Origin of the sequence: Erythrobacter aurantius (assembly GCF_023823125.1) — a bacterium.
In the GTDB taxonomy this organism is placed as follows: Bacteria; Pseudomonadota; Alphaproteobacteria; order Sphingomonadales; family Sphingomonadaceae; genus Erythrobacter; species Erythrobacter aurantius.
In genome coordinates this window covers 3,345,951-3,402,592 of sequence record NZ_CP090949.1, presented here as the reverse complement: position 1 = coordinate 3,402,592, position 56,642 = coordinate 3,345,951, and the positions used below count along the sequence as shown (strand labels likewise).

The following is a 56,642-nucleotide window of genomic DNA, read 5'->3' as shown; positions in this document are numbered from 1 at the left end:
TAGGCCACGCCCTTGTTGCGGTATTCGGCTTCGCCCGGCACGCCGAGATTGCGCCAGCGCGCACCGGTCGAAAGGATGATCGCGCGCGATTTCAGCACCGCGCCGTTCGCCATCACCACTTCGTGCATCCCGCCGGCCTTGGTTGCGGGCTTGATCTGCGTCGCACGGGCAAGGTCCATCATGTCGATGGCATTGTCGGCCACCTGCTTCTTCAGGTCATCCGACAGCTTGGGCCCTTCGGTGTAGCTGGTGCCCGGCAGGTTCTCGATCCCGAGCGTATCCTGCAACTGGCCGCCGAAACGCTCCGCCGCGATGCCCGTGCGGAAGCCCTTGCGCGCGGTGTAGACGCCCGCAGCCGCTCCGGCGGGACCGCCGCCGATGATCAGCACTTCGAACGGGTCCTTGGCGTTCAGCTTCTCAGCCGCCTTGTCGTCCGCGCCGCTGTCCAGCTTGGACAGGATTTCGGCCAGCTCCATCTTGCCGTTGTAGAAGCTTTCGCCGTTGAGGAAGGTCGCCGGAACCGCGAGCACGCCGCGTTCCTCGACTTCGCCTTGAAAGGTGCCGCCTTCGATCAGCGTGGCGGTGATGCGCGGGTTTTCGAGCGCCATCAGCGTCAGCGCCTGCACCACGTCGGGGCAGTTGTGGCACGAAAGCGAGAAGAACATCTCGAATTCGAAATCGCCTTCAAGCGCGCGCACCTGCTCGATCAGGTCGGCGTCAATCTTGGGCGGGTGGCCACCGGCCCACAGCAGGGCCAGCACCAGCGATGTGAATTCATGGCCCATCGGCAGGCCAGCAAACCGCACCCAGCGCTGCGCGTCGGAGGCGCGGCGGATGATGAAGCTGGGCTTGCGTGCGTGAGTGCCGTCAAACGATGCGCTGACCATGTCATGCAGCGCGGCGATTTCTGTCAGAAGTTCGCGCGTCTGAGCGGATTTTTCGGAATCGTCCAGCGATGCGACGAGCTCGATCGGCTCGCGAAGATTGGCGAGATACTGTTTGAGCTGGGTCTGCATGTTCGCATTGAGCATGGATTCCTCCGATAGAATTTCTGTGTTTTCCCCTTTGGAGGGGCAGTCAGGGCCGGAAACTCGCTCGCCAAGGGGGGGAGAGGAGGCGAGGGCTTCCGGCCCGTCTGCGACCCGAACCTTGTTCTGGCTCGGGGTCTTCAGGGCGGCGCTGCGAAAAGGGGGGAGAGAGCGGCGCCGCCCGGATCTGGTGTTAGATCTTGCCGACGAGGTCGAGCGAGGGAGCAAGCGTTTCGGCGCCTTCTTCCCATGCTGCCGGGCAGACCTGACCGGGGTTGGCGCGCACGTACTGGGCGGCCTTGATCTTGCGGGTCAGTTCGTTGGCATTGCGGCCGACGCCTTCGCAGGTGATTTCCATGATCTGGATCACGCCGTCCGGATCGACCACGAAGGTTGCACGGTCAGCAAGGCCGACGCCTTCGCGCAGCACGCCAAAGTTGTTCGACAGCACGTGGTTCTGATCGCCGAGGAAGGCGTACTTCAGCTTGCCGATCTTTTCCGAAGTGTCGTGCCATGCCTTGTGGCTGAAGTGGGTGTCGGTCGAGACGGCGAAGACTTCGACGCCCATCGACTGCAGCATGTCGTACTTCTCGCCGAGGTCTTCGAGCTCGGTCGGGCAGACGAAGGTGAAGTCAGCCGGGTAGAAGAAGAAGACCGCCCACTTGCCTTCGATGTCCTTTTCGGTGACGTCGAAGAAGTTTTCGCCGGCCTTGAAAGCGGTGGCGGTGAACGGTTTGATGGTCGAACCGATGATACCCATTGTTGTGTTCCTCGTTTTGATTGGGGTGATTGGAGAGGGTGAAACTTGTGACGCCCATCTAAGCATTGTTGCGCTGCACAAAAGCTAATTTGTGCGATTGCGAAGATCGGAAATCTCAATCACCGAAACGGGAACCGATCGGAAAAGTTCCAATCAGGCTGCGGGCGCGGTTCTGGTGTCTGCGTCCGGGCGCGACGGGGTCGAATGGCGATAGGCCGCGGAAAGCCGCAGGAACCGCTTTTCAAAGAAATGGTAGGACAGCGGAGCCACCACGCACAGCAGGATCAGGCCAAGGCCGGGATTGAGCGGCCAAAGCTGGCCGGGCGCACGCCCCGGGCCGGTGGCAAGGAAAAAGCCCTGCCACATGTAAAGACCGTAGGAAATCTTCCCCAGATAGGCGAGCGGCCCGTATTCGAGCGTTTCGACCAGTCGCGATTTCTGGTTGTGAACGATCCAGCAGACCAGCAGCACCGCGCCGCCGACGCGCAGGATTTCGTCCAGCGGCTTGGGCAGGAAACCGAGAACGAGGCTGTGAAGGAACAGCGCGACCGCGAGGGCCAGTGCCCAGTGCGATGCGAGAAAAGCGTTGGCGCCGCGATACTCGCCGCCGTTCACGACAATCGCAGCCGCGCAGCCCAGCGCGATCCATGCGCCTGCAAAGATGCTCCAGCGGGCAAGGAAATAGGCATCGTCGAGCGTCTCTATCCGCAGCGCCACAGCCAGGAGGGCAAGGCTGATTGCCGATCCGATCAACAGGTGGCGTAGCGCGCGACCGTAGGAAAACCGGTATGCAAGCAGCAGCGCGGCGGGCCAGACGATGTAAAAATGCTCCTCCACCGAAAGCGACCATGTGTGCCCCAGGATCGAGGAATACCATTCGCGCGGTATGAAGCTGGTGTTGAAAGTTGCCGCGAAAATCAGCGCCGGATCGCTTGCAACCGGCCAGACGAAGACATCGACGAACCATGTCAGCACAAGGCACAGGAAATACAGCGGCAGGATGCGCAGCGCCCGGCGGATATAGAATCCCTTTAGCGAGATCGTCCCGGTTGCCCGGTGCTCCCCGATCAGCAGGCTGGTTATCAGAAAGCCGGAAAGGACGAAGAATATCTGCACGCCGGTGGTACCGCTGATGATCGGTGCGGCGGTTTCCGGCAGCCATCCGGCGGATTGCGCGGTCGCATAGATGCCCAGATGCGTGAGGATCACGAACAGGACGGACAGGGCGCGCAGCCCGTCAAATCCCCTGATCTTGTCCAACACCGGTCTCCCGCACGAAAACGAGAGACCGGCCTAGACCGATCATGGTTACCAAGCGCCTAATCGACGCGCATTACGCCCGTGGGCAAAAACGGCCCGTTCCGCCCGGTCAGGCGGGCAGGGCCTCCCGCCGCATCCTCGGTGCCTCGCCATAGGTCAGCGTGCGCCAGCACCATTCCAGCGGGCCATAGGCAAACCGGCTGAGCCAGAAGTGCGAGAACACGGTCTGTGCGGCATAGATGGCAAAGGCGATCCCGATCAGCAGCGCCGGCCCGGCATTGCCCGCCAGTGCAGGCCCGCCCGCGGCCTTGTAGGCGAGAAAGCCGATGACGAAGCTTTGCGTGACATAATTCGTCAAGGCCATGCGCCCCACCGGCGCGAACACCAGCGCCAGCGGCTTTGCAGGCGAATGGAAGATCAGGATCAGCGTGGCGACATAACCGGCGGCGATCAGCGGCACGGTGGGGTAATGCACCCAGGCGTGCGCCCATTCCAACTGCGCCAACCATTCCCATGTTTCGAGATCGATCGCGGCGGCAACAAACTGTCCGGCCAGCCCCAGCGGCAGGCAGATCAGCGCCACCTTGCGCCAGCCGCCAAGCAATTCGCCGCTGCGCTGAATCCAGCCCTTGCGCGCGACATAGGCGCCCAGCAGGAACCGGCCAAAGGCGTAGAACAGCCATGCAAGGATATAGCCGCTCGCCATCCAGCCGAACACGCCGGCTTCGAAGAACTCTCCGGAAAGCCCGAACAGCGAAGTCTCGTTCGCCCGCTCCATGATTGCAGCGTCGTTGAAAGAGGCCTTGAACGCCGGGCCGCTGATCCCGGTTTCCTCAAGCACGAAGGCGATCACCGGCCTTGCCGCGAATGCGAGGATAAGGCCGACGCCCAGCAGCACCCGGTCGCTTACCCGGCGCACCGCCAGCAGCATGAACCCGGCAAGGGCGTAGAGGTGGAGAATGTCGAACGGCCAGAAGAACAGCAGGTGCACCAGCCCGAATGCGAGCAGCACGAACAGCCTGCGCCGGTAGATCCGCTGGAAATCGGCGCCTCGCCCTTCCAGCCGCTCCATCTGGACTGCAAATCCCACGCCGAACAGGAAGGCAAACAGCGTGTTCGCCTTGTCCGCGCCCAGCCACATCATCATGAATTGCGCGTTTTCGTCAGCCTGGGTCACAACCAGCGCATCTGTCTGCGCCTCGGTCGCGAACCAGGGATAGACCAGCCACGACATGATGTTGACCACCAGCACGCCCAGCAGCGCGAAACCGCGCAAAACGTCGAGTTCGCCGACCCGCGCCGCCGATGTCACCGGCGCGGCCGCGTCACTATTTCCGGAATTCATGCTCTTTCCCCCATGGCATGACCCTGAAGCAAGGGGGTAAAGCAATTCGGTGGCTTGGCAAGCGACCATGCGCTGCGCGTCGGCGGTTATCCTATCTCGATGCGGTATCCATGGGCGAACCGGTGCATCGCCAGCGGGCCTTCGTCGCGGCATCGGGCGCGTGGGTGCACCAGCCTCTGGTATAGCCGGGTGAACACCGCTCCGTACCATTCGAACAGGCTGTCAGTCGGCATCATCAGATCGTCCGCCTCGGTCCGGTCGATGGTAAAGCGCCATCCGCCATCGGGTTCGAACCGGCCCGAACCGATGAAGGTCCACGCGTGGCGCGCGATCGCTTTCATCAGCAGCGGTGCGGCGAGCCGCGCGGGGAGCCATCGCAGGATCTTGGCCGCGATGCGCGGAATGCGGTTCGCAATGATATAGTCGGCGGTGCCATGCCCGGCCTCGCGGGCAATGTCGATCGCCTCGAACGGGTCGCGCATGGACAGGGCGTGATGGAGCCGCATGGCTTCGGCTTCAGGAATCATGCTTTCGCCGTCTGGCAAAGTCGCGATCCGTGCTTCCTTGAGGATATGGGCACTCTCCCGTGCACCCAGCATCCGCTCCATGACGGGCAGCGCCTGCAGAATGGCATTAGGGCCGATCAACGCTGCCGGGGGTTCTGGCCCCGTCTCCTGCGCCGCAGCAACCGGGCCTTCAATCGACATCGATCCTGTCCGGCTGGCGTTCCGCCGCCCGTTCTTCGCGGCGATCCTCGGCGCGTTCCTTCATCTGCTTGCGCACGGCTTCGCGGCGGGCGGCGGCTTGAGCGGCCTTGTCGGCATTGGTCTGCCAGTCGGTCGCGGCCTCGGCGGCGACCTCGCGGCTCGTGTCGAAATGCCAGTCGAGCTGCTTCTTGGTTTGCGGCCCCCAATATCCGGCTTTACCCAGATCGTAGAAGGTGCGTTTGAAGCCTGCCCGCAGGAAGGCATAAAGGCATCCCAGCAAATACCGCCGCCGGAAGCCCGTACCCCGCCACGGATAATGGAACAGCGCCTTTTGCATGTAGAACCGGCGGTAGTTCTTCATCACTCCGTCGAGCAGTTCCCCGCGCTCCATCGCGGTGGGTTTCATGATCGGGGTGACGAAATTGTATTTGCTGAAATCGTGGATCTCGACCTGATCCTTGATCTCTTCAAACAGGGGCGTGAAGGGCCAGGGCGTGTACATCGCCCAGTTGGCAAGATCGGGCTGCCAGTCCCACGCCATGCGATAGGTTTCTTCGAGCGTCTCGGGCGTTTCATTGTCCAGTCCGACGATGAACTGCGCCTCGACGAAGATATCCGCATCGCGCAGCAGCTTGATCGCCTGCTTGTTCTCTTCGACCTTGGTTTCCTTGTTGAACCGGTCGAGCTTCATCTGCGCCGCGGCCTCTGTGCCCAAGCTGACGTGAACCAGCCCTGCCTTGCGGTAGAAGGGCAGCAATTCCTTGTCGCGATAGATGTCGGTGACGCGGGTGTTGATCCCCCATTTCACCTTTGCCGGAAGGCCGCGATCAATCAGTTCCTGACAGAATTCGATGAACTTCTTGCGGTTGATCGTCGGTTCCTCGTCGGCGAGGATGAAGAAGCCGACGCCGTGCTTTTCATGCAGCTCTTCAATTTCGTCGACGACATCCTTGGGGTCGCGGATGCGATAATCGCGCCAGAATTTCCATTGCGAGCAGAACGAGCAGGTGAATGGGCACCCGCGTGCAAGATTGGGGATCGCGACGCGGGTGCCCAAGGGCAGATAGGTGTAAAGGTTCCAGTCGAGCACGTCCCAATCGGGCTTCAGAGTGCTCATGTCCTTGACGGTGTCGGCGGCGGGGGTGGCGACGATCTTGTCCAGCTCGCGATAGGCCAGCCCCTTGATCGTGGCGCGATCGCGCGGCCAGCGGCCCTCGGATATCGCGGTAAACAGCTCGACCGCGATCTCCTCGCCTTCTCCGCGCACGATCACGTCTATATGCGGGGCCTCTGTCAGCACCTGCTTGTACATGAAGGTTGCGTGTACGCCGCCAAGCACGCGCACTGCCTTGGGGACTGTTAGGGCAGCGATTTCGAGCACGCGCTCGGCAGCGTAGATCGAGGGGGTGATCGATGTGGTGCCTACGACATCGGGCTGGAGCTCGCGCATGCGGCGTTCCAGCTCGGCGTCGTCGACCTCTTCGGTCATCGCGTCGATGAAGTGGATGTCGGTAAATCCTGCGCGCTTCAGCGGGCCGGAAAGATAGGCGACCCATGCGGGCGGCCAGGTGCCTGCGATCTCCGCGCCACCGGAACGATAATTGGGATGAACGAAGAGAATGCGCACAGCGATATGCCCCCAAACCATATGTCAGTCATGTCGATCCCGTCGACATAAGTGACTCGGGGCAGGGGGCGCTGCATTGCGCCAGATCAAATTAGAGTTCGAAGCAGAGCACGCGGTTTCAGCCCCGCGCAAGCTTCCGGGCTTCGCGGAAGCTGACCAGCCGCCGCCGTTCCTCGTCCCACAGTGCCAGCATGAACAGGCGCGGGGTCTGGCGCGGGGTGATCCGGTTGTATTGCGCCAGCTCCGGGTGCGCCCGCAGCGCGTCGGGCAGACGATAGAACGGGATCTGCGCCATCAGGTGATGGATGTGGTGGATGCCGATATTGCCCGTGAACCAGCGCAGCACGGGCGGCAGATCGAGGTATGAACTGCCCGCAAAAGCCGCCTCGTGAAACGACCAGTCGGCTTTCTTGTCCCATTGCGCGTCGTCGAACTGGTGCTGGACATAGAACAGCCACACGCCTGTCGACGCCGCGATGAGCAGCACCGGCAGGAACACGATGGCCGTCGTCGCCACGCCGAAAACCAGCGCCAGCGCGATCAGGATCGACGCCGTCACCGCATTGGTCGCCAGCGCGCTGACCCAATAGGCGACGCCCGCCTTCATAAGCCCGATCGGCAGGCGGTGCCGCAGCAGGAACAGATATGCCGGGCCAAGGCCGAGCAGAACCACCGGATGGCGATACAGGCGATAGAACAGCCGCCCAATCCGGCCCTTCTCCATATATTCGCGCACCGTCAGCGTATCGACATCGCCAAACCCTCGCGCGTCGAGATTGCCGGTGCTGGCGTGGTGCAAGGCATGGCTGCGCGCCCAGCAATCATAGGGCGTCAGGGTGAACACGCCGATGGCGCGGCCGATCCAGTTGTTGGTCTTCTTGCGCTTGAGGAAGGCATTGTGGCCGCAATCGTGCTGGATGATGAACAGCCGCAGCAGCAGCAGCCCCGCAACCGGCGCGAGCAGCAGCGCGATGTAATACCCGGCCTCCACCGCGAACAGCATCGCCGCGAATGCCGCGATGAAGGGAACCAGCGTCGATCCCAGTTCCCACATGCTGCGGCTGAGGCGCGGTGTGCGAAACTGCGCTAGCTTGCGCGTCAGATCGCGCAAATCGGGCGTCGCAACCGCGCTGCCGGCAGGAAGGCCGCAGGTCGGTGCGGGCTCGTTTTCGTCGAAGTCGTGCGCCAGCGGGGCGGATTCTAGTGTGATGGCGACACCTATGGCCTTGTAAAATGGAACGGATGCTTGGTTATCAAGCGATCGGGACTGTGGCTATCACCATTGGACGAAAATCGGATGACAAGGGACGAAGGTTCAGCGCCCAAGCCGTCAACCCTTCCCGGCAGGTAAGGCTGCAGGAAGCACTTCGAGATCGTCCCGATCCGCCTGAGCCAGCACCTCGCGCCAGTCAAAGCGCGCCTTCCAGCCAAGCGCTTCCTCTGCCTTCGCGCTTGAATAAACCCTGTCGATGCTTTGCGGCAGCGGCCAGCCCCTGCGCGCGAACTCGGCGGCGAGGCTCGGCAGTCTTGCGCGGATCACGCCCGCCGCATCACGGGCCAGATCGTCGCAGTCTTCCCGCGTGAAAGGAGACGCGCCCGACAGGACAAAGCGCTCAAACGGCGCGCCATCATCGGCAAGAGCCAGCGCGTGCCCTGATGCCACATCGCGCGCATCGACCCCGCGATGCAGGCGATAGGCCGCCATCAACGGTGCGGGTTCGGGGAAGCAGCGCGACATCCGCAGGACACGCAGGGGCATTTCGGCGGAGGCCAGATCTTCGAGCAGCGCCTCTGCCGCAAGTTTGGTGCGGTGGTAGACGGTGCGCGGCTGCGGCGTCGTCTCCTCGTCGATCCACGTGCATCGCCCCGGCTCGACCGCGTGTCCGTAAAGCGCGGTGGTGGAGGTGTAGAGGAAACGCCTGACCCCGCTTGCTCGCGCGATTTCCGCGATTGTCCGCGTCCCATCGACATTGACGCGGAGAAACTCGGAATCGGATACCACGCCCACATGCGGGGCGTGCGGACCGGCGGCATGGATCACCGCGTCCGCTCCGTCGAGCGCAGCTTTGAGCAATTCACGGTCGGTGCAATCGCCGATGATCCGCGTCGTCGAAAAGGCGTTGCGATCAATCCCGATGACATCGTGACCAGGCGAAAGCGCCCCGAAGATCGCGCGACCGATGCGGCCCGATGAGCCGGTGAGGACTACCCTCAAACCTTCACCCCACCTGCGCCCGGTGCATCAGTTTCGCGTCCGCCAGAACCAGCGCCATCATCGCTTCGACCACCGGAGTGCCGCGAATGCCGACGCATGGGTCATGGCGGCCCTTGGTCACCACATCCACCGCTTCTCCGGCGGAATTGATCGACTTTACCGGCTTGAGGATCGACGAAGTCGGCTTGAACGCCACCCGGCACACCACCGGTTGCCCGGTGGAAATGCCGCCCGCCGTGCCGCCCGCGTGGTTGCTGGCGAACACCGGTTTGCCGTCGGGGCCGGGGCGCATTTCATCGGCGTTCTGTTCGCCGGTCAGCCGCGCGGCCTCGAAGCCGTCGCCGATTTCCACGCCCTTGGTCGCATTGATGCTCATCATCGCGGCGGCCAGTTCGCTGTCGAGCTTGGCGTAGATCGGCGCGCCCCATCCGGCGGGAACGCCATCGGCCACGCATTCGACCACCGCGCCCAGCGATGATCCGTCCTTGCGCGCGGCCTCGACCTTTTCGGCCCAACGGGTCGCGGCCCAGCTGTCGGGGCAGAAGAACGGGTTCTTGGCGATGTTTTCGTAATTGATCGCATCGCGTTCGATATGGTCGCCGCCCAGTTCGCAGACAAAGCCGGTGATGGTGACTTCGGGGATGATCAGCCGCGCCACCGCGCCCGCCGCCACCCGTGCCGCCGTTTCGCGGGCGCTGGAACGCCCGCCGCCGCGATAGTCGCGGATGCCGTATTTCGCGTCATAGGTGTAATCGGCATGGCCGGGGCGATAGCTTTGGGCGATCTCCGAATAATCCTTCGATCGCTGATCGGTGTTCTCGATCATCAGGTGGATCGGCGTGCCTGTCGTCACCTGATCGCCTTCGGAAGTGGTGAACACGCCCGAAAGGATGCGGACCTGATCGGGTTCCTTGCGCTGGGTGGTGTATTTGTTTTGCCCCGGCTTGCGCGCATCGAGGAACGGCTGGATGTCGCGTTCGAGCAGGGGAATGCCCGGCGGCACACCGTCAAGCACCACGCCAAGTCCCGGCCCGTGGCTTTCCCCCCATGTCGTGAAGCGCAGGACGCGCCCGAATGTGTTGTAACTCATGGCCTGTTCCTTAGCGAAAGGCTGCCCCATGTCGAGATTTTCGGCACATTTCCTACACGCGCTTGCGGCGGTATGGTCCGGGCAAATGGCGAGCGGTTCGGGTGGCCCGACGGGTGCGCAAAGACACAGGAGAATGGAAAGTCGCACACTGGACGGCGAAATTTTCTGAAACAACAGCAAAAACAACGCACTATTGCGAATCTGTATTTTTTCAAAACACCCCTTTCGCTGTTCCACGCGTTGCACCTCTCTCCGTCATCCCCGCGAAGGCGGGGATCCAGCTTCTCGGCGGCAAATGGGGTGGAACGAAGCTGGATTCCCGCCTGCGCGGGAATGACGATAAGTGTAACGGTCTGCTGGCATTGCGCCGAACATTCGGGCAACAACCAACCATGATTGCGAAGCTATCCGGCAGGCTGGACGAAATCGGCACCGACTGGGCCATCGTCGATGTGCAAGGGGTGGGTTATCTCGTCCATTGCTCGGCGCGCACGCTGTCGGCGCTGGGCGAGGTGGGGGAGGCCTGCACCGTCCACACCGATCTGCAGGTGAGCGAAAACGACATGCGCCTGCTCGGCTTTGCCGAAAGCGCCGAACGCGACTGGTTCCGGCTGTTGACGCAGGTGCAGGGGGTGGGGTCGAAGGTCGGCCTTGCGATCCTATCCGCGCTTTCGACCGGGGAACTGCGCGATGCCTGCGCTGCCGGAGACGCGGCGAGCGTGGCGCGCGCGAACGGGGTCGGGCCGAAGCTCGCCGGCCGGATCGTCAACGAATTGAAGGACAAGGCGGGCGCGCTCCCCGGCGGCGGGATGGCGGGCGTTGCCATGGGCGCCGCCACACCGGCTGCGGGCGCCAGCGCCGATGCGGTCAGCGCGCTCGAAAACCTCGGCTTCAAACCCGCCATCGCGGCGCAAGCCGTCGCCCGCGCCCATGCCGAACTGGGCGAAGGCGCCAGCGAAGGCGACCTAATCCGAGTTGCATTGAAGAAGGCGGCGGGATGATTCCAGCGACGTTTCGATACGGGCTCTTTGGCCTATATACCCTCGCGGTGATGTTCTTCATGTTCGGAGAATCGTCTGGGCAAGTGGAACTATGGCGGATGGTTACGTCGATCCCTTTCGTGCTCTTCGCAGTCGCTCCGATCGCCCTTCTATGCTTCGTCCCACTTTATCGCGATGCCCAACTGATTGCGGCTGTGCCGATAGCGGCATTCGGCATTTGGGCTTACTATGAGACCATTTATGTTGCAGCTCCAGATGCTCAAAGCGCATTGGTTTTCGCATTCGCACCCTTCTGGCAGTTCGTTCTCGCAGGGATTGCATTGGCGATCATCGCTATTGGCGACCGTCTACTTAGGAGTTGGAAATGACGAGGTTTCTTTGTGCGATTATCTGTGCAGCCCTCGCGGCGCCAATAGCGGCCCAATCACCAAGCCTCGAAACCTTCGCGACAGGCCCGGTGTTCGAGGATTTCGGCCCGCATGCCCCGGTTGAAGGGGGTGAGCCGCTGCCCAGTTTCAGCCGCTTCGCCATCGCTTTCGACGTGGCGACGCCCGCAGAAACAGACGCGCGCAACCGCGGCTTCGAAAGCGCGGCGCGTTTCATCAACATGCATGTCGCCGCCGGGGTGCCGGAGGATCGCATCCAGCTGGCGGTGGTGGTGCACGGCCGCGCGACGCTTGATCTCACCACCCGCGAAGGCAATGCCTCGCGACCGATGATCGAGGCGATGCTGGCCAAGGGCGTGCGCTTCATCCTCTGCGGCCAGAGCGCGGCGGCTAACGGGGTGAAGAAGGCCGACCTGATCGAAGGCGTCGAACTGCACCTATCCGCCATGACCGCCCACGCGCTGTTGCAGCAGGACGGCTACACGGTGAACCCGTTTTGATGGAGCTATTTGCCACCCACTCGAAGACCGATACCTTTGCGAAGGAGTTGGAGGACTGGTTCGCCAACTCATCCGTGAGGCTCAGGAGAGGCGCAGAAGGACAATGGCGCATCGACGTCGGCGCCGATTGGACGATCAGAACCAACCAATGGCGTCTGATTGGCGCGAAGAGCATCGTCGTTACCAGCGAGGATGACGGGCATCAGTTCGCCCTGCCCGCCCCGATCGATGCCGAGGCCAAGGCCAACGAAACTGCTGATGGTTTGCGGATTTCGGCGGTCTCGCTTGACGCACGAACCGGTGACCTCACTATCTCGTTCGACAATGGCTTCTCGCTGCAAGTCCATACGTGGTCGTCAGCCTTTGAAACGTGGCAGCTCTATCGCAATGGCGAGTTCTATGGCGCGGTCGGGAATGAAGGACTGAGATGACCGAGCCCCCCCTTCATTCCGGTGACAGCCAACCCGGCGACCCTGACGTGGCGCTGCGGCCCAAGTCGCTTGCCGAGTTCATCGGTCAGGAGGCGGCGCGGGAGAACCTGCGGGTCTTCATCGACAGTGCACGCGCACGGGGTGAGGCGATGGACCATACGCTTTTCCACGGGCCGCCGGGGCTGGGCAAGACGACGCTGGCGCAGATTGTGGCGGCGGAACTAGGCGTGGGCTTTCGCGCCACCAGTGGCCCGGTGATCGCCAAGGCGGGCGATCTTGCCGCGCTGCTGACCAATCTCGAACCGCATGACGTGCTGTTCATAGACGAGATCCACCGGCTCAATCCCGTGGTCGAGGAAGTGCTCTATCCCGCAATGGAGGATCGCGCGCTCGATCTGATCATCGGCGAAGGGCCGTCGGCGCGCAGCGTGCGGATCGACCTGCCGCCGTTCACGCTGGTGGGCGCGACCACGCGGCAGGGGCTGCTGACCACCCCTTTGCGCGATCGCTTCGGCATTCCGGTGCGGCTGCAGTTCTACAGCCATGACGAGCTCGATCTGGTGGTGACGCGCGGCGCGCGGCTGCTGGGGCTGGACATCGACGCTGATGGCGCGCGCGAGATTGCGCGGCGATCGCGTGGCACTCCGCGGGTTGCGGGGCGGCTGCTGCGGCGAGTGCGCGACTTTGCGCAGGTCGCAGGGCAGGGGCGCGTCACCCGCGCGATTGCCGATGACGCGCTGACCCGGCTGGAGATCGACAAGCTCGGCCTTGATGCGATGGACCGGCGCTACCTCACCATGATCGCGGCGACCTACAAGGGCGGCCCGGTGGGTGTTGCGGCGCTGGCAGCGGGGCTTTCGGAGCAGCGCGACACGGTGGAGGAGGTGATCGAACCCTACCTCATCCAGCTGGGCCTGATCGCCCGGACGGAACGCGGACGGATGCTTAACGATGCGGGTTGGGAGCATCTGGAAATGACCAGGCCGACTCCGGGCGGCAACACCGCGCAAACGAGCATGTTCGACCCGCCGGATTGAGCAAATGACTGAAATTCGGCCTAACCAAGCTGCCGGTTTCGGTGTCAAAACGGGACAGCGCCTTTGAAAAACGGCCATTTTTTGCCGTTTCGAGCCGTTAGCCTAACCAAAACATGGTTAACCGCATTGCCGTCAACGCTTCTTCAATCCCAAGACATCATTGGAATTGGTGAAGGTGTGGAAGGTCCGCACTCAGCCATGACAGGCAACAGGGTTCGTTCTCATGTCGATCAAGATGGTATCAGCCAAGCTCGCAGCAACAGCTGCCGGAATTGCGCTTTTGCAAGGCGGCGCGGTTCGCATGGCGGAGCCGATGAACACGGACGCACCGCGGTTCACCACCGATGCGGACGGCAAGCTGGTCGAAACGAGCCCTGATTATGTGAAGCAGCCGCGCTATGTGAAAACGGAACGCGTGCGCGAACTTCCACCTCTGCCCGAGCCTGAGCGTCGTCGGCGGATCGTGGAGCGCACGATCGAGTGCCAGCCGATCCCTGGCCCCTATGGCGTGGCCGGATCGCTGCCCGCAGGTGCTACGCGCGCATATATTAACGAAGCCGAATGCCCGCCGATCGCACAGGTGGCGTACGCTCCTGGACCGCTTCCCCCGCTTCCGCCGATCAGTGGCGGTGGCGGCTTTGGTGGTGGCCCGGTGATTGTCGGCGGCGGCCTTGGCGGCTTTGGCGGCGGTTTCGGCGGAGGCTTCTTCGGTGGCTTCTTCGGCGGAGGCGGTTCGTCTTCGGGTGATGTGAGCATCAGCACCACCACGTCCGGTGGTGGCACCAGCAGCTCGACCTCCGGTGATGTCAGCTCCGGTGGTTCAGGTGGCTCCGGCGGTTCAGGTGGTTCCAGCACGAGCACCAGCGGCGGCAGCACCAGCTCCAGCGGTGGCAGCTCCAGCACCAGCACTTCAGGCGGGACGAACGGTGGCACCTCGGGCGGCAACGGCACGACCACGACCACTACGACCACCACTACGACTTCTGGCAATGCGTCGAGCAGCACGTCCGGAAACGTTTCGACCAGCACCTCGGGCAATGTGTCGAGCACGACCTCTGGCAATGTCTCGACCAGCACCTCCGGTAACGTGTCGACCAGCACGTCCGGCAATGTTTCGACTTCGACCTCCGGGAATGTTTCGAGCAGCACCTCGGGCAATGTCTCAAGCACGTCGGGGAATGTGTCGAGCACGACCTCGGGCAACATCTCCAGCACTTCGGGCAACGTTTCGAGTACATCGGGCAACGTTTCGACGAGCACCTCCAGTTCGGGGAATGTTTCGAGCACCAGTTCGACATCCGGCAACGTCTCGAGCACAAGTTCGACTTCTGGCAATGTGTCGAGCACGACCAGTTCCACCACTTCGGGCAACGTCACCAGCACTTCTGGCAATGTCACCAGCACCGGCGGGTCAGGCGGGTCGAGCTCTTCCAGCTCGTCCTCTTCGAGCAGCTCGTCGTCCAGCTCGTCCTCGGGTGGCGGAACTTCCGGTGGAACCACGGGCGGATCGACCTCCTCGTCTGGCTCCTCCTCAAGCTCATCCAGCTCATCCAGCTCTTCGAGCGGCTCGTCGGGCGGTTCTTCGGGCGGTTCCGCTTCGTCGAGCTCCAGCTCGTCGAGTTCTTCGTCGTCAAGCAGCTCAAGCTCTGGCGGAAACACGACTTCGGGTGGCGCGACCAGCGGTGGCAGCTCGGGCAACATGACCAGCTCGACCAGCTCGTCTTCATCGTCGAGCAGTTCCTCGTCCTCGTCTTCTTCGGGTTCCTCGGGTGGCACGACCAGCGGCGGCAGTTCCAGCTTTGGCGGCTCGTCCTCTTCTTCGAGCTCGTCATCGAGCTCCAGTTCGTCAAGCAGCTCGGGCGGTTCCTCGAGCTTCGGCGGTAGCACTTCGTCGTCGGGTTCGTCGTCCTCGTCCTCGTCCTCGTCATCCAGCTCATCGGGCGGATCGTCGAGCTTTGGCGGCAGCAGCTCCAGTTCGTCGTCTGGTTCCAGTTCCGGTTCGTCGAGCTCGTCGGGCGGCAACAGCTCCGGCTCGTCCTCTGGCTCGAGTTCTTCAAGCTCGTCGGGCTCCTCGTCTTCGGGCGGCAGCACTTCGAGCTTTGGTGGAACCAGCAGTTCCTCGTCTTCGTCCAGCTCGGGTTCCAGTTCTTCGAGCGGTTCGTCGAGCTTCGGCGGAACGACTTCGTCCAGCAGTTCGTCTTCCAGCTCAAGTTCAAGCTCGTCCTCGGGCAGCAGCGGCGGCACCGATGTGCCTGCCCCGCCGATGATGGTGCTGTTCGGCCTCGCCGCCGCCGCTATCCTGCGGCGTCGCAAGTCCAAGGAGGATGAGGTCGCGGCCTGATCCCTCTGTCCCACGGACGCAAAAAGGGCGGCTTCCCCAGCGGGAGCCGCCCTTTCTGATTCGCGGCCGTGAACTACCCGATCAGGGTGCGGTCACAGCCTTGTCGGCAGTTTGCCAAGCGATGATGCCACCCGCCAGATGGCTAACGGGCTGTTCGAGATAGGCCGACAGTGCCTCCCCCGCGATACCGGATCGGCGACCTGACCGGCAATAGAGCACGATTTCGCGGCCGTCGGCCTGCGCAAGCAAGTCCGGCCCGGGTGCGAATTGGTCGAGCGGGATATGAACTGCTCCGGTGATCATGCCTTCCGCGACTTCTTCTGCGGTGCGGACATCGACGAGCATGATGTCGCCAGCTGCCATGCGCTCGGCAAGCTGTTCGGGCGTCAGGTCTATTACCTGCGCCTGATCTTCAGCCCGTTCGTCTGATCGGCTTCCGGCGGTGGGCTCGGGCGCCGGTTCACGCGCCATTGCCAGTTCGAAACCGATCGGAGGACCCGGCGCGCGCTTGCCATCGTCATCCTCTCCCGGTGCGCAGGCGGCAAGCGCCAGCACGGCGGGGAAGGAAAGGGCGAGACGCGCCGGGTTCATTCGTTGCTCCTTTGGGCTCCCGATCAGGCAGCCAGCTTGCGCAGCACGTAATGGAGGATGCCGCCGTTGCGGTAATACTCCATTTCGTTCGCCGTATCGATACGGCAAAGCGCGGTGAAGGTGAAGGTCGCGCCGTCGCCTCGGGTCACCTCGATCTCGACGTCCTGGCCGGGGGTGAGCTCAGCCAGCCCCTTGATACTGAAGCTGTCATCTGCCGTCAGGCCCAGCGTCTCACGCGTGTCGCCGTTCTTGAACTGCAACGGCAGCACACCCATGCCGACGAGGTTCGAGCGGTGAATACGCTCGAAGCTTTCGACGATCACGGCGCGCACGCCCAGCAGGATCGTGCCCTTTGCCGCCCAGTCGCGCGATGAGCCGGTGCCGTATTCCTTGCCGCCGACCACGATCAGCGGGGTTCCGTCTTCCTTGTGGCGCATTGCGGCATCGTAGATCGGCATCTGTTCGCCATTGTAGGTCGTCACACCGCCTTCGACGCCGGGGACCATTTCGTTCTTGATGCGGATGTTGGCGAAGGTGCCGCGCATCATGACTTCGTGGTTGCCGCGACGCGATCCATAGGAGTTGAAGTCCTTCTTCGCCACCTGGTTCGACTTGAGATAGGTCCCTGCCGGGCTGTCTTCCTTGATCGATCCGGCGGGCGAGATGTGGTCGGTGGTGACACTGTCGCCGAGGATCGCCAGCGGCTTTGCACCGACGATGTCGGTGACCGGCGCCGGGGTCATGCTCATCCCGTCGAAATAGGGCGGGTTGGCGACATAGGTTGAACCTGCACGCCACTGATAGGTGTCCGAAGGCTCCACCGTGATCGCCTGCCAGTGCTCGTCGCCGTCATAGACGTTGGCATAGCGGCTTTCGAACATCGAGCGGTCGATATTGGCGGCGCGATGCTCTGCCACTTCCGCATTGGTCGGCCACAGATCAGCGAGCATGACGTCATTGCCGTCCTGATCCTGCCCGATCGGAGTGGTGGTGATGTCCTCGGTAACGGTACCCTTCAGCGCATAAGCAACCACCAGCGGCGGCGATGCGAGGAAGTTGGCGCGGACATCGGGCGAAACGCGCCCTTCGAAGTTGCGGTTGCCCGACAGCACTGACGCCGCAACGATGTCGTTGCCGTTGATCGCGGCACTGATCGGCGGAGCGAGCGGGCCGGAGTTGCCGATACAGGTGGTGCAGCCATAGCCGACGAGGTCGAAACCGACAGCGTCGAGATGCTCCTGCAGGCCTGACTTTACGAGATAGTCGGTAACCACCTGCGAACCGGGAGCGAGCGAGGTCTTGACCCAGGGCTTGGGCTTGAGGCCTTTCTCATTGGCTTTCTTCGCCACCAGACCCGCTGCAATGAGCACGTCGGGGTTGGAGGTGTTGGTGCAGCTGGTGATCGCGGCGATCACGACGTCGCCGTCGCCGATATCGTGGTCCTTGCCTTCGACACCGACACGGGCAGGCGCGCTCTTGCCGTAGACCTTGGCGAGATCGCCGTTGAACAGCTCGTCCACTTCGGGGAGGATCACCTTGTCCTGCGGGCGCTTCGGCCCGGCGAGGCTGGGGACGACTGCGCCCATGTCGAGTTCGAGTGTGTTGGTGAAAACCGGCTCGTTCGCCGGATCGAACCACATGCCCTGTTCCTTGGCATAGGCTTCGACCAGCGCGATGTTGTCTTCGCTGCGGCCCGTCAGGCGCAGGTATTCGATGGTCTTGTCATCGATGCCGAAGAAGCCGCAAGTCGCACCATATTCGGGCGCCATGTTGGCAATGGTGGCACGATCGGCGAGGGTCAGGTTGGCGACGCCTTCGCCGTAGAATTCGACGAAACGGCCCACCACGCCGACTTCGCGCAGCATCTGCACGCAGGTCAGCACCAGATCGGTCGCGGTCACACCTTCGGCCATCTTGCCGGTCAGCTTGAAACCGACGACTTCGGGGATCAGCATCGACACCGGCTGCCCCAGCATCGCGGCTTCAGCCTCGATCCCGCCGACGCCCCAGCCCAGCACGCCCAGACCGTTGATCATGGTGGTGTGGCTGTCGGTGCCGACGCAGGTGTCGGGATAGGCCACCATCTGCCCGTCCGGCCCTTCGCTCGACCAGATGCCTTGGGCGATGTGCTCAAGGTTCACCTGGTGGCAGATGCCGGTGCCCGGAGGCACGGCAGAGAAGTTCTTGAAGCTCTTCGATCCCCACTTGAGGAAGTCGTAACGTTCCGCATTGCGCTCGTATTCGAGCGCCATGTTCGCTTCCATCGCCTTGGGATGGCCGAATTCGTCGACCATCACCGAGTGGTCGATCACAAGGTTGACCGGCACCAGCGGATTGATCTTGGCGGTATCGCCGCCCAGCTTCTTGATCGCGTCACGCATCGCGGCGAGGTCAACGACGCAAGGAACACCGGTGAAATCCTGCAGCAGCACGCGGGCCGGGCGATACTGGATTTCGCCGCCGGTTACCGGGTTTGCCTGCCAATCGACGATTGCCTGAATATGTTCCTTGCCGACGGTGAAGCCTTCGTCTTCGAAGCGCAGCAGGTTTTCGAGCAGCACCTTCATCGAGATCGGCAGTTTCGACACATCACCCAGCTGCTCTGCCGCCTTGGCGAGCGAGTAATAGGCGTAGGTCTTGCCGTTCACATCGAGAGTGGAGCGGGTAGCGAGCGTATCCTTGCCGATTGCAGTCATCGGTGTGTCCCATCCTTCTTAAAGCTGGCCTTTTTCGTCGGGGCGAAAAAGGGGATCCGGGTGATCCAGTCCGGTAGAGTAATCTCAGGCCCGCAACTGCTAGACTGCGTGCCTCAGGTCAAGGGGGAGGCACCCTTGGAAGGAAGGATTCCGACTAATGGGCTATGCCTAGGCCGTTTCCGGGGCTTTTCGGCCCTTTCTGGTCGCCAGCCAGCACCCGGTTACGATCAGAATCGTTCCGGCCAGAGTAGGCAGCGTCACCGCCTCGTCAAAGAACGCCCATCCGAGCGCGCTGGCCCAGAGAAAGCCGGAATACTCGATGGGTACCAGTGCCTGTGCCTCGGCGCGGGCATAGGCCCATGCGATCGCCATCGCCCCTCCCACTGTCAACACCGCCGCACAGGCCAGAGGCACCAATGCGGCTGAAACCGGCGGTGTGGCAACGAAGGGTGCGAACAGCAGCAGCACCAGTCCGCCGATCCCGCTGTGAAAGGTGGCGATCTCGACCGGTCCTGCCACTTGGCTTTGGCGGCGGACGACAATGAAGTTGTAGGCATAAAGCAGCGCCGAAACCATCAGCGATGCAAGGCCCAGCGCTGCATCATGATCGAAATCGCCGCCGCCGATCTTGCCCCCGACGATGACCAGAGTGCCCGCAAACCCCAGCAGGCTTGCGAAAATCGCCTTGGGCCGGATCACTTCGCCCAGCAGAACCCGTGCGAGGTAGAGCGCGATCAAGGGCGCTACAAAACTGATCGCGATAGCCTCGGCCAGCGGCAGCTTGGTCAATGCGAAGAAGAAGCTGAGGGCCATGAAGGCGGAAATGATGCCGCGTTCTATGTGCAGTTTCATCACGGGACGGGTGGGCCAGGCCGTTTTGCGCCAAAACCAGAACGGCGCGATCAAAGCTGCACCCATCAGGCTGCGCAGCACCGTCGCGGTGTAAGTGCCCGTCACCAGCGCCGCCTCTTTCATGAAGGCATCCATCAGCGACAGGCAGCCCACGCCCAAGGCCGCGGCCGCGAATGGCAGCAGGCGGGCAAGGGATGGAGGTGCGGGCTGTGCCATAGTCGCCGCCTGTTAGGGCGCAAGCGGTTCAAGGTCACGCATTCTTCGCATTGCCTGAAAAGGTCTTTTGGACAGAATTCATCGCAGCGAAAGCCGTTCATCTTGATAGCGTCTGGCAGTCAGGGGTATAATCGCAGATAGGCGCCGCCATTCTGGGGCGGATCGCACTATGGGAAGGGTTCTATGCGCAGCTGGTTGAGCACTTTGGCGGGCGGAATTGCCGCAGCATCCCTGATCGGGAGCGGTGCCGTCGCGCAGGATGATGCAGCCCGGCAGGTCGCGCCTACTGCTGCTCCTGCCCGCGCTCCTGCGCCCGGCGCCAGTTTTGATGAAGCTTTCCCGCAAATGGTGTCAGAGCCGATCGTTCAGGGCGACCTCGCGCCTCCGGGGCCGATCATTCAGGAATGGAGCCTCGAAAACGCCTCCGCCCTCGTCAATGTTATCAAGGGTATCGGTGCCGAAGGTCTGAACCCGGCCGAATACAACCTTGAGCAGCTCCGCATGCTGCTTCTGGAGGGCGAATCCGAAGAGCTGAACGCGCTCGCTTCGAAAAGCTTTGTCTGGCTGGTGGAGGATCTGCGCGACGGGCGCACGCCGGCAGACGCGCGGGTGCAATGGTTTGTAGTCGATCCCGACCGTGACCGTTTCCGCACTGGCGATCTGCTGACGCAGGCGCTCGAGACCGGTGATGTGGCTGGCACGCTGGCGAGCCTGCATCCGACCCATCCCGACTATGCGCGTTTGCGTGAAGAACTGGTCGCGACCCCCGAAAGCGAAGCGGCGAAGCGCAAGCTGATCCGCGCCAACATGGATCGCTGGCGCTGGCTGGCGCGCGATCTGGGGCGGCAGTACCTGATCACCAACGTGCCCGAATACCAGCTGCGGCTGACCGTCAATGACAAGATCATCCGCAGCTATCGCACCATTGTCGGCAAGCCGGGGCGCACCGCCACACCGCAGCTGGCCGAAATGGTCGAAGGGGTGGTGTTCAACCCTACTTGGACGGTGCCGCAATCCATCGTGCGCGGCGAAGGGCTGGGTCAGCGGGTGCTCAACAATCCGTCATGGGCGCGGGCCAATGGCTACACCGCCACGCGCGGCGCGAATGGCTATATCACCGTGGTGCAACAGCCGGGGCCGGGCAATTCGTTGGGCCAGATGAAGCTGGAAATGCCCAATTCGCACGCGATTTTCTTCCACGACACACCTTCGCGTCACCTGTTCGCCAATGCCAACCGGGCTTTGTCGCATGGCTGCATCCGAACCGAACGCGCGCTGGAACTGGCGATCACCATGGCGATTCTAGGGCGCGGCGCTACGAAAGACGAAGCGGTGGCGATTTCGTCTTCGGGCAAATACACCAAGGTTATGCTGGAGCGGGAATTCCCGGCCTATATCACCTATTTCACCATGGCGACCGACATCGACGGCGAGCTGCGGACCTTCAACGACATCTACGAGCGCGATGCTCCGGTGCTGGCCAGCTTCGACAAGCCGCGCGTCGAAAACCGCTCGGGCGAAAGCGATGACGAAATCATCGTGATCGAGGACGATCTGCAGGATAGCTAGGGGCGAGGCTCCACCACAGAGTGAGCGCCGCTCCAACGGAGAAGGGCAGGGCGACGATCCAGAAATAATCAGGGTCGCCCATTCCAACTATCGACAATGCGGCTGCCTGTGTGAGCAGTGCTGCGAGGATACACAATCCCAGCGAAGCGCCGCGTCCCAACGGCAAATGCCGAATGGCAAGCGCGGTGATAAGCCCACCCGTCAATACGCACGGTATGACGAACATCATGCTCAGCGCTGCGGCGAAGAAGGGGTAAAACAGAATCGCGCCGAGGCTGCTCCATTCCATGTAAATGCCGTCGAAAATGATGGCGAAGATTGTCAGGCAGAACCCGCCGATCAGACTTCCACCGATAATGGATTTGCCAAGCGCGACGGGGATAGGGTCGGGCCGGTAATCCACCGCCCCTAAAACGCGCCAGGACTGTACCGCTGCATCGCGCTGGGCACATCCGGTGTCAGCGCGGCGAGTTGCTGTTCGCGGGTCAGCATCGCGCCATTGTCTTGCAGGCCGAGGCTGTCGGCATAGAGCAAGCGTCCACCCGACAGGTTAAGCAACGCGGTGCGGAAATTGTCCGATCCGAATGCAAAGCAACCGTTCGATCTGCCCAATCGCCCCCACCGTTCGATATGAGACGGTTCGGCATATGTCGCACGGTGCATCACGATATAGCGCCGCAGCGCCGCATCATTGGTGGAATCAAGCCCGCCGAGCCGTACCGACGTGCCGTAGCGGCCCTGATACCATTCCCAGGTGACATAGGCACCCTTGCTGGTGGCGTTGGAGCCTTCGACATTTGAGTACCGCGTCAACCACCCGTCATGCTCCGGATCGGAGCCTGTCCCGTGGCTGACGTGCGCAGCTGTGACTTCTTCACGATCAAGATTGACGAAGTAGAACCGCTGCTGCGCCGAATGGACGCCGAAATCGGCAATGCCGACAATGTCGCGCCGCCAGATCGCATCGCCTGCCCGGTCAAGCTCGCGCTTGGCGATGTCGAAAAGTACGCGGTCGCGCACTGATCCTGCGCGCGGTTGCGCAGCGAGCCTTGCGGGCAGGGCGGGCACTGCCAGAGAGGCTCCGGCGATGATCCCGGCGGCAAGGCCGGATTTGAGAAGATCGCGACGCTTCATAATTGCAATACTATCTACCCAATTATGGCGTTCCCGTGAATCCTTTTTATTGCGCCTCGTGGATCGCCTTGGCCGCCATGCCCAGCTTGATGACGCCGGGCATATGCCGTTGAATCTTCGGCCCGACCTTGGCCAGTGCGGCAAGGCGCGGGTCCTGCACTTTCATCATCTGTGCAATTGCCGGGCCAGTGGGGTGCAGGCGGCTCTTTGCGTTCCAGGCATTGGTTTTCTCGTTACCGGAAAGGATTGCGGTGCTCATCAGGTTGGCCATCACCGCGTAAGGGTAGGTGTCGGTCGAATCCGTCAGCGGCGCGGGGGGAACAAGATTGTTCTTTTCTTCATCCGTGTCGAAATTGGCTTCGAGAAACGCCGCAAGCGCCGCGCTGTAGGGGACGAACGGCACCTGAGCGAGTTGCAGCGTGATCCGGTCACCGTCGAAGAACGGCTGCTTGTTCTCACGCGCATGGAACGGGACTGCGGTGGCGGTGCAATCGACGAAGAGTGTGCCGGCGGGCATGGCAATCCGTTCTTTCCCGAACAGCATTGCATCGGGTTCCAGCGCGGTCACGCGCTTGCCGCGATGGACGCGGGTGATGCGGCGCAGCAGCTCGATCTCGCCTTCGGAAATGACGGCAAAATGGAACATCTTGGGCGTTACCTCGGGATCGATCCGAAGCATGGTGCCGCGTTCGCCCAACATGGCGAACATTTCGTCCCCGCTTTCGGAGGCGTCGGCGCATTCGACCAGATCGATCTGGAACTGGACCAGGTCGTCGATTGCGTGGCGGGCGGGTTGCAGCAGCCTGCGATTGAACATCCAGCTGTCACGCGGGCGAACCCAGTCGATCCGATCGGGCGCGACCCCGGCTTCCAGCAGCCAGACAGCGGTGTCCATCGCAGTCTTGCCCCCGCCGAGAATGCAGTAATGCGCAGGCAGGTTTTCCGGGTCTTTCCAAAGCTGCGGCAAGTCCCCCGGAATGGCGAAGCGGGTGCCATCGCCAATGTCGAAGCCGGGCTTGTGGGTGGAGGGGACGGAGGTCTGGAACCATGTCGCATCCACCAGCTTGCGCCGGACGGTAAAGCTGTGATCTTCGCCTGAAAGGATGCTGCGGGCGCTGTGTCGTGTGCCGTCCTGCGCCAGATATTCGGTTAGCGGGAAATAGGCGACGCGCCCGCTCGGGATCAGCCGGTCCGTCATCAGCCTGCTGTAATAGGCGAGGATTTCGGCGTGTTTGGCCAGTGGAAACATCCCGGCATTGTGGCCGTGTTCGTCCCTTCGATCGGGGCACATTTCCATCGAATTGACACCGTAGGTCGCGCTTGGTTGGTGCAGGGCAACGAAGGAGTAGGCATCGTTCCAATGCCCGCCGGGCCTGGCGTGCTTGTCGACGATGGTGATGTGGTAATCGGGGTCTTCGTCGATCAGCGTATCGGCAAAAGCCAGCCCCACCGCACCTGCCCCGATGATGAGGTAATCGGTTTCCTGCTCTGCCATTGATCAACTCCGTCCTTGTGGTCGCAGCGGAGTAGCATCATCCCCGCGATTGCGACACTCGCAGGTTCTCATTCGCCATTGTCAGCATCGAGCGGGCGTGCCGCTCGGCCACGGCACGCTGATCGTCTCCGTAACCGCCACCAAGCGCGGAAGCCACCGGCAACCCTCTGCAGCGTGCATGGTTCACCACGAACCGATCCCGCCGCTCCAGCCCTTCGTCGGTCAGGGAAAGCCGGCCAAGCTTGTCATCGAAATGCGGATCGACTCCGGCTTGATACAGCACCAGATCAGGTTCGAAGCTGTCGAGGATCTCGGGCAGATGCCTATCGAGCGCCTCCATAAAACCGTCATCGTCGATCCCGTCAGGCAGGCCGACGTCGCGGCTTGATCGAGCCTTGCGCACGGGGAAGTTCTTTTCGGCGTGCAATGAGAGGGTGAAGATGTCCTCCCGACCGGCGGTGAGGCTGGCGGTGCCGTCGCCCTGATGCACGTCGAGATCGACGATGAGTATGCGCCTTGCGTCGCCCTCTGCAATCAGCCGGTTCGAAGCGACCGCGAGATCGTTGAACACGCAATAGCCTGCGCCCGTTTCGTGCAGCGAATGGTGGCTTCCGGCAGCGGAATTGGCGGCATATCCGTGCTGCATCGCGAGCCTCGCCGCGAGCCATGTGCCGCCATTGGTGTGGCGGACGCGGCTGGTGATGGCGGGCGTGACGGGAAAGCCGATCCGGCGTTCCTTTTCGCGTGGGACTGCGGCGCGAAACACCTCGTCCACGTATGACGGGCAATGCACCGCTTCGAGCCATTCGCGCGGGCATGGCTCTGGCGCGTGTTCGGTGATGGGCGCGCCTGATGCCCTCAGGGCTTCCATCACGAGGTAGTATTTGTCGAAACGAAAGGTGCCGCGTTCCGGGCGCGGGGCCATGTAATCCGCGTGGTGAACAACGTGCAGCATCGGCTTCACAGAAAGCCCGTGTGTTCGGCCAGTATCTTGCAACCCAGCGCAATCAGGATCACGCCCCCGGCGCGTTCCGCCCATTCGCCCCAGCGGTCGCCCGCGGTGCGGCCCAGGGCTACGCCCCCTGCGCTCATGATTGCGGTTACAATGCCGATCAGCGCAACGGCGGTAAGGGGTGCGACGCTGAGCGTAGGTAGCGTTATCCCGGCGGCAAGGGCATCAATGCTGGTTGCCACCCCTGCGACGAGCAGCGCTCGACCGGTCAGCGCTTGCGAGGCCTCTTCCTCGCCCACATGGCCGCCCAGCATACGCACGCCGAGGAAGGTGAGGAGAGCGAAGGCGATCCAGTGATCGACCGCTTCGATGTAGGCGAAAGCTGCGTATCCGATGCCCCAGCCGATCAGGGGCATGACCGCCTGGAATACGCCGAAGGTGAGCGCAATGGTAGCAGTGCCTGCCAGTCCGGGCCGGAACCGCGCGCCTTGCGTCAGCGCCACGGCAAAGGCGTCCATCGCCAGCGCGAAGGCAAGCAGCAGGGCGGCGATCATGGTGCTGCGGGAACGGCAGCCTTGGTCAGCATCGCCAGTTCTTCGTGGATCGCATCCTCGCTGCGGCTCGCGGCATTGCGCCATGTTGTCGCCGTGTCGGGGTTCACCAGTTCGCCCTCTGCGGTCAGCACGAGCAGGTTGGGCGTGCCCGGTACTTCCTGAATGCCGAACCTTCGCGCCACGGCTAGGTTGTGCCCGTCACCTGTCTGCGGCATTCCGATGTTGACGAACACCAGTTCGTATTCCGCCTGCACCAATGCGCCGATCCGTTCGCTTGCCAGCCATCCGGCGAGCGCGCGGCTGTCGTGGCACCAGTTACCGCCCATCACCAGCAGCACCCGCTTGCCATTCGCCTGTGCGCGTTTCAGCGCCGCGTCGACATCGCCCATGGCGTCGTCGCTGACGGTGTATGAGCGCGCTTCGGGATAGTCATGCGCGCTGTGCGCGGTCTTTTCGGCCACTGTGGTGCAGCCCACCAGCAGCAGTCCGGCGGCTAGCCCCGACACTATCGGTTTGATCATTTGGCAGCTTCCGCCGCCGCGGCATGCGGATCGAAGGCGACCGCTTCACCCGCTTCGATCGCGGCGGCTTTCTCCTCGACCAGCTTCACAATGTGATCGAGCATGTCTTCATCCTCGATCGCGTGCGCTTTCACGCCCGAGAGGTAGACCATGTGCTTGCCCGCGCCGCCGCCCGTCAGGCCGATGTCGGTTTCGCGCGCTTCACCCGGGCCGTTGACGACGCAGCCCAGCACCGAAAGGCTCATCGGGGTCTTGATGTGTTCAAGCCGCTTTTCGAGCGTTTCCACCGTGCGGATCACGTCAAAGCCCTGACGCGAGCAGCTGGGGCAAGATACGACCTTCACCCCGCGTGTGCGCAGGCCCAGCGCCTTGAGCATGTGATAGCCGACCTTCACCTCTTCTTCCGGCTCAGCCGAAAGCGAGACGCGGATCGTGTCTCCGATTCCGGCCCACAACAGTGAGCCCATGCCTATGGAGGACTTCACCGTCCCGCCGATCAGACCGCCCGCCTCGGTGATGCCTAGGTGCAGCGGGCAATCGACCGCTTCGGCCAGCCCGTGATAGGCGGCCACGGCGAGGAACACGTCGCTGGCCTTCACCGCCACCTTGAACTCGTGGAAGTCGTGATCCTGCAACAGCTTGATGTGATCGAGCGCGCTTTCGATCAGCGCCTCCGGGCAGGGCTCGCCATACTTCTCGAGCAGGTGCTTCTCGAGGCTGCCGGCGTTCACTCCGATACGGATCGCGCAGCCGTTCGCCTTGGCCGCCCGGACGACTTCGGCGACACGTTGCGATGAGCCGATGTTGCCCGGGTTGATCCGCAAGCACGCAGCGCCGCCATCAGCGGCCTCCAGCGCGCGCTTGTAGTGGAAGTGGATGTCGGCGACGATCGGGATGCGCGCGGCCTTGGTGATCTTCTTGAATGCGGCGGTCGCTTCCTCTGTCGGGCAGGACACGCGGATGATGTCGCAGCCGACTTCTTCGCAACGACGGATCTGGTCAAGCGTCGCCACCGCGTCTTCGGTCGGCGTGTTCGTCATCGTCTGCACGGTGATCGGCGCATTGCCGCCAACCGGCACGTTGCCGACCATGATCTGACGGCATTCGCGCCGCTCGATAGTGCGCCAGGGACGGATTGCGTTCATTTCGGCTCGTCAATTCCTACAGGATGGAACACATGGAACACGGTCCTGAAACCAAAAACCATCAGCACCGCACAGCACCTTGCTGTACGGACCATATGGCACCTGACATCCGGTTTTGCGACCCTTTCCATGCACACAGGAGTAGCTGATCACGCAAGAGTAGGAAAATGGTGCGCCGTGGGGCATTAAGCGGTGGATGGATGATCTAGCTACAGACGAAGCCGGAGGAACCGATCCGCTGATTTTCGGCCGGGTGCTGGACGGAAAAGGCGGCGCACGCACCATCGGGCGCCACGAAGTCGACAATTGGAAGCCTGCGTTCCCCGGTGAAGTGCTGTGGCTGCACCTTCGGCGCCACGCACCCGAAGTCCAACCATGGCTTGAACGGGATCTGGGAATACCCGAACCGACTGCGGAACTGCTGGTTTCGGATTCGACCCGTCCGCGAGCGCTGCGCGAAGGCAATACGATTGTCGCGACCTTGCGCGGGATCAATTTCCACCCCGATGCCGAACCCGAAGACATGATATCTCTGCAATTGTGGTCCGATGGCACCCGCCTGATCACTTTGCGCAAGATGCCGATGCAAACCCCCCGCGATCTCATGGGGCTGCTTGATCGAGGGCGCGGACCCACCGATGCGGGCAATGCGATCACCGCGATAGTCGAACAGCTGACTGTCCGAATGAATCAATCCATCGTCGATATGAACAGCCAGATCGATCAGCTGGACGTAATGGATGTCGAGCACGATCACGAGGAAATCCTGCCGCGCATCACATCGATCCGGCGCAATTGCCTCGCGCTGAAACGGCATATGTCGCCCCAGCACGAAGCGCTGGAGCGGATATCGCGCGACGCGCCCGACTGGTTTGAGGAACATGACCGGCGCGAAATCGCGGAATCAATCGACCGGCTGCGGCGCTACCTCGACGATATCGATATCAGCAAGGAAAGCGCGGTGGTGTTGCAGGACGAATTGCGGGCCCGCGCGCTCGCATCGAATGAACACGCGACTTACATGCTTACGATTGTGGCCGGGATTTTCCTGCCGCTGGGCTTTCTTACCGGACTGATGGGTATCAACGTCGGAGGAATGCCCGGCGTCGATTCCAGCATGGGTTTCTGGATCGTGGTTGGACTCTGCGCTGTGGTAATGTCGCTCCAGCTGTTCCTGTTCTGGCGCTGGAAATGGTTGTGACTTGGGCTTGGCGGGTCCGGTCTTGCCTTAGCTACAGGCGGCGGACCGGCTAGCCTTCGTCCCTTACCAGCGGATCAGCGGCGGAACCGCAAGGCGACCGGCAAGGGCACCCAGCGCCGCCGGGACGACATGGACGATCCCCACATGGGCAATCGAATCGAGCGGGCAGGTGATGCCGTAGGCAACCGAGCCGAGCGTTCCCGCTGCAAGCCCCGTCAGCCAGCCCGCGCGCTCCAGTGAAACCGGAGCGCCCCGGCGCAGGAACAGCACGGCGGCAATTGCGACCAGCAATCCAGCCGACAGCCCATAGGCCGCGCATTCCCAATACCAGACCGCCGGATCGGCAAGCGCACCGGCAGAATGATCATGCGTCGCCTCAAAAGACACCAGCATGATGATCGCTGCGGCCGGGACGACTGCGAGCATTGCCGCGCTCCACCAGGCCCCGCTGGATTTCGCACCGACACGGGGCAGTGCGCTCGCAGCCAAGGTCAGGGCGCTGGCCGTACCCGTAACCAGCAACAGGCCGTTGGTGATCCAGAAAAAGCCCGATGCCTCACCCGTGACCAACCCGTTCCAGAAGCCGTGAATGACGATCGACGCCACGGCGGCGACCAGCGTGGCAAAACCTATCAGCAGCGCGCCTTCGAACGGCTTGACCCGGCGAACGGGCGCAGCCTGCTCGGTCAATGCGGCGATCAGATCTTCGCGGTTGGGGTATTTGTCCATGTCAGTCTGCTTTCTCGACCAAAGCGGCCAGCTTCTTCAGGCCGCGATGGATATTCACTTTTACCAGGCTTTCGCTCTGCCCGGTTTTTTGCGCGGCCTCGCTAATCGACAATCCGGCGATTTTCACCAGTTCGATCGCTTCCGCCTGCTTCTGCGGCAATTGCCCGAACAGCCGATCAAGGCTGACGCGGGCCATCACCACTTCTTCTTCGCTGTCTTCTACGGCGTCATCTTCCATCAGTTCCTTGCCGTCGTGCTTGTACACCCGGCGCAGGTGATCGACCCAACGATAGCGCGCGATTGCGGCCAGCCACGGCAGGAACGGACGATCGGGATCCCAGGTCGCGCGCTTGGTATAGAATGCGATCAGCACGTCCTGAACCAGATCGTCGATGGAATGCGGTGGCACCCGGCGGCGGAAATACCGCTCCAGCCACAGCCCGACTTCCGAGAGCAGCACATTGGTGGCGACTTTATCGCCATCCTGTGCCGCAATCATCAGTCGGGCAAAGGTGGGTTCGTCCGCGACCATGTCAGGCGGCTTTCACACCCGTGATCCGTCCCAGCAGGGTATCGAGGCTGATCAGGCCCGGCCCCCGGCTGATGATGATGGCGGCCAGCGCCAGCACCGTGATGTCCCAGCCAAAGAAGTGATCCCATGTCGGAAACACGAAAAGCTGGATCACCAGAGCCATAACTGCCAGCGCGGCTGCCGAAATCCGGCTGAACAAACCGATGAACAGCAGGATCGGAAATGCGAATTCGGCATAGACCGTCAGTGGCACGGCGAGATCGGGCGACAACGGCAGGCCCGCAAATTCGTTTTCGAAAATGATGTACTGGACATCGCTGATCGAGAGCAGTGTGCCTTCTTCCACCTTGGTCTGGTACGACCGCCAGAAAATCCCGGCAAGTGCGACGCGGGTGGTGAACAGGGCAATGCTTTCGACGGCGGCGCCTGACAGGATGCCGGTGAGCCGTGCCCAAAGGGATGTGATAGCGTTCATGAATTCCTCCTGAGACAGGATGATCGGCCCGCTGTCTTTGCCTGACAGGCCGATCTTTCCCGGTTTGCAGATCAGCGATCGATCGGGGTCAGCGAGCCTTTGCCCTTGGGCGTTTCGATGCTGGTGCAGGTGCCCTTGTCGACATACTTCCAGGCGTTGCCCTGATAATCGCGGGTCGAGGTTCCGGCGCAGCTGGTGCCAGGGCCTGCAGCGCAATCGTTTTTGCCTGCCAGCGCGATGCCGTAGCACTTTTCCTTTGCGCCCTGCGCCGCGACCGGTGTGGTGGCGAGCCCGGCGGCAATCCCGGCAGTAAGAGCAAGACCGGCGATCCCGGCAATCGATTTGGCTTTCACGACAATTCTCCCGAAGGCTTCGTTTCGTCCGCTCCGGCACCATTGCCGGAACTGCCCGGTATTTCGCGCCGGTTCGGCAGGCGGTTACAGTCGGGGTGTCGGAAATTTGTATTTCGCCTGTCTGTAACCGCGTGCGCTGGCGGACGAACACACATGCGAGTCTCTTGATAAATTCTGCTATGGAGCCGTCATGCCTGCCCCATCCGATCCGATTGCGCCGTTTGGCGGTTTTGGCCTCGGGCTGAGGCGGACGCATTACGACGATTTTCTGCAGGGCGATGTGCCGGTCGATTTCGTCGAGGTGATCAGCGAAAACTACATGATCGAAGGCGGGCGGCAGCTGCGCATTCTGGAGCAGGTGCGCGAAAAACTGCCGGTGATCATCCACGGCGTGTCGATGTCGATCGGATCGGCGGGCGGGCTTGATCACGATTATCTCGCGAAGCTGAAACGGCTGGAGCAGCGGATCGAGCCGCTGTGGGTGTCCGATCACCTGTGCTGGACGCGCACCAGCGCGCACAATTCGCACGATCTTTTGCCGTTGCCCCTGACGCGCGAGGCGCTGGATACGGTGTGCGCCAATATCGACCATGCGCAAGAGGCGCTGGGCCGGGCGATGCTGTTCGAAAACCCGTCGAGCTATCTGACCTTCCCCGAAGACGAGATGGCCGAGTGGGAATTCCTTTCCGAAATGGCACGGCGAACGGGGTGTTATCTGCTGCTGGATGTGAACAACATCTATGTCTCGGCGCAGAACCACGGGTTTTCGGCAAGGGATTATCTCGCGGGCCTGCCGCTTGACCGGGTGCGGCAAATTCACCTTGCGGGCCATGATCCGGCGACGGCGGAGCGCGATATCATCATCGACACGCATGATCGCCCGGTGATCGATCCGGTGTGGGATCTTTACGCGCAGGCGATGGCGATGTTGCCGCAGCCGGTCGCCACCATGATCGAGCGGGACGAGAACATTCCACCCTTACCCGAATTGCTGGCCGAGCTTGATCGTGCGCGCGACATTGCCGGCAGCGCTCTGGTGGCGGCATGACTTCGCTGGCGGAGCGACAAGGCGCGTTCCTGTGCGCGCTGCTCGACGATGAAGCGCCCCTGCCCGCAGGTTGGGGCAATTCCCAGGTTGCAGGGCTGGCGGTCTATCGCGGCAATTACCGTTCGGCGATCATGGGCGCGCTGGCCGAAACGTTTGAGCGCACGGCGCTTCATGTCGGCGAACGGGCCTTCGCCCAGGCCGCGATCAACCATGCAATCGCCAATCCGCCTGCGGGCTGGACGATCGACGAGGCGGGGCAGGGCTTTGACCGGACCTGCGCGGCCCTGTTTGCGGACAGGCCCGAGGTCGCCGAACTCGTCTGGCTGGAATGGGCGATGCTGGAACTGGCGACCGCGCCCGATTGGGAGCCTTTTACGCCGCAGGACTTTGCGCATGCTGTCGCGGATTTCGGCGATGAAGACTGGGGCGAAATGCGGCTGGCCTTGCAACCGCGGGCCAGGACGCGGCTGGTCGATCATGATCTGGAGGCGCTGTGGCGCGCTCTGGGTAGCGGCGATGAGCAGCCCGATTTAGGCTTGTCCCAATCGCAATGCTGCCTCGTCTGGCGCGAAGGAGAACGGCCGACATTCACCCTCGTTGAAGCCGATCACGCAGCCGCCTTTGCCGCGATACAGAGCGGAGCAAGCTATGGTGAGTTGATCGGAATGCTGATCGGTGACGATCCGGACCCTTCCGAAGAGGCAATCCAAAATGCGGCCATGCGCGCCGGTGCGATATTGGGCCGCTGGCTAAACGAAGGGATCGTGGTCGCGATCAATCCCTGACGCTGCGGCCTTGACTTGATGGCTGGCTCGTCCAGTTTCCGCGTCAAGGGGAGAGACACGATGCTGACCGACGCCTCGATCGAATTGCGCAGCGCGAAGCCGAGCCTGCTGATGCGGCTCGTGAAATGGCTGATGAGCACCCGCAAGCCGGTGTTTCCGCACACGGCGCCGGAATTCCGCGAGCACATGAAACAGCGCAGCGTGCCAAGCGACGCGCCGATGCCTGCGGGTTTTTCCGCCAAATTCGATGTCGAGCAGTGGGAGGCAGCCGGGCAGAAGGTCATTACGCTGCACCCGAAAAGCGGGCGGGGCGAATGGCACATGCTTTACTTCCACGGTGGCGGGTTCGTGCTGCCGATGTTCAAGGAGCATTGGCCGCTTGCCGCCGCGATGGTCGAGCAATGCGGCGTCAGCGTCACCCTGCCGATGTACGAGGTGGTGCCGGAACATTCGCATCAGGTGCAGGATGCCGTCGCCGATGCTGCCTTTGCAAAGCTGGCGGAAAGCCACGATCCGGCGAAGATTGTCCTCAACGGTGATAGCGCGGGCGGGCATATGGCGCTCAGCCTCGCACTGCGGCTGGCAAAGGCTGGCGGGCCGCAACCGGGCAAGCTGGCGCTGTTCGCCCCATGGCTCGACGTCACCATGGCTGATCCGGCGATTGCCGCGGTCGAGCCGCATGACCTGATGCTGAAGATCGGCACATTGCGCGCTTGCGGAGAGATGTTCGCGGGCGACCGTGATCCGGCGAGCGCTGAATGCAGCCCGCTCTACACCGCGAAGGAAGATCTCGCATTGCTGCCGCCGACGCGCATCTGGACCGGCAGGCATGACCTTTTCATCATCGATTCCCGCACCTTCACCGGCAAACTGCGCGATGCGGGCGTGGATGCGAAGCTATACGAATACGAAGCCGCGCCGCACGTCTTCATGGCGATCGTGCCGACGCGGGAATCGAAAGACACGCTGGCGTTGCTGAGGGAATTCCTTGCCGACTAGGCGAAGGTTTCTCCCGTCAGCTGCTCGCTCAGAGCCCAAAGCGCGTCGGCAGTGCCTTTGTCCAGCGCATAACTGCGCACACCGCCGCTGCTGCTTTCGTCGTCCACTTCGGCGACGTGGCAATCCTCGCAATAAACTCCGCCTTTGCCTTCGAGCTCGGGCGCGGTGGCAGCCCAGCATTGCGTCGCTGCACCTTGCGGGATGGTCTTCCACGCGAAGTCGGGATCGCTTGTGCTGACCCGTGCGATGAGGGCTGCCGACTGCTCTTCGGTCATGTGTCGGCCCAGATTGGTCTGGATGCCGCCCGGATGCACGGCATAGGCGTTGATGCCTTTCGAAGCGAAGCGATCCTCCAGTCCGACGCTGAACAGAACATTGGCCGTCTTGGCCTGACCGTAGCTCGCCCATTCGTTGTAATCGCGGCTTTCGAAGTTGGGATCTTCGAGATTGAGCGGCGCCATATGATGCGCGCGGCTCGACAGGTTCACGATCCGCTTGTCCTGCCCCGCCTCGACCAGCGGCATGAGATATTTGGTCAGCACGAAATGGCCAAGGTGATTGGTGCCGAACTGCATTTCGAACCCGTCGGCGGTGTGGCCCAGCGGGCAGGCCATCACGCCTGCATTGTTGATCAGCAGGTCGATCTTGTCGAACCGCTCATTCGCCTCGGCCCCGCAGGCCCGCACGCTGTCGAGCGAACCGAGATCACAGATGATCGTTTCCAGCTTGGCATCGGGCTGCTCCGCCTTGATCGCGGCCACCGCCGCATCCAGCTTTGACTGGTCGCGGCCTGCCAGAATGACGTGAGCGCCTCTTGCGGCCATCGCCCGGCCCGTTTCCTGGCCCAGCCCGGAATTGCCGCCGGTGACGAACACCGTCTTGCCGCTCAGATCAATGCCCGCCAGCACATCATCGGTGGTGCTGGTTTTGCCAAAAGCGCTCATGGTGTTGTCTCCCGTTTCAAGTGCTGGTGTAATGCCGCGCTTTGGGTTAGCCATGCAACCCATGAAAAACGCTGTCCTTGCCGCGATCACTGCCGGCCTTTTCGCACTCCTTCCCACCCTTTCCCCGGCCCATGCCGAGGCGCATAAGGATGCCCCGATGGACGAAGCTCCCAAATGGTCGATCGCGATCCACGGCGGGGCAGGCACGCTCAGCCCGGACAACATGACGCCGGAACGGCGCGCGGAGTATGAGGCAGCCTTGCAGCAGGCGCTGGACGCCGGGGCGAAGGTGCTGGCCGAAGGCGGCAGCGCGATGGACGCAGTGAAAGCGGCGATCATCCCGATGGAGGATTCGCCGCTGTTCAATGCCGGGCGCGGCGCGGTGTTCACATGGGAAGGGCGCAACGAACTCGACGCCTCGATCATGGACGGTCGCGATCGCAGCGCTGGGGCGGTGACGGGCGTTACCACAGTAAGGAACCCGATCCTGCTCGCCGACATGGTGCGCACCGACAGCCCGCACGTCTTCCTGATGGGGGAGGGCGCGGAGCAGTTTGCGACCGAACGCGGGTTTGAAGTCACCCCGCCCGAATGGTTCGCGACGGAGGCCCGGCGGCAGGCGCTCGAACGGATGAAGGCGCGTGAGTTGTCTGCGCTCGATGTCGATCACAAGTTCGGAACGGTCGGCGCGGTCGCTCTGGACCAGCACGGCAATCTGGCGGCGGGCACGTCGACCGGCGGGATGACTGGCAAGCGTTGGGGCCGCATTGGCGATGCCCCGGTGATTGGCGCGGGCACCTATGCGGACAACCGCTCCTGCGCGGTCTCGGCGACAGGATGGGGTGAATATTTCATCCGCGTCGGCGTGGCGCAGGAGATTTGCACAAGGTTGCGGATTGCAGGTCAGGCGCCCGTTGTCACACCAATCCCTGAAGATGGTCTGACTGGTGAACTTCGCGAAATGGTTACTGGAGATGGTGAGACATCTCGCCAGATCTGGCATGCTCGGCGGGCTCAGAGGGCTGCCGATGACGTCATGGCCGAAGTTGCCGAGCTTGGCGGTGATGGCGGCATTATCCTCGTCACGCCCGAGGGCCACGCTCTTTACAGCTTCAACACCACCGGCATGTATCGCGGCCGCGCCAACAGCGACGGGATGAACGAAGTCGCTATCTTTGGAGGAGAGGATGGGGCGGGTTCGGGCAATACGCCCGATCATTGATCAGTCGATCAGCCCGGATTTATCGCGGGCAAACCGCACAATCACCTCGCCAACCCGCGCCAGTGCAGTCTCGGCGCGGGTCTGCATATCGTCATCCGCCTGCCGCGCCCTCAGATAGCAGGCGAATATGATCGGCGGCAGCCCGTCAGGGCTTTCTGCGAACCCGATGTCGATGTAATTGCCATCGGTGCCGATCAGCCCGCTTGTGCCGGTCTTGTCGCCCGCCACCCAGCCTTCGGGCAGCCCCGCGCGCACGCGGCGCAACCCCGTGTTGGTCTCGACCATCCAGCTTTTTAGATCGGACCGCTCAGCCTGCGGCAGCACATCGCCATAGACGATCTTCGCCACGGTGCGCGCCATGGCGGCCGGGGTGGTGGTGTCACGATATTCGCTCGGCGGGACGATGTTCATCTCCGGTTCCCACCGGTCGACCCTGCTCACTTCATCGCCAATCGAGCGCCAGAAGCCGGTGAGCGCCGGCGGGCCGCCAATTTCGCGCAGCAGGAGGTTGGCGGCGGTGTTGTCCGAAGTCACCTGCGTCGCCCGCGCCAATTCGCGTATAGTGGCCCCGGTGCCGATCCGTTCGCGGGTGAAGGGTGCGTAGGCCAGCAAATCGGCTTCGCTCCACGTTACGAGGCGATCCGCATCATCCTCTCCGCTGGCGTGGCGCTGCAACACCTTGGCTGCGAGCGAAAGCTTGAAGGATGAAGCATGACCGAACCGCCGATCGCGGTTGATCCCGACGGACCGGCCCGTGGCAAGATTGATCAGTTCCACGCCCAGCGTCCCGTTCGCTTCGCCTTCGACCTGGCGCAGCATTGCGGCATAGCGGTTGCCCGGACCCGTTTCGGGCGGTGTCACTTCGGGCAGGCGCAGCGAACAGCCGGGCAGCATCGCCCCCGCGATGAGCGATCCCGCCACAAATCCGCGCCGTGAAATCGTCATGAATGCTTGTCCGCCTTGCGTTTGCCGAAGCGCATGTCGCCTTCGAGCTTGGCACGCAATTGCGCATAAAAGGCTTCGAGAAAAGCGCGTTCGTCGCCTGCGCCCGGATCCCATCCGATCTTGCGGCAGATGGTGGCGTGGACTGCGGCCAATGCCTCGGGCCGGGCTTCGCGCAGCAACCGCTCGAGCGTCTGCAACTCATGCTCGCCATAGACCGACAGCTCTTCTTCACCGAACTCATAGCGTACCCCGGTGGTTTCGCTGGTCGCATCGGCAGCGGCGCCTTGGGTGGACAGCGCTTCGGCCAGCTTGGTGCGCGGCGCGTCGATCACCCAAGTGCCTGCGATCACGTCGCCTGCGCGCATCGCGTCCTTGTTGAAGAACGGGAACAGCGCGAACACAAGGAACCACAGCAAGGCCGCCCAGATCATGCTGCCGCCGTCGATCCCGGCGGCGCTGGTGATTAGCGTGACGATGATGAAGATCAGCGGATAGAATATCTCGATATCGCGCAGCAGATTGCGGGCGATCACCGCTTCGGGGGTCAGCCTGCCCCCGCCGCGCGCGGCGATGCGGATACCGACCGCGCGCTTGCCCAGCGTGGCGCCGCGCGGGCCGAGTTCTTGCACCAGAAAATACCCGTACCACGCAATGAAGACGAACAGGATCCGGATCACGACGAGGAATTCAGCAGCCCCGGAAATCGACTGGTCGGCCGCATCGGCCAGATCCTCGACAGCGCCGCCGATAGTCAGGCTGAGCAAGATCTGGAACAGGACCAGCGCAATGTTGAGGAACATGGAGTCGAGTGCCAGCGCGCCAAACCGCGATGCGCGTGAGGCCACCTTGACCGGCACGGCGATGCCCTCGGGCGTGACCAGCACCCGCGCGCGCTTGTCGGCATTCGCGAGGGCGGCGCTGCTCATGCGGCTTCCTCCGCAGTGTCATGATCGAGCCTGCGCGGCTTGTAGAGGAAGAAATAGGCGAGCCAGAACGTCAGGAACGCCCCGCCGATTGCAAAGCGGCTTTCCGATGCGGCGACCAATTGGCGTGGGAAGGCTTCCAGCAAGGCGGCAACGATCATCATGATCACCACGCCCACCATCACCACCGCGCTCCGCCTGCCGCTGGCAGACGCCGCATCAAGCACCGAACGGTCGCCCGGAAACGCCATCGACCGCCCGATATGCAGGCCGGCGGCACCCGCCAGCAGGATGCCGAACAGTTCGGTGGTGCCATGCACGCTCAGCCAGGCCGAGAATTCGACCAGCAGCCCGGCTTCGTTGAACAGCCAAAGCGCTGCGCCCAGCAATGCCATGTTGTGGATCAGGAGCATCAGCGAAGGGATGCCGAATGCAAATCCGAGCGCGAAGGCGAGAATGCAAACGCCCGCATTGTTGCTGAACAGATAGGCGGCGAAAGCGGACAGGCCGCCCGTGCTTTCCTCAACCTGCAAGGTGGAAAGCAATTCTTCCCGGCTGGCACCCGGCACCCGCCCCCCGGCCATCTGGGCGGGGACAAGGCGATAATACCAGTCCTGATCCTGCACCACGAGCAGCCAGCCAACCACCGCGCCCGCCACCATCACGAACAGCGCGATGCAGATGTCGAGCCAGATTTCGCGCACCGCGCGGCTCCATCCGCCAAAAAGAAACTCGCGCAGCCAGGCGAAGAATCCCTTTCGCGGACCATAGACTTGAAACCACGCACGCTGGACGAGACTTTCGAGATAGGACAGTGTGGCGAGATCAAGCGAAGTTTCACGCGCGACCGACAGGCTGGATGCGGCGGTTCGGTACAGCGTCGGCAGCGCCAGCAGATCGTCATCGTCGATCCGCTTGAGCCCGCCCTTTTCCATTCGGGCGATAATGTCTTCGAGCCGCCGCCAGTCGCCTTCGCGTTCCAGCCGGAAACGATCGGAACGCAGCGCCGCGCTCTCGATATCGGCGGGTGCGGCCATTTCCTGGCGGCCAAACCACGATCCCAGCATCGGCGCCTTCATCCGATTGCCTCGCTGTTCTTGATCAGGAAATACTTGTCGATCAGACGATACCCGATCTGGCGATAGGGCGCTTCGATCACGTCGACGCCCATGCGACGGAGCCGCTGCAACACGATCTGGCGCTGGTGCAGCAGGGTGTCCGCCGTCACCGAGCGGGCAAGCGTCGCAACATCGCCCGGTTCCTCGTCGATGAAACTTTCGAGCTCGCTGTCGGCAATGGTGACGAACAGCACCAGATGCTTGTTCACCAGTCGCCCGATACTTTCGATCATCATTTCCGCCGCCGTAGGATCGGTGAAATCGGAAAACAGCACGATCAAAGAACGGCGTTTGAGTTTCGAAGTCAGCGTTGCCAGCGCAAGGGTGAAATTGGGCTCGACCGGTTCATAATCGAGGCCCGCCGCCGCGCTTTGCAAGCGGTGGAACGCGCGCGAATCCGCCACAAACGGCGTCATCACCTGCGGCCTTTGGGCAAAGCCGAAGAGCGAAACCTTGTCGCCACCTTTCAGGGCGACATAGGAACAGGTGAGCGCGGCCGACACCGCCCGGTCGATGCGCGGCAGGCCGTCCACCGGTTCGCACATCGCCTGTCCGCAATCGAAGGCAAAGACGATCTGGTTGTTGCGCTCGCTTTCGTTCTCGCGGGCATAAAGGTGGTTGTGCCGCGCGCTGGCCTTCCAGTCGATCCGCCGCCGGTCCATGCCCGGTTCGTATTCCGACAAAGCCTCGAACTGGGTGCCTTCGCCGCGAATACGCCGCGCGATCAGCCCGGTCTGGGCGTTGCGCAGAAAGGTCTGCAACTCGCGCGAGCGAACCGGTGAAAGATCGGGCCAGATGCGCACCTGAGTATCAAGCGTTTTGACCGATTGCCGCGCGCCAAGACCCAGTGGTCCTGACCAGCGCAGCCATGCGCGGCTGATGTCGCCCGTGCCGCGCCGTTCCGGCCTTACTTCGGTGGTGCCGCTGTGGGTTGCGGTTTCATCATCGTGCACAAGCCCCAGCACTGCCTTGCCCGCTTCGCCCAGCCGGGGATCGAATTCCAGCGCCGCCCTTGGCCTGCCGACCATGCGCCCTGCAAAGCGCGCATGGACATCGAGCGCGCACGGCTGCCCCACTTCCGTGTCGGCGGGCGCTACAAACTGCCATTCGCGCACTCCGCCTGCCATCAGCCCATCGATCACCACCAACGCGATCAGGGCCACGGCGGCAACCGGCGCGATGATCCATAGCTCTGGCGAAACGGAGCCGATCACCAAAGCCAACGGCGCGAAGGCGGCTATCAGCCACGCGGCGAGCTTGGTCGGGACAAGGGGCAGGGAGAATGCCATGCTAGCGTTTGTCGATCACCATCCTGCCGATCATCGTGGCGCCTGGGTCGCGTCGATCAATTCGGCCACCAGCGCTTCCACGTCGCGCCCTTCGATTTCGGCAGCGGGGCTAAGTGTCAGGCGGTGACGCAACACCGATACTGCAAGCGCCTTGACATCGTCGGGAATGACATAGGCCCGCCCTTCAAGCGCGGCCCGCGCTCGGGCGGCATTTGCGAGCATCACAGCGGCGCGTGGCGATGCGCCGACAGCCAGTTCGGAATGCTCCCGCGTCGCCCGCACCAACCGCACGACATACTGGGTGATCTCGTCGGCCACGGTGACATGATCCAGCGCGGCACTGGCGGTGGCCAGCATCTGCGCGTTGGATACGGGTGTGACCCCCAGATCGGCTGGTTTTTGCGGACCTGAGCGCGAGCCATAGGTGGCAACGATCCGGGCTTCTTCGGCTTCGTCGGGATAGGGGACCAGCAGCTTGAACAGGAACCGGTCAAGCTGGGCTTCGGGCAGGGGATAGACGCCCTGGTTTTCGATCGGGTTCTGGGTTGCGACCACCATGAAGCGGGGCGGCAACTGGTGGGTTTCCCCGTCCAGCGTCACGCGGCGTTCCTGCATCGCTTCGAGCAGCGCGGCCTGTGTCTTGGGCGGTGTGCGGTTGATTTCGTCCGCCAACAGCAATTCGCAGAAGATCGGCCCACGCGTCAGCGTGAATTGGCTGGTCTGGAAATTGAACAGGTTGGAGCCGAGGATGTCGCCCGGCAGCAGATCGGGCGTGAACTGGATGCGCCCGTAATCTAGGCCGAGCGCGGTGGAGAATGCCTGCGCAAGGAACGTCTTGGCCGTCCCCGGAGGCCCTTCGAGCAGGACGTGACCCTGACTGATCAGGGCGACTAGCAGGTGATCAACCATGGCATCCTGCCCGACAATCGCTTTTGCCACTTCCGCGCGGATGGCCTGTGCGAGATCGCGCACCTGTTGCAGCGTCATCGCGCCGGCTTGCGGGGATTGTTGCTGCGGTGTGTCCATTTCTGTGCTCATCGGGATGCTTCTCTTTCTGAATGGCCAGATGTCTTGTGCAAAAGCTCGTAAAGGGCCTGCGCGGCGCGCAGTATGTCGACCGGGCGTTCCGCCTCTCGCAGCCGTGCGGCGCGGCTGGAAAAGCTTTCTTCACCGGGCAATCGGCGAGAGACGGCAGCGTCGAGCGTTTCCTCATCCGCCCGGGCAAGGCCGAGCGCATGGGCCAGCTTGCGCTCGATCAACGCGATATAGGGTTCGCCCAGCAGCCGCATCCGCCGGGCGCGCACGATCAGCCCGGCCCCATTGCTGACCAGCCGGCGCTTGCCGAAAGCCAGTTCCTGCGCAGGGGCCGCCGTCGGCCCGAACCGCAAGAAAGCGCGCCAGCCCACGATCAGCAGGGCGAGGATCAGGCACAACGTTGCGGCAAGGAATGGCGGCTGGAAGGCGAGGGTCAAGAGGTTGACCGAACCGCCATAGCCATTGAGCGTCAGGTCGATCGTGATCGCATCGGTATCGCCATATCCAGCCTCCCGCACCAATGCGAGCGCGGCGGCGGCCCGGGTCGGATCGGCAAGCCCGTAATTGTTCATGAGGTCCGGTTCCGCCACGAACATGACCCAATGCGCGTTTTCGTAGTATTCGCTGCCTTCTTCACCGACGACCTGAACCGCCAGCGCATGGCCACCGGCATCAACGATCAAAGGCTCAAGGCCTGCGCCGGATTCGGCATAGCTGATTGTTCTGGTCGGAAGCTCGCCCGACAATTCCAGCCCGCCCCATGATGTTGCCGCATCGTCTTCGAGTTTCTCGATTTCATGGGTAAGCTTGAAGGGGGGCGGCAGCTCGCTGGTCCAGTCCTGCGCGCTTGCGTCGATCAGGCTGACCCAATCGTCCTGCATCCGTTCCTCGTCTGCCTCGATCACATCATCGCGGGGTTTGATCGCCTGCCATTTTGGCAGGATCACCAGAGTCGGGCCGAGATACTCGCGATTATTCAGGATTTCGGCGAATTCCTCAGGGTCGGTGAATGCAGGAGGGGTAAGGATCAGCAGGTCGGTCGTCTCGAACCCGGCGCGGCTGCGGGAAGTTTCGACGGTGTACCCATTCGCCTTGAGCAGCCTTGCCAGCCCTGAATAGCCGTTGATCCCGTCAGCCGCGGCATGCGCTTCGCCGCCGCTGTCAGGTTCACCGGTATCGCCCGTGGCGATGAAATAGAGCATGGCCAGAAATGCGATGAAGCCCACCACCAGCACCGCCAGGAAACCACCCCGGCTGAATGGCGATGCGCCGCGTGCCCGCTGAATGCCGGTGCTCATGCCTTGCCTCCTTCGATCCGGCTGAGCGCGAAATCGGCATAGGCTGTGCGGGCCGCTTCCCAATCGGTACGGTCGAGAGCGGTAAGCGCGAACAGGCTGCGTTCGACCCGCTCGGCAATCGTGGCAAAGGCTCCGCGCGCTTTGTCGGAAAGCGCGGGCAGGGCGGCAAGTTCGCGCGCGGTGCTCGAAGGTTCGACCCAGTCGGGCCGTGCCCGCGCGATCTGCCCGACACTGCGGATCAGCAACAGGTGAGTCGCCTCGTCAAAGCGACCTTCGGCGGCCAAACGGTCCGCATCTTCGAGCAGGGCAAGCGATTCTTCGCGGTCTGGCGCCCATTCCGGCTCGCTGCGCGCCCGGCGTGCAGCTTTGGCGCGTTGTGCCAGAGGGCCGAATGTGCGCGCCAGCAGATAAAGGACGAACGCCGCCAGTAAGGCCAGCAGCACCCATTGCAGCACCGGCCATGAAAGGCCGAGCGCCTGGCCCACCGGGGCAAGTATCGAGGCGAGAAAATCAAGCACAGCACCCAGCAGCTCTGCCAGCCATCCGGGCTCGGGCGGGTCTGGCGGGACCAGGGTGATCTCTTCAAACTGGATGTCGGGATCGCCGCGCAGTTCCTGCCAGCCATCGGGCGCGCCCGCTGCATTGGCAGGAGGGCTGCTGGCGACAGGAATTGCGGCAGGTGCGCCCTGTTCTGCCGGAATGGTCTGCACAGCGTTGGTCATGCAAGCGCACTGGTGGCATGGCCACACCGGCGGTGCAACAGGCTTTGGCGTCTTTTCGCTGGTGCTTTGGGGTTAACCGCGCTTGCGGCCCTGTTCGTAGGTGCCCAGCACTCGCAATTCCTTGGAATGAAACGCACATTCCTCCAACGCACGATCGACTGCCGGATCGCCGGGGATGCCGATGATGTCGGCGTAAAAGCGGGTGGCGGAAAAGCTGGTGCCTTGCTGGTAGCTTTCCAGCTTGGTCATGTTGACGCCGTTGGTGGCGAACCCGCCCAGCGCCTTGTAAAGCGCCGCCGGAATGTTCTTCACTTCGAAGACGAAGGTGGTGATGGCTGGTTTTCCGGCGTCGACATTGATGAAGGTCGGCTTGTCCGCGAGGATCACGAAACGCGTCATGTTGTCATCGCTGTCTTCGACATTGCGCTCGACGATATCCAAGCCGTAAAGTTCCGCCGCGATGGCGGGCGCGATGGCAGCAACCGTCGGGTCGCCTTTCTCGGCCACAAAGGCGGCAGCGCCAGCCGTGTCGGCATAGCTGAGCGGAACAATGCCCCGCTCCCGCAGGAAGAATCGCGACTGACCCAAAGCCTGAGGGTGGCTGTAGGCGGCTTCGAATGGTCCTTCGCCAAGGCCCATCAGCGCGTGATGGATCGGCATGAAGTATTCGCCGACAATGGCAAGGCCACTTTCGGGTAGCAGGAAATGGATGTCGGCCACCCGGCCATGCTGCGAATTCTCAATCGGGATGATCGCCTGACCCGCGCGCCCGTCCTTCACCGCTTCAAGCGCGTCTTCGAAACTGAAGCATGGAAGCGGTAGCGCTTCAGGGCGCGCTTCCATTGCCGCGCGATGCGAATTTGCACCGGGAGAACCTTGAAACGCGATGGCACACGCCGGATCGGCCGCGGCAGCGGTGCGCAGTTCTTCGACTATCGAAAGGGCGGGGCCAGGAAAGCTGTGCATGGTTGACAGCCTGCTAGAGCCCCCTTGCGTTGTCGGCAAGTGGGGCTATTGGCGCTTCTTGCGTTTGATGCACCAGATGGTGATGCGTTTCGCCTTGCACGGGCCAAGGGGGCGCATTAAGGGAGCGCCGGGATGACACAAGAAACCAACAATGAAGCTTCGCAGGGCGCGGATCAGGGCTCGGGCGATCTGTTCAACACCGCAGCGGGTTGGGTGCTTTTTGCAGCCGGCCTCGGCCTTGGCTTTTCGATCCTCGCGGACAAGTATTTCCACGGCTACGATCCGGAACGCCCCGAACAGTTGGGTTACGTGATCGAAGGCGCGGTTGAGGAAGATTCCGGCACGAAAGAAATTTCCTTCGCCGAAGCGCTGGCCTCCGTGACTGTCGAAGATGGCGAAAAAGTCTTCGCCAAGTGCTCGGCCTGCCACTCGATCGATCAGGGCGGTGCCAACGGTGTCGGCCCGAACCTCTATGGGGTTATGGGAACAGCCATCGGCAGTCATGCTCCCGGCTATGCTTACAGCTCGGCCATGGCGAGTCACGGCGGCCAGTGGGGCTGGGACGAAATGAACGAGTGGCTCAAGAACCCGCGCGGTTACGTCGATGGCACCAAGATGGGCTTTGCTGGTCTGTCCAGCATCGAAGACCGGGCCGCCGTGGCGCTCTACATGAACGCGAACGGCAGCAGCCTTGCCCTGCCTGAGTTCACTCCGGCAGAAGAGCCGGTCGCTGAAGAAGCCGCCGAAGGCGAAGTCGCAGCCGAGGCTGCTCCGGCAGCAGAAGCAGCCGAATAATCCAATCTCGGGGCGCGTTCAGTCGCGCCCCTTGAATCCCTGCGCCACAACATACCACTCCGACGAGTCCTTGCGGCTTGCCGGAGGTTTCGCGTGTTTGACGCTGGTGAAATGCTTTTTCAGCAGCGCCAGCAATTCGGTGTCGGTTCCACCAGCCAGCACCTTGGCGACGAAGGCCCCGCCTTTTTCCAGCGTTTCCACCGCGAACCATGCCCCCGCTTCGACAAGAGCCATCGTGCGCAAATGGTCGGTCTGTTTGTGGCCCACCGTGTTTGCCGCCATATCCGACAGCACAAGGTCGGGCGCGCCGCCCAACGCTTCTTCAAGCATCGCGGGGGCCTTGTCGTCCATGAAATCCATCTGGAAAATCGTGACGCCGTCGATCGGTTCGGTCGGCAACAGGTCGATGCCGACGACTTGGGATTTGGGAGCTTTGGCCCGCACGACCTGGCTCCACCCGCCCGGTGCAATGCCAAGGTCGACCACACGTTTCGCCCCGCGAATCAGGCGAAACCGATCATCCAGTTCGATCAGCTTGTAAGCGGCGCGGCTGCGGTACCCGTCGGCCTTGGCCTGCCGGACATAGGGATCGTTGAGCTGGCGTTGCAGCCAGCGGGTCGAGCTTTCGGTGCGCTTCTTGGCGGTCTTGACCCGCCGTTCCGGGTTGCGGCCTGAACGTGTCATTTGGACCCCTGCCCGTTAGTCTTGTGCCCGTTTGGCCTGCGCGGTTTGCTCGCCCGCATTTCGTTGAGCGCGCGCAGGCTGCGCTCGCTCTGGCGTTCCGCGGCCATCAGGCTGCGCAAGATCCCTTCGCGAATGCCGCGATCGGCAACTCCGAGCCGCTCTGCCGGCCACAGGTCGAGTATCGATTCGAGAATGGCGCAGCCTGCCACCACCAGATCGGCGCGATCCTGCCCGATGCATGGCAATTCGCTGCGCTCCTCCGGAGACATCGCGGACAGATCGCTGCTGATGGTGCGCATGGCATGGGACGGTACGATCAAACCATCCACCGCCTTGCGATCATAGTGCGGCAGTTCAAGATGGAGGCTCGCCAGTGTGGTGACAGTGCCGCTGGTGCCCAGCAGGCGGATGTCGTCGCACTGGGCGGCTGATGCAATGCGCTGAGCGAAGGGGGCGAAACTGTCCGACACCAGTTGCCGCATCCGGGCGTAGCGATCCAGCCGTGCAGCACGACTGTCCTCTCCCCGGCCCACGGTATCGGTCAGGGATACCACGCCCCAGGGCACGCTTTGCCAGTCGATGATGCGCGGGATGCGACCGCCCGGTTCAAGCAGTACAAGCTCGGTCGAGCCGCCGCCGATGTCGAAGATGACAGCCGGGCCTTCACCCTGTTCGAGCAAAATGTGGCAGCCCAGAACGGCCAGCCGGGCCTCCTCCTCGGCGCTGATGATGTCGAGCACGATGCCGGTTTCGCGGCGCACCCGCTCGATGAATTCCGCTCCGTTTTCGGCCCTGCGGCATGCCTCTGTCGCCACCGATCGGGCAAGGCGGACATTGCGGCGGCGCAGCTTGTCCGCGCAGATGGACAGGGCGCCCAGCGCCCGGTCCATGGCCTCGTCCGAAAGCCGGCCGCTGGTTGCAAGCCCTTCGCCCAGTTTTACCACGCGGCTGAAGGCGTCGATTACGGTAAAGTCGCGACCTGAAGGCCGCGCGATCAGCAGGCGGCAATTGTTCGTCCCGAGATCCAGCGCGGCGTATGCTTCTCCGCGCATTTGAGGCGCACCTGCGGCCGGTCGGCCCGCTGCTCCACGCAAGGCCTGGCCACGCGGGGCGGTTCCGCGCTGTCCGCGCGTTTTGGGTGTTTCGTTGCCATCGCCTTTGCGCGCTTTCGGAGCGCGTTTGGCATTGGACCTCTCGTTCGGCCTCTGGCCTGGCTGGTGGGAGCGCTTGTAGCGAAAATCGGCTACTTTGCCGGACCTGTCGCCCCTGTTTTTACCAGCTCTCCTGTTCTCGTCCGGCGGAAGCGTATCCGCCATAAATCATTCTTTCTTCTCACTGACGCGAATGGAGCGCCAGCACCTGAAGCCAAATCTAACAGCGGTGCAGGGCAAGAGCAAGCAAGTCGGCCTTGACCGCACAGTCTTGCGAACCTAACAGGCGCGTCTCGCACGGCAGAGCAATCTGATTCTGCGCGCGGTAATGCCCCGTCGTCTAATGGTAAGACTACGGACTCTGACTCCGTCAATTGAGGTTCGAATCCTCACGGGGCATCCAAATTTCGCTTGATAAAACAAAGACGTGCGTGATCCCCTTGTGCATTTCCGCGTGTTCTTTCGCGTTCTCCGTAATTCCACTGATTCCCGCCATTTCTCGTGGAGGCACGGCGACTCCTTGCAACATGAATGCGGCATGCAGCACAAAGCTCTTGGTGGATGGCGAATTTACATTCCACACCGGCCGATAGGCAACACTAGGATAGGCATGCTCAACTCCGGGTAGGACTCTGGACTATTCTTATAGCGGAAAGAAGTTCATTACTGCCATCTAGGCCAACAAAATCTTTTAGGGAGCGAATGAAGAGTGGCTGTAGGCTAGCGTCCTCGAATTTTCTTCCGACTTGGCTAAAATTTTGAGCGCGCTCGGTTTCAATCTCATGAACCTTTTCGCAGATCAGGTACTCGACTTTCACAGAGGGAAGATCAGGTGGTTTTAAGGTGGTAAAAATATATTTAGCCGGAGACGTCTCTTGAGTTAGAGAACTGAACTTGTGGGGAAATTGCTAATCGAGTATCGTATAATTAGGGGATATCATCTTGTTCTCAAAGATTGGATATTTTGTAACATTCCTCTGAATGAAAAGCGTCGTGGATGGCAAGCTTCTCAATGCTCGTGGCATGTTCAAAAGCCCTGACCGCCTTCAACACCTAGAAGCTTATCATGATATGCTCTGGACCGCTCAAGCATTCCGGCCGATGAACGGCAACTTGCGATCAGCGCCAGGCTGGTCGTGATATTAATCACCGGCATTCCTAAAAGAGCAGCCAGTAGCCCAGATGGGCATTGCTTTGGCGGCAAGAAGTGCGGGTCAGTTATACCACCGCTCTTGCCAATTTTGATAGTAATTCCGGTTTATCCATGATTGTGCACGTTGCAGCGCAAAATCTACCAATGAGAAAAGCGCGAGTTCAAGAAACTGGCGAGGCTTTATCTTCAAACCCAAAGCCATAAGAATTTCGATTTTGGAAAACCAAACCATTATGGTGTCTCCATTCAGAAAATTTGACGTAGGGCCAAATCCTGCAACAACCTGAAATTCCGGACTTATCTGTGTGTCGGACATTCGACACGAAACCACGTAAGTCCTGTTTGACAGAGGTTCCCACCACTATGGATGTAGTTTGAGCCGTAAGTGGCAGCAATTTGCCGTGTCCACGAACCGCCGGGGTGCCATCAACGCGTCTCAAGGGGTTTCTCCTTGATCGACTCCAAAGGGGTCGGAAAGGAGCGGCAATTGCCTTCGGGAGGGCAGTAGTTTTGACGGGTATGGTAGGGTGGACTGGGGATTTTGTGGATAATGTTGTTCCGCACCCTGTCTTGCGGCGCGATTTAGGCGGTGACTCGGGGCATTTTTGTTTTGAGCTCAGGATTGCAAATTTCGTCCAGTTAGAGGTGTCTTTTGGGCCGGGTTTTGGTCGGTCTGCTCTTGCCGTCCTGATGGATCGAGTTTCAGAAACATTGTGTGGCATGGCGCTGATCGAGCCAAGATTCGATTGTGGTTTAGAAGTGTATGTTCGCGACCCTGTGGCGGCCAACTTGCCAGCGGTGTCTGACGACCGACGTGAGTGGCTGCAGTCGTTAATTGTGGATCTCATGCTTCGGCCTCTGACGATTAACGGCGTTGTTGTGCATTTGGTTTTGGTAGGATCCGCGCTGGTTCGCGAGCGTCCTCGCAATGGCGCGATAGCTGTAAATGCTGCCGACGAGCTGAGCCCAACGGTTTCTGAGCAATCGAGAAGCGATCATGCGATGGATATGGCTGTTGTTTCGCCAGCGTTGGCGGCAATGGGTGGTTACCGTAGTAAGATGGGGTCGCCTATCGACGTTGAGGTCTGTTGGCAGCCGGTTAGGTTCGCCGCATTGCCCGGCACATCGGCAATTGTCGAGGGCAAGTTTGCAACAATAGATGCAAATGGGCAACTCGAAGTTGGGGGGCGCGTAATTGCGGCGGCAGAGCGGCTGGGCTTGGTTCGTCTTTTCGACCGTTATGTTGCCTCGCGTGCGGTGGACGAATTGCTTGCTTCTCCGGGGGCAGTCGCACTGATGGTAACGGTTGCAGTTGAAAGCTTTGCGGATACGGCCTTTTGGGAGCAGCTGCTCACAAAACTTCTGCGAAAAGGTGGCGTCGCACGTGATCTAATTCTTGAATTACGAGGTCCATTAGGCGGAGCCTCGGTGTTAGGCGTGGGTGAAACATTGGCTGGGCTTAGGCGGGCCGGATGCCGTATTTCTATCGGTCAATTCGGACTCGGTGAAACCTCGTTGCGTGACGCTTCGGTATTTGAGCCCGATATCGTTTCAATAGACCGTCACTTTATTTCGGCGGGGATGCCAGCCCGCTTGGGGTCGGCTCTGCCTCACTTAATCGGGCTTGGTCGGGCATTGCGAGCGCAAGTGCTAGTCGACGGCGTGGATGACGCCCTTGCCGCCACTACTGCGGTGGAGGCTGGAGCTGACTTAATGAAGGGGGCGTGGTGTGGTCCCCCGCGCCTTTCTAGGTGTTGGGCAAGCGGCCACCAGGCCCCTCGGTCTGCCCGCCGTAAGCTCGCCGAAGTGCCAGTCACGCCACCACGCAATTCAAAGTGAGTTATCGCTAATGTTCAAGAAATCTCTCTTTATGGCCATGCTTCTAGTGGGCGGCGTCGCTCATTCGGCTATGGCCAACAATGTAGGTGAAAACATCGCTTGGCAATTTCTTACGCCCGCTGAGCGATCCGCTCTGATGTACCTTGAGGAAGTGCGTCAGAGGGGAATAAATGGTTTTTACTCAGCCCCGATCTACAACACCTATATTAACGATCAGTACAATTGTTCCGTTAATTCTACCGCGACCGGCAATGACGCCGCGTCGAATGCGGTGGCAAACTCCCCAAGTACGAGTGGTCACAGCTCGGATGCAAAAGGCAACCTAAGCGACACGACTTACGACAATGGTGGCCCCGGGGATGGCAGTACCAACTCGTCGACACAGGGCAATAGTGGCGAGATCGAGGCTGATGCGTCTGGTTCCATGTCGGCATCTGTCAGGGGTGACAATTTCCAAGCGCTTAACACCGATCAGAATAACTCAGGTAACCAGTCAGCGACTGTAAACGGCTCGACTGCTTGTCAATATGTGCCGGCAGCCGGATAGAAGGTATGACTTTTTATCCGTATTCCAGACGCTTCGTTGTGAGAAGCTCGACCCTCGTTTTGTCGATATTGCTGATGGGGTGCACTTCTGTCGGAGGCGGGATTGATAGTCAGCGTGTCGCCCCACGCGAAGTGCCTATCGTAATTGGCGCGCCAGTCCGCGACAATAGGTCACCGATGGAGGCGGCGCTTGCCTGTTTTGGTGACCAACTGGTCGCGGCAAACGGAAAGCCAACAGTAATTGGAGTCGGCGAAGTCCGTGACTACACCGGTAAGTACTCCATAAACGAGGGTAATGCGATCACTCAGGGTGGATCGCTCATGGTCTTTTCCGCTCTCGGCAAGATCGGCGGACCGCTTCGGATCGCAGAGCGCTTCGATCCAACCATTGCTGAACGCGAACTGGGTTACACAGATCGGCGCCAGCTAGGGAACGGTCTGGTTCACGAGGTCAACGGCGAAAGGGTGCCGTGGTTGCCATATTTCGGCGGCACTATTGCTCAGTCTGACTATTACATCGTCGGCGGTATCACTGAAGTGAATTATAACATACGCTCAGGCGGTGCGCAGGTAACCATTAATAATTTGGGTCCAGAGGCGAGGGTATTCACTCAAAGTGTGGCAATAGACCTTCGGATCGTCGACACGCGCTCGCTTCTGGTTCTCAAAACCGTCAGCCTTACAAAGCAGTTTACTGGGTATGAAATTGGGGCTGGAGTTTTTCGCTTTTTCGGCACCGAGCTATTCGATATCAATATCGGCGCCAAGGGTCAGGAGCCTTTGCAGCTTGGGATCCGCACCGCGCTCGAAGAAGGTGTTTTACGGCTGGTCGCGTCGGTAAAGGATCTCGATCCATCGATCTGTATGTCGCAGAAATTGGATACGATACCAAGTGAGGCTGCAGACGAGTTGCGTGGGCGATCGCTTCCAGCAGACCGAAGCGATAAATCTGCAAATGCTGGATCAGAACAACTTTCTCTTGCGCCAACTGTCCCGTCAGTCGCTCCCGTTCGTTCGCTCAATGAGGCGGTGGGTGCCGGCGCGGCAGCAGCTACCAGCCTGCTCCAGATTGGTTTTGAATTTGGAGATGCAAACTTGATGTCGAGTGCCCAGCCGGTCCTTGATATGGCAGTGCGTCTCGCATCGGAAAGAACCGTCTCTTTACTTCTCGTTGCTAGGGATACCGAGACTTGGGATCCTGCAAGGCGCGACGCTTTGCTGGATCAGCGCATTGCTAACCTTGTGTCCGCGCTGACAAACCGAGGCATTAGCTCATCTGAGTTCAGGGTCACTTGGCGCCCGTCTTCGGTTGACACCGCTATTTACCGCGACGGGCCCGGGTTCCAAGAACTCGCACGCGTTGAAATACGAAAAATAGAATGAAGTAACGATAATTAGTTGCGAAAAAGTTTTTACAAGGGGAATTTTAATAATGTTTGACTCAAAAAAAATGCGCACGCAGCTGTCGGCTGGTGCAAGCATAGCGATCCTTGCAGTGGCGACCGCTTCTGTACCTTCATCTGCGCAGACGGTTGTTACTAACGGGGTTCTCGATTCTATTTTGCAGGGCCATGTGACAGGGGGAGATACATCGCCACAATCGAATAGCGAAACCGTGACTGCGACGACGCCGAATTTTGATGCGATCACCACCATTATTGGCGACACCACTAATAGCGTTCTCGACAACAACGAGAACACGGCGGACGCCACGGCTATCGCTAACCGTAACGGCGTAACCGCTTCGCTGGCGACCATTGGCAGCACTACTCTGCCGGATGATGGTATTGCGTTGTCGGCAGTTTCTACAAACACTGGTCAAGTTGATGCGACCACTTCGGACGCGCAAATCGGCGTTGCCGCTACTGATTTCGCCACGGGTTCGGTCAATGTCCTTGACAACGTGACGTCTTCGGTTGTTGTCGTTAATGAGGGTAGCGATACCTACGCAGCCACGATCACGGGCTCGGAGCCGGTCGACTACACCAACCTTGCAACCACCAACGCAGCAGTCACGACCGACGTGTCGGGTTCGGCTGCGAACGTTGCCGATCTGTCGGGCTCGCTTCTGGTCTCGTCGGTTCAGGTCGCTGTCCCTGCTGCTGATTCGTCGGCGACTACCAGCAACGCCGATACCTTCCTGACCATCAACACTACCGCTGATGATAATGTCACCGGTACTACCACGCTCGACGGCAATGCCATCACTTCGAGCTTCACAGCGAACGCTCGCGATGCTTCGATTGCGCTTGCGGCGGATGACGGCAGCACCTCGACCACGGCTGCAATCAGCAACGCGCAGCGTTTCGACGCTAACACGTCAGACCCGGCGGCGGTCACCACCGGAGAGTTCCGCGCTTCGATCCAAACGGAAGGTTTCACGACCTCTTTCCTCAACAGCAGCCTGTCGGCTGCGTCGAATACAGCCTCGGCGAATGCGACCGGCAACACTGCGACCACGCAGATTTCGCTGGCCGACAGCCTTTCTTACAATACTGCCGCTGATAACATTGCGTCGGCACAAATTGACGAACTAGGTGAGGCAGGAGAGCCAGGCGACCCGCTGACAGTTCTTTCTGACGTTACCGCCAGCGGCGGTCTCGTGGGTGTCAATACGCAGCTCGTGCAAACTGGTGAGCTTGAGACCCGCCTGAGTGTCGATGTCGACGTGGATGTGGCGAGTCTCGAAACTAGCTCGATCGACGTCTCGTCCAACCGTTTGACCACGGCTGCTAACGGTAACGATCTCACCGCCGGTATTTCCAGCGGCGCTTCATCAGCGACGTTTGATGCCTCAGCGGTTCTGGCTTCCCGCCAGGAGCTCGACACTGTTGTCGTTCTTGCCGATTCCGATGATTCGGATGTTGAGGTCAATGTGGGCCAAGGTGGCGCTAGCGCCACTTTCGTCAACAGCGCGATCACCGTCGACTCGAACGTTCTGGCCGCCAGCGCGACTGGCAACCGTGCGCTTCAGGCGATTGAACTGGAAGCGACTGCTCTAAATGCGGCAGTTGATACGTCGGCTACCCTTTCAGCTGACCTCATCCCCTCCGCTGACGGCGACTCGGTTGCTGCAGATGGAGCGGTTGTCATTGCCAGTGCGATGTTCAACACCGGATCGACCGTTACCGCTCGTAACACGATCTCGGATATCGACATCTTCACCGGCGACAACCTCAACGGCACGGCCACCAACACCAGCGTTGCCGTGACGCGCAACACCCAGCAGGCGTTCGCAACCGGTAGCGATGCCGGCAACAGCCTGTCGCTGACGGGGGTCGATGTCGGTTCGGCTGCAGGGATTTCGAACCTGCAGGTCAATGATGCGACGTCGACAGTAACCGCGACCCAGACCGGTTCGATTGACGTAGACTATGCTGCCAGCCTGATCTCGGGTTCGAGCGAAATCTCGGGCAACAGCCAGTCGGCGGTTGCACGCGGTACCGTTGCGGCGAACACACTTTCGGTCGACGCCCAGGTGGTCGCACTCGGATTGAACGGCACTGCGGCGACTAGCGCTCCGCAATCTCTCGATGCCGATGCCACCGCCGCTTATGGCGTCGTCAATGTCCAGCAGGTGCTCGCCGACGTCATAGCATCCGCTGATCCCGATGATACTGATGCCTTCCGCATGGACATCGTCGGATCACTCACCGACTCCAACACGGCAGTCACCAACAACACTCTTCTAGCGCAAGCTCAGGGAACCGTTGCGACAAACCAAGCAAACATAAGCATCGGAAATTTGACCACTACAGACGGAATGGCTGATGCTGCTGTTGCGAACCTTCAGAACGTATCGGGTGCTGACATTCTCGCCACAGCAGACGGGAATACCGATGAAGGCGGCAATTCAGTCGAAACAGAAATTGACGGCGCGATCCTGCGAGGCTCCGTCGTAAGCTCCGCCAATCAGGTCCTGGCATCCGCAGATTCGTCGCGCGCCACCAATACATTGACCGTATCTGGAACATCGCTATCGGGAAGCAATCTCAGCGCTCAAGCTAATGCTTATCTCGACACTGATACGAATACTGTTGCTGCACAATTTGGCGTTGTAAACACGCAGGTTGCGGGGACCGGTAATGTAACTGCCAGCCTCCGTGAATCCACGGGCGGTACCTTCGGCGATAGTGCTTCGGTCGTAAACGACTTGAACAGCACCGTGACCAACTCGTCAGTCGAGGCAAACAACAACCTGTTGCAGGCTCTTGCTGCGAGCAATCGGTCTACCAACACGGTGAGTGTCGATGGCACCACTCTGAATCAGGTCACCGCCGGCGCTTCAAACCTGCAAACTAGCAGTCAGGATGTGTCAGCTCTGATTGGGTTCGCAGGCTCTGGCGGGGTCGCTCCGTTTACTGTCCCAGCAACAATTACCACTGGCACGGCAAGCGGAAGTCTGAGCGGCCTGACACCCGACCAAGTAACCGCATTCTTGGCGGAATACGGTTCTGCGACCGACTTCACATATGATCCTGTCACCTTTGCGTTCTCGTACACCACACCTGGTACCGGCGCAGTCACCTTGCCGGTGAGCGGTACGAGCGGTGCCGTCAACAATGGAGGAGTTTTGATCGACGTTGAAGGCGCGATCACGGCCAGCACTTTAGCTGTCGAAAGCAACGCGGTGCAGGGTTCGGCAATCGGCAACTCGGCCGGAAATAGCGTGACTGTCGCTGCCAACGCATTCGATGGCGTTACTGCGGTCGGCGCTGGAGAGGTTCTCACCGCTTCAACGGGAGACCCTGAAGCCGATGCCAGAGCTGATGCCGCTTTGGCTTCGAGCCAGATCTTGGTTGCTGGTAGCAGCAGTACCACAGAAGTGTTCACGACCTTCGGGATCGATGGTGCTCTTGACACGGCCATTACTGACGCAAGCCTGAGTGTATCAGCCAACAGTGCTTATGGCGAAGCAATTGGCAACACAGTTACCAACAACCTTACGGTTCGCGGAACCGACCTTGCTGGGACGGCCACTTCAGGTGTGCTTACTAACTCCCAAGACGGGTCAAGTGCCGCCATCTCGTCTGTAAGCGACATGGAGGTCGTTTCGAACGTTGTCTCAAGCGGATCCTCGGTGAATGTCGACCAAAACGGAAACAGCGCGCTCGGTGTGATCAACAATGCGACCAACTCTTTGACGGCTTCGTCAACCAACTCGACGTCTACCGCTCCAGCTATTGCCACATCCGATGTGGCATTGGCGGGCGCAGCGCAGTCAACTGGTTCCTTTGCCCTGATCAACGGGCAGAACGCATCCGGTACGCTTACGACCACTGCCACCACGGACATCTACAATATAGGCAATACTGATGTCACGACGACGGGAGTCGTTAATGGCAGCATTTCGATGTCCAGCAACGCCACGCGGTCGGAGTCGACCTCCAACCGAGCGGCCAACACCGTTTCGGTCGGTGCCGACGCTAACCTTGGTTCGACGGCATCGCTGATCAATCAGCAAGCCAGCCAAGCAACAACTTCGGCCAATGCGAACAGCACTGTCCGTCTCGCCGTAACCGGCACGACTGAGGATGAGACTGCGCTCGAATCACTTGATGGCAGCTCGGTGTTGATCGAAGGCAACTCCACTCTGGCTCTCGCCCGCGGCAACAGCGCTTCCAACACGCTGAACTACACCGCTGGCGCCGGCTACACCGCGGCAGCTGGTGCGGCGACGATCAACGGATCGACGAACGTCGCTACGGCAAATGCGGCGCTGCTAAACGACCAGGCGAACAGCGGTGCGGTAACCGCCAACGCCACCGGCGGGACCTCGGTCGCACTCAACGCGACAAGCGGCGGCAGCGTTGCCGGCGTGCTCAACGCAAGTGTCAGCAACAGCAACAACAGCACGACTGCCTTTGCGGTAGGTAACAGCGCAGAAAACAGGCTCATGTTGAGTTCGCTGGTGACCGGCATGCCGAATGTGGCTCTGGGTAACCAGCAGACCAACACCGGCGCAGTAAGCGCGGTTGCGACCACCGTGACCTACAGCATGAGTTCGAACGGCGCCGTTGCCGGGAGCAGCATGCAGAACAGCGGCAACGCTGCCTCGGCTACCGCCATCGGCAATAGCTCTATTTCAGTCATCGGAGCCAATTAATGAAGAACTCCGCGGGCTAAGTCGCCGCAAGGTAGCCCGCGGAGCATGTTTTGGTGGTCACCCACGCCTGTTGCGGCAGAGGATGACCAGAGGCGGGGCGAAGGTCTAGATGAGAGCATTGAATCTCTGTTCAGGCCTTCGCTTCCGCGGAAAGGGAGTCTTGTCATGATGGAGTCATTCAAATTGGTCCATCTGGTCGCCACAGCGGCAGGCGCAATTCTGCTGAACTCACCGGCCTACGCTGCAGACGCGAGTGGTCTGTTTGCTGTGAGAGGTTTGGGGGCAAATACATGCCAAGAATATCTCAATCGTAAGGCAACCGACGAAAATT

The 56,642-nt window shown here is 61.4% G+C and carries 52 protein-coding genes and 1 tRNA gene (2 of these 53 cut by a window edge); 18 read left to right on the top strand and 35 right to left on the bottom strand.

The annotated features are described in order from the left end of the window. The 9 genes from ahpF to aroC form a co-directional block, all read right to left on the bottom strand. Positions 1 to 1,031, bottom strand: partial view of an alkyl hydroperoxide reductase subunit F gene (gene ahpF / locus L1K66_RS16310; protein ID WP_252258874.1) — the 5' portion only. It extends 559 nt beyond the left edge of the window; only the first 1,031 of its 1,590 coding nucleotides appear in the window; it begins with the start codon at positions 1,029 to 1,031; its stop codon lies beyond the left edge, outside the window. 190 nt (positions 1,032 to 1,221) lie between these two features. Then, the gene (gene ahpC / locus L1K66_RS16305) at positions 1,222 to 1,788 is read right to left on the bottom strand and encodes an alkyl hydroperoxide reductase subunit C (RefSeq protein ID WP_034955466.1); all 567 of its coding nucleotides are present in this window, start codon (positions 1,786 to 1,788) and stop codon (positions 1,222 to 1,224) included. 153 nt (positions 1,789 to 1,941) lie between these two features. Then, positions 1,942 to 3,048: an acyltransferase family protein gene (locus tag L1K66_RS16300; protein WP_252258872.1), complete on the bottom strand. Its 1,107-nt coding sequence runs from the start codon at positions 3,046 to 3,048 to the stop codon at positions 1,942 to 1,944. Between the two features lie 109 nt (positions 3,049 to 3,157). Further along, on the bottom strand, positions 3,158 to 4,393 hold the full coding sequence (locus tag L1K66_RS16295; protein ID WP_252258871.1) for a DUF418 domain-containing protein: 1,236 nt from the start codon (positions 4,391 to 4,393) through the stop codon (positions 3,158 to 3,160). An 86-nt stretch (positions 4,394 to 4,479) separates the two neighbouring features. Continuing rightward, positions 4,480 to 5,100 (bottom strand): bacteriochlorophyll 4-vinyl reductase, encoded by a 621-nt coding sequence (gene bchJ, locus L1K66_RS16290; RefSeq protein WP_252258870.1) that lies wholly within the window; start codon positions 5,098 to 5,100, stop codon positions 4,480 to 4,482. Beyond that, entirely contained in the window at positions 5,090 to 6,727 is a 1,638-nt protein-coding gene (gene bchE / locus L1K66_RS16285) for a magnesium-protoporphyrin IX monomethyl ester anaerobic oxidative cyclase (protein ID WP_252258868.1), read from the bottom strand. Before bchE ends, bchJ begins: the two co-directional genes overlap by 11 nt. A gap of 118 nt (positions 6,728 to 6,845) precedes the next feature. Then, on the bottom strand, positions 6,846 to 7,838 hold the full coding sequence (locus L1K66_RS16280; protein WP_252258866.1) for a fatty acid desaturase: 993 nt from the start codon (positions 7,836 to 7,838) through the stop codon (positions 6,846 to 6,848). Between the two features lie 219 nt (positions 7,839 to 8,057). Continuing rightward, positions 8,058 to 8,942 carry an NAD-dependent epimerase/dehydratase family protein gene (locus L1K66_RS16275; protein ID WP_252258864.1) on the bottom strand — a complete coding sequence of 295 codons (885 nt, stop codon included), beginning with the start codon at positions 8,940 to 8,942 and terminating at the stop codon, positions 8,058 to 8,060. Between the two features lie 4 nt (positions 8,943 to 8,946). Then, on the bottom strand, positions 8,947 to 10,032 hold the full coding sequence (aroC, locus tag L1K66_RS16270) for a chorismate synthase (protein WP_252258862.1): 1,086 nt from the start codon (positions 10,030 to 10,032) through the stop codon (positions 8,947 to 8,949). A gap of 392 nt (positions 10,033 to 10,424) precedes the next feature. Between aroC and ruvA the strand changes: the two genes are divergently transcribed. From ruvA to ruvB, 5 genes are read left to right on the top strand one after another with little or no spacing between them, the layout of a single operon-like run. After that, a complete protein-coding gene (ruvA, locus tag L1K66_RS16265) occupies positions 10,425 to 11,033 on the top strand; it encodes a Holliday junction branch migration protein RuvA (RefSeq protein ID WP_034955870.1) in 609 nt (202 codons plus the stop codon). Positions 11,034 to 11,083: 50 nt separating this feature from the next. Beyond that, positions 11,084 to 11,401 (top strand): hypothetical protein, encoded by a 318-nt coding sequence (locus tag L1K66_RS16260; RefSeq protein ID WP_252258861.1) that lies wholly within the window; start codon positions 11,084 to 11,086, stop codon positions 11,399 to 11,401. Further along, a complete protein-coding gene (locus L1K66_RS16255) occupies positions 11,398 to 11,919 on the top strand; it encodes a DsrE family protein (protein ID WP_252258859.1) in 522 nt (173 codons plus the stop codon). The genes L1K66_RS16260 and L1K66_RS16255 overlap by 4 nt, the downstream gene beginning before the upstream one ends. Further along, positions 11,919 to 12,350, top strand: coding sequence for a hypothetical protein (locus tag L1K66_RS16250; RefSeq protein WP_252258858.1), 432 nt, complete (start codon positions 11,919 to 11,921; stop codon positions 12,348 to 12,350). Before L1K66_RS16255 ends, L1K66_RS16250 begins: the two co-directional genes overlap by 1 nt. Beyond that, positions 12,347 to 13,387: a Holliday junction branch migration DNA helicase RuvB gene (ruvB, locus tag L1K66_RS16245; RefSeq protein WP_252258857.1), complete on the top strand. Its 1,041-nt coding sequence runs from the start codon at positions 12,347 to 12,349 to the stop codon at positions 13,385 to 13,387. Before L1K66_RS16250 ends, ruvB begins: the two co-directional genes overlap by 4 nt. A gap of 501 nt (positions 13,388 to 13,888) precedes the next feature. On the opposite strand, the gene L1K66_RS16240 is transcribed toward ruvB, so the two are convergent. From L1K66_RS16240 to L1K66_RS16225, 4 genes are all read right to left on the bottom strand, one after another. Then, entirely contained in the window at positions 13,889 to 15,706 is a 1,818-nt protein-coding gene (locus L1K66_RS16240; RefSeq protein ID WP_252258856.1) for a hypothetical protein, read from the bottom strand. Between the two features lie 103 nt (positions 15,707 to 15,809). Next, positions 15,810 to 16,319: a rhodanese-like domain-containing protein gene (locus tag L1K66_RS16235; protein WP_252258855.1), complete on the bottom strand. Its 510-nt coding sequence runs from the start codon at positions 16,317 to 16,319 to the stop codon at positions 15,810 to 15,812. Positions 16,320 to 16,342: 23 nt separating this feature from the next. Then, the gene (gene acnA, locus L1K66_RS16230; RefSeq protein ID WP_252258854.1) at positions 16,343 to 19,015 is read right to left on the bottom strand and encodes an aconitate hydratase AcnA; all 2,673 of its coding nucleotides are present in this window, start codon (positions 19,013 to 19,015) and stop codon (positions 16,343 to 16,345) included. A 168-nt stretch (positions 19,016 to 19,183) separates the two neighbouring features. Then, the gene (locus tag L1K66_RS16225; protein ID WP_252258853.1) at positions 19,184 to 20,083 is read right to left on the bottom strand and encodes a DMT family transporter; all 900 of its coding nucleotides are present in this window, start codon (positions 20,081 to 20,083) and stop codon (positions 19,184 to 19,186) included. 183 nt (positions 20,084 to 20,266) lie between these two features. Between L1K66_RS16225 and L1K66_RS16220 the strand changes: the two genes are divergently transcribed. After that, positions 20,267 to 21,652, top strand: a complete 1,386-nt coding sequence (locus L1K66_RS16220) for a L,D-transpeptidase family protein (RefSeq protein WP_252258852.1) — start codon at positions 20,267 to 20,269, stop codon at positions 21,650 to 21,652. On the opposite strand, the gene L1K66_RS16215 is transcribed toward L1K66_RS16220, so the two are convergent. The 7 genes from L1K66_RS16215 to ispG are packed head-to-tail and all read right to left on the bottom strand — an operon-like array spanning position 21,618 to position 27,453. Further along, positions 21,618 to 22,055 (bottom strand): hypothetical protein, encoded by a 438-nt coding sequence (locus tag L1K66_RS16215; RefSeq protein WP_252258850.1) that lies wholly within the window; start codon positions 22,053 to 22,055, stop codon positions 21,618 to 21,620. The genes L1K66_RS16220 and L1K66_RS16215 overlap by 35 nt on opposite strands. Positions 22,056 to 22,060: 5 nt before the next feature. Beyond that, positions 22,061 to 22,786, bottom strand: coding sequence for a murein L,D-transpeptidase catalytic domain-containing protein (locus tag L1K66_RS16210; RefSeq protein ID WP_252258848.1), 726 nt, complete (start codon positions 22,784 to 22,786; stop codon positions 22,061 to 22,063). A gap of 46 nt (positions 22,787 to 22,832) precedes the next feature. After that, a complete protein-coding gene (locus L1K66_RS16205; RefSeq protein WP_252258847.1) occupies positions 22,833 to 24,281 on the bottom strand; it encodes an NAD(P)-binding protein in 1,449 nt (482 codons plus the stop codon). A 37-nt stretch (positions 24,282 to 24,318) separates the two neighbouring features. Further along, positions 24,319 to 25,236, bottom strand: a complete 918-nt coding sequence (locus L1K66_RS16200; protein WP_252258845.1) for a histone deacetylase family protein — start codon at positions 25,234 to 25,236, stop codon at positions 24,319 to 24,321. 5 nt (positions 25,237 to 25,241) lie between these two features. Continuing rightward, positions 25,242 to 25,787: a manganese efflux pump MntP gene (locus tag L1K66_RS16195; protein ID WP_252258844.1), complete on the bottom strand. Its 546-nt coding sequence runs from the start codon at positions 25,785 to 25,787 to the stop codon at positions 25,242 to 25,244. Then, a complete protein-coding gene (locus L1K66_RS16190; protein ID WP_252258842.1) occupies positions 25,784 to 26,308 on the bottom strand; it encodes a thioredoxin family protein in 525 nt (174 codons plus the stop codon). The genes L1K66_RS16195 and L1K66_RS16190 overlap by 4 nt, the downstream gene beginning before the upstream one ends. Beyond that, the gene (gene ispG / locus L1K66_RS16185; protein WP_252258840.1) at positions 26,305 to 27,453 is read right to left on the bottom strand and encodes a flavodoxin-dependent (E)-4-hydroxy-3-methylbut-2-enyl-diphosphate synthase; all 1,149 of its coding nucleotides are present in this window, start codon (positions 27,451 to 27,453) and stop codon (positions 26,305 to 26,307) included. The genes L1K66_RS16190 and ispG overlap by 4 nt, the downstream gene beginning before the upstream one ends. A gap of 196 nt (positions 27,454 to 27,649) precedes the next feature. On the opposite strand from ispG, the gene L1K66_RS16180 reads away from it, so the two are divergent. Further along, positions 27,650 to 28,654, top strand: a complete 1,005-nt coding sequence (locus tag L1K66_RS16180) for a zinc transporter ZntB (protein ID WP_252258839.1) — start codon at positions 27,650 to 27,652, stop codon at positions 28,652 to 28,654. A 63-nt stretch (positions 28,655 to 28,717) separates the two neighbouring features. On the opposite strand, the gene L1K66_RS16175 is transcribed toward L1K66_RS16180, so the two are convergent. The 4 genes from L1K66_RS16175 to L1K66_RS16160 form a co-directional block, all read right to left on the bottom strand. Continuing rightward, positions 28,718 to 29,383, bottom strand: coding sequence for an NrsF family protein (locus L1K66_RS16175; protein WP_252258837.1), 666 nt, complete (start codon positions 29,381 to 29,383; stop codon positions 28,718 to 28,720). 1 nt (position 29,384) lies between these two features. Next, a complete protein-coding gene (locus L1K66_RS16170; protein WP_252258835.1) occupies positions 29,385 to 29,915 on the bottom strand; it encodes a sigma-70 family RNA polymerase sigma factor in 531 nt (176 codons plus the stop codon). Position 29,916: 1 nt separating this feature from the next. Next, positions 29,917 to 30,390, bottom strand: coding sequence for a DoxX family protein (locus L1K66_RS16165; protein ID WP_034955432.1), 474 nt, complete (start codon positions 30,388 to 30,390; stop codon positions 29,917 to 29,919). Positions 30,391 to 30,461: 71 nt separating this feature from the next. Further along, the gene (locus L1K66_RS16160; protein WP_051700128.1) at positions 30,462 to 30,743 is read right to left on the bottom strand and encodes a BufA1 family periplasmic bufferin-type metallophore; all 282 of its coding nucleotides are present in this window, start codon (positions 30,741 to 30,743) and stop codon (positions 30,462 to 30,464) included. Between the two features lie 190 nt (positions 30,744 to 30,933). On the opposite strand from L1K66_RS16160, the gene bufB reads away from it, so the two are divergent. From bufB to L1K66_RS16145, 3 genes are read left to right on the top strand one after another with little or no spacing between them, the layout of a single operon-like run. Beyond that, positions 30,934 to 31,791 (top strand): MNIO family bufferin maturase, encoded by an 858-nt coding sequence (bufB, locus tag L1K66_RS16155; protein WP_252258833.1) that lies wholly within the window; start codon positions 30,934 to 30,936, stop codon positions 31,789 to 31,791. Continuing rightward, on the top strand, positions 31,788 to 32,576 hold the full coding sequence (locus L1K66_RS16150; RefSeq protein ID WP_252258832.1) for an HvfC/BufC family peptide modification chaperone: 789 nt from the start codon (positions 31,788 to 31,790) through the stop codon (positions 32,574 to 32,576). Before bufB ends, L1K66_RS16150 begins: the two co-directional genes overlap by 4 nt. Before the next feature lie 60 nt (positions 32,577 to 32,636). Next, entirely contained in the window at positions 32,637 to 33,575 is a 939-nt protein-coding gene (locus tag L1K66_RS16145; protein ID WP_252258831.1) for an alpha/beta hydrolase fold domain-containing protein, read from the top strand. Here the strand turns inward: L1K66_RS16145 and L1K66_RS16140 are convergent. Next, positions 33,572 to 34,519, bottom strand: coding sequence for an SDR family NAD(P)-dependent oxidoreductase (locus L1K66_RS16140; RefSeq protein WP_252258830.1), 948 nt, complete (start codon positions 34,517 to 34,519; stop codon positions 33,572 to 33,574). The genes L1K66_RS16145 and L1K66_RS16140 overlap by 4 nt on opposite strands. 61 nt (positions 34,520 to 34,580) lie before the next feature. On the opposite strand from L1K66_RS16140, the gene L1K66_RS16135 reads away from it, so the two are divergent. Continuing rightward, positions 34,581 to 35,741 carry an isoaspartyl peptidase/L-asparaginase family protein gene (locus tag L1K66_RS16135; protein WP_407931959.1) on the top strand — a complete coding sequence of 387 codons (1,161 nt, stop codon included), beginning with the start codon at positions 34,581 to 34,583 and terminating at the stop codon, positions 35,739 to 35,741. On the opposite strand, the gene bla is transcribed toward L1K66_RS16135, so the two are convergent. From bla to L1K66_RS16095, 8 genes are all read right to left on the bottom strand, one after another. Continuing rightward, complete coding sequence (gene bla, locus L1K66_RS16130) at positions 35,742 to 36,686, bottom strand: class A beta-lactamase (protein WP_252258829.1); 945 nt, start codon at positions 36,684 to 36,686, stop codon at positions 35,742 to 35,744. Continuing rightward, positions 36,683 to 37,612 carry an RDD family protein gene (locus tag L1K66_RS16125; protein WP_252258828.1) on the bottom strand — a complete coding sequence of 310 codons (930 nt, stop codon included), beginning with the start codon at positions 37,610 to 37,612 and terminating at the stop codon, positions 36,683 to 36,685. The genes bla and L1K66_RS16125 overlap by 4 nt, the downstream gene beginning before the upstream one ends. Further along, positions 37,609 to 38,688, bottom strand: coding sequence for a stage II sporulation protein M (locus tag L1K66_RS16120; protein ID WP_252258827.1), 1,080 nt, complete (start codon positions 38,686 to 38,688; stop codon positions 37,609 to 37,611). Before L1K66_RS16120 ends, L1K66_RS16125 begins: the two co-directional genes overlap by 4 nt. Continuing rightward, positions 38,685 to 40,016, bottom strand: coding sequence for a DUF58 domain-containing protein (locus L1K66_RS16115; RefSeq protein WP_252258826.1), 1,332 nt, complete (start codon positions 40,014 to 40,016; stop codon positions 38,685 to 38,687). The genes L1K66_RS16120 and L1K66_RS16115 overlap by 4 nt, the downstream gene beginning before the upstream one ends. Before the next feature lie 30 nt (positions 40,017 to 40,046). Then, on the bottom strand, positions 40,047 to 41,003 hold the full coding sequence (locus L1K66_RS16110; RefSeq protein WP_252260537.1) for an AAA family ATPase: 957 nt from the start codon (positions 41,001 to 41,003) through the stop codon (positions 40,047 to 40,049). Positions 41,004 to 41,050: 47 nt separating this feature from the next. Further along, a complete protein-coding gene (locus tag L1K66_RS16105) occupies positions 41,051 to 42,349 on the bottom strand; it encodes a DUF4350 domain-containing protein (RefSeq protein WP_252258825.1) in 1,299 nt (432 codons plus the stop codon). After that, positions 42,346 to 43,071 (bottom strand): hypothetical protein, encoded by a 726-nt coding sequence (locus L1K66_RS16100; RefSeq protein ID WP_252258823.1) that lies wholly within the window; start codon positions 43,069 to 43,071, stop codon positions 42,346 to 42,348. Before L1K66_RS16100 ends, L1K66_RS16105 begins: the two co-directional genes overlap by 4 nt. Before the next feature lie 72 nt (positions 43,072 to 43,143). After that, a complete protein-coding gene (locus L1K66_RS16095; protein ID WP_252258822.1) occupies positions 43,144 to 44,037 on the bottom strand; it encodes a prephenate dehydratase in 894 nt (297 codons plus the stop codon). Positions 44,038 to 44,169: 132 nt separating this feature from the next. Here L1K66_RS16095 and L1K66_RS16090 point away from each other — a divergent pair, with 132 nt between their 5' ends. Next, a complete protein-coding gene (locus L1K66_RS16090) occupies positions 44,170 to 44,832 on the top strand; it encodes a c-type cytochrome (protein WP_252258821.1) in 663 nt (220 codons plus the stop codon). Between the two features lie 18 nt (positions 44,833 to 44,850). Here the strand turns inward: L1K66_RS16090 and L1K66_RS16085 are convergent, their stop codons facing one another. Together L1K66_RS16085 and L1K66_RS16080 are read right to left on the bottom strand one after the other, a co-directional pair. Next, complete coding sequence (locus L1K66_RS16085; protein WP_034955413.1) at positions 44,851 to 45,516, bottom strand: RlmE family RNA methyltransferase; 666 nt, start codon at positions 45,514 to 45,516, stop codon at positions 44,851 to 44,853. After that, positions 45,513 to 46,832, bottom strand: a complete 1,320-nt coding sequence (locus tag L1K66_RS16080; protein WP_252258820.1) for a Ppx/GppA phosphatase family protein — start codon at positions 46,830 to 46,832, stop codon at positions 45,513 to 45,515. The genes L1K66_RS16085 and L1K66_RS16080 overlap by 4 nt, the downstream gene beginning before the upstream one ends. 164 nt (positions 46,833 to 46,996) lie before the next feature. Between L1K66_RS16080 and L1K66_RS16075 the strand changes: the two genes are divergently transcribed. The 6 genes from L1K66_RS16075 to L1K66_RS16050 form a co-directional block, all read left to right on the top strand. Further along, positions 46,997 to 47,070: transfer RNA gene (locus tag L1K66_RS16075), tRNA-Gln, on the top strand. Positions 47,071 to 48,339: 1,269 nt separating this feature from the next. After that, complete coding sequence (locus L1K66_RS16070) at positions 48,340 to 49,659, top strand: EAL domain-containing protein (protein WP_252260536.1); 1,320 nt, start codon at positions 48,340 to 48,342, stop codon at positions 49,657 to 49,659. Positions 49,660 to 49,669: 10 nt separating this feature from the next. Continuing rightward, positions 49,670 to 50,206, top strand: a complete 537-nt coding sequence (locus tag L1K66_RS16065) for a hypothetical protein (protein WP_252258819.1) — start codon at positions 49,670 to 49,672, stop codon at positions 50,204 to 50,206. 176 nt (positions 50,207 to 50,382) lie between these two features. After that, complete coding sequence (locus L1K66_RS16060) at positions 50,383 to 51,588, top strand: CsgG/HfaB family protein (RefSeq protein WP_252258818.1); 1,206 nt, start codon at positions 50,383 to 50,385, stop codon at positions 51,586 to 51,588. A 49-nt stretch (positions 51,589 to 51,637) separates the two neighbouring features. Next, positions 51,638 to 56,311: a beta strand repeat-containing protein gene (locus tag L1K66_RS16055; protein WP_252258817.1), complete on the top strand. Its 4,674-nt coding sequence runs from the start codon at positions 51,638 to 51,640 to the stop codon at positions 56,309 to 56,311. Between the two features lie 165 nt (positions 56,312 to 56,476). Further along, a protein-coding gene (locus tag L1K66_RS16050) for a peptidoglycan-binding domain-containing protein (protein WP_252258816.1) crosses the window boundary here: on the top strand, positions 56,477 to 56,642 show its start. 458 nt of this gene lie beyond the right edge of the window; the window shows 166 of its 624 coding nt (coding positions 1–166); it begins with the start codon at positions 56,477 to 56,479; its stop codon lies off the right edge, out of view.

Excerpts from the sequence above, each read along its gene's own strand:
- ahpC (WP_034955466.1), bottom strand. The coding sequence starts at position 1,788 with ATGGGTATCATCGGTTCGACCATCAAACCGTTCACCGCCACCGCTTTC.
- L1K66_RS16295 (WP_252258871.1), bottom strand. The coding sequence starts at position 4,393 with ATGAATTCCGGAAATAGTGACGCGGCCGCGCCGGTGACATCGGCGGCG.
- bchJ (WP_252258870.1), bottom strand. The coding sequence starts at position 5,100 with ATGTCGATTGAAGGCCCGGTTGCTGCGGCGCAGGAGACGGGGCCAGAA.
- aroC (WP_252258862.1), bottom strand. The coding sequence starts at position 10,032 with ATGAGTTACAACACATTCGGGCGCGTCCTGCGCTTCACGACATGGGGG.
- ruvA (WP_034955870.1), top strand. The coding sequence starts at position 10,425 with ATGATTGCGAAGCTATCCGGCAGGCTGGACGAAATCGGCACCGACTGG.
- L1K66_RS16260 (WP_252258861.1), top strand. The coding sequence starts at position 11,084 with ATGTTCTTCATGTTCGGAGAATCGTCTGGGCAAGTGGAACTATGGCGG.
- L1K66_RS16255 (WP_252258859.1), top strand. The coding sequence starts at position 11,398 with ATGACGAGGTTTCTTTGTGCGATTATCTGTGCAGCCCTCGCGGCGCCA.
- L1K66_RS16250 (WP_252258858.1), top strand. The coding sequence starts at position 11,919 with ATGGAGCTATTTGCCACCCACTCGAAGACCGATACCTTTGCGAAGGAG.
- ruvB (WP_252258857.1), top strand. The coding sequence starts at position 12,347 with ATGACCGAGCCCCCCCTTCATTCCGGTGACAGCCAACCCGGCGACCCT.
- L1K66_RS16235 (WP_252258855.1), bottom strand. The coding sequence starts at position 16,319 with ATGAACCCGGCGCGTCTCGCCCTTTCCTTCCCCGCCGTGCTGGCGCTT.
- acnA (WP_252258854.1), bottom strand. The coding sequence starts at position 19,015 with ATGACTGCAATCGGCAAGGATACGCTCGCTACCCGCTCCACTCTCGAT.
- L1K66_RS16225 (WP_252258853.1), bottom strand. The coding sequence starts at position 20,083 with ATGGCACAGCCCGCACCTCCATCCCTTGCCCGCCTGCTGCCATTCGCG.
- L1K66_RS16220 (WP_252258852.1), top strand. The coding sequence starts at position 20,267 with ATGCGCAGCTGGTTGAGCACTTTGGCGGGCGGAATTGCCGCAGCATCC.
- L1K66_RS16210 (WP_252258848.1), bottom strand. The coding sequence starts at position 22,786 with ATGAAGCGTCGCGATCTTCTCAAATCCGGCCTTGCCGCCGGGATCATC.
- L1K66_RS16205 (WP_252258847.1), bottom strand. The coding sequence starts at position 24,281 with ATGGCAGAGCAGGAAACCGATTACCTCATCATCGGGGCAGGTGCGGTG.
- L1K66_RS16200 (WP_252258845.1), bottom strand. The coding sequence starts at position 25,236 with ATGCTGCACGTTGTTCACCACGCGGATTACATGGCCCCGCGCCCGGAA.
- L1K66_RS16195 (WP_252258844.1), bottom strand. The coding sequence starts at position 25,787 with ATGATCGCCGCCCTGCTGCTTGCCTTCGCGCTGGCGATGGACGCCTTT.
- L1K66_RS16190 (WP_252258842.1), bottom strand. The coding sequence starts at position 26,308 with ATGATCAAACCGATAGTGTCGGGGCTAGCCGCCGGACTGCTGCTGGTG.
- ispG (WP_252258840.1), bottom strand. The coding sequence starts at position 27,453 with ATGAACGCAATCCGTCCCTGGCGCACTATCGAGCGGCGCGAATGCCGT.
- L1K66_RS16180 (WP_252258839.1), top strand. The coding sequence starts at position 27,650 with ATGGATGATCTAGCTACAGACGAAGCCGGAGGAACCGATCCGCTGATT.
- L1K66_RS16175 (WP_252258837.1), bottom strand. The coding sequence starts at position 29,383 with ATGGACAAATACCCCAACCGCGAAGATCTGATCGCCGCATTGACCGAG.
- L1K66_RS16170 (WP_252258835.1), bottom strand. The coding sequence starts at position 29,915 with ATGGTCGCGGACGAACCCACCTTTGCCCGACTGATGATTGCGGCACAG.
- L1K66_RS16165 (WP_034955432.1), bottom strand. The coding sequence starts at position 30,390 with ATGAACGCTATCACATCCCTTTGGGCACGGCTCACCGGCATCCTGTCA.
- bufB (WP_252258833.1), top strand. The coding sequence starts at position 30,934 with ATGCCTGCCCCATCCGATCCGATTGCGCCGTTTGGCGGTTTTGGCCTC.
- L1K66_RS16150 (WP_252258832.1), top strand. The coding sequence starts at position 31,788 with ATGACTTCGCTGGCGGAGCGACAAGGCGCGTTCCTGTGCGCGCTGCTC.
- L1K66_RS16145 (WP_252258831.1), top strand. The coding sequence starts at position 32,637 with ATGCTGACCGACGCCTCGATCGAATTGCGCAGCGCGAAGCCGAGCCTG.
- L1K66_RS16140 (WP_252258830.1), bottom strand. The coding sequence starts at position 34,519 with ATGAGCGCTTTTGGCAAAACCAGCACCACCGATGATGTGCTGGCGGGC.
- L1K66_RS16135 (WP_407931959.1), top strand. The coding sequence starts at position 34,581 with ATGAAAAACGCTGTCCTTGCCGCGATCACTGCCGGCCTTTTCGCACTC.
- bla (WP_252258829.1), bottom strand. The coding sequence starts at position 36,686 with ATGACGATTTCACGGCGCGGATTTGTGGCGGGATCGCTCATCGCGGGG.
- L1K66_RS16125 (WP_252258828.1), bottom strand. The coding sequence starts at position 37,612 with ATGAGCAGCGCCGCCCTCGCGAATGCCGACAAGCGCGCGCGGGTGCTG.
- L1K66_RS16120 (WP_252258827.1), bottom strand. The coding sequence starts at position 38,688 with ATGAAGGCGCCGATGCTGGGATCGTGGTTTGGCCGCCAGGAAATGGCC.
- L1K66_RS16115 (WP_252258826.1), bottom strand. The coding sequence starts at position 40,016 with ATGGCATTCTCCCTGCCCCTTGTCCCGACCAAGCTCGCCGCGTGGCTG.
- L1K66_RS16110 (WP_252260537.1), bottom strand. The coding sequence starts at position 41,003 with ATGACGCTGCAACAGGTGCGCGATCTCGCACAGGCCATCCGCGCGGAA.
- L1K66_RS16105 (WP_252258825.1), bottom strand. The coding sequence starts at position 42,349 with ATGAGCACCGGCATTCAGCGGGCACGCGGCGCATCGCCATTCAGCCGG.
- L1K66_RS16100 (WP_252258823.1), bottom strand. The coding sequence starts at position 43,071 with ATGACCAACGCTGTGCAGACCATTCCGGCAGAACAGGGCGCACCTGCC.
- L1K66_RS16095 (WP_252258822.1), bottom strand. The coding sequence starts at position 44,037 with ATGCACAGCTTTCCTGGCCCCGCCCTTTCGATAGTCGAAGAACTGCGC.
- L1K66_RS16090 (WP_252258821.1), top strand. The coding sequence starts at position 44,170 with ATGACACAAGAAACCAACAATGAAGCTTCGCAGGGCGCGGATCAGGGC.
- L1K66_RS16085 (WP_034955413.1), bottom strand. The coding sequence starts at position 45,516 with ATGACACGTTCAGGCCGCAACCCGGAACGGCGGGTCAAGACCGCCAAG.
- L1K66_RS16080 (WP_252258820.1), bottom strand. The coding sequence starts at position 46,832 with ATGGCGGATACGCTTCCGCCGGACGAGAACAGGAGAGCTGGTAAAAAC.
- L1K66_RS16070 (WP_252260536.1), top strand. The coding sequence starts at position 48,340 with ATGGTAGGGTGGACTGGGGATTTTGTGGATAATGTTGTTCCGCACCCT.
- L1K66_RS16065 (WP_252258819.1), top strand. The coding sequence starts at position 49,670 with ATGTTCAAGAAATCTCTCTTTATGGCCATGCTTCTAGTGGGCGGCGTC.
- L1K66_RS16060 (WP_252258818.1), top strand. The coding sequence starts at position 50,383 with ATGGAGGCGGCGCTTGCCTGTTTTGGTGACCAACTGGTCGCGGCAAAC.
- L1K66_RS16055 (WP_252258817.1), top strand. The coding sequence starts at position 51,638 with ATGTTTGACTCAAAAAAAATGCGCACGCAGCTGTCGGCTGGTGCAAGC.